Source organism: Siminovitchia acidinfaciens, assembly GCF_003605385.1.
Classification (GTDB): Bacteria; Bacillota; Bacilli; order Bacillales; family Bacillaceae_C; genus Siminovitchia; species Siminovitchia acidinfaciens.
The window spans coordinates 576,716-618,424 of record NZ_QYTV02000002.1 but is presented as its reverse complement, the minus strand read 5'-3'; the positions used below and the strand labels follow the sequence as shown (position 1 = coordinate 618,424).

The following is a 41,709-nucleotide window of genomic DNA, read 5'->3' as shown; positions in this document are numbered from 1 at the left end:
ATAGTCTGGTGGCGATAGCGAAGAGGTCACACCCGTTCCCATCCCGAACACGGAAGTTAAGCTCTTCAGCGCCGATGGTAGTGAGGGGCTTCCCCTTGTGAGAGCAGGACGTCGCCAGGCAGATTATCTTTAACAGATAGCAGATGAAAACACAACATCCTATATTATGGAGGATTAGCTCAGCTGGGAGAGCACCTGCCTTACAAGCAGGGGGTCGGCGGTTCGAACCCGTCATCCTCCACCATAAATGCCGGCCTAGCTCAATTGGTAGAGCAACTGACTTGTAATCAGTAGGTTGGGGGTTCAAGTCCTCTGGCCGGCACCATTCTAAATTGTTTCTGTCTGATTATGTCGAGTGACTGGAAACTTAATTTCGAAAAGAGCCATTAGCTCAGTTGGTAGAGCATCTGACTTTTAATCAGAGGGTCGCAGGTTCGAATCCTGCATGGCTCACCATTTTGCGGGTGTGGTGGAATTGGCAGACACGCTAGACTTAGGATCTAGTGCCGTAAGGCGTGGGGGTTCGACTCCCTTCACCCGCATATTAAGCGGAAGTAGTTCAGTGGTAGAACACCACCTTGCCAAGGTGGGGGTCGCGGGTTCGAACCCCGTCTTCCGCTCTTTACTTTGCCGGGGTGGCGGAACTGGCAGACGCACAGGACTTAAAATCCTGCGGTAGGTAACTACCGTACCGGTTCGATTCCGGTCCTCGGCATTTCAAAAATTTGCGCCCGTAGCTCAATTGGATAGAGCGTCTGACTACGGATCAGAAGGCTATGGGTTCGACTCCTGTCGGGCGCGTTACATAATATTAACGGGAAGTAGCTCAGCTTGGTAGAGCACTTGGTTTGGGACCAAGGGGCCGCAGGTTCAAATCCTGTCTTCCCGACCACTTTTTAACTAACAATGGGGCCTTAGCTCAGCTGGGAGAGCGCCTGCTTTGCACGCAGGAGGTCAGCGGTTCGATCCCGCTAGGCTCCACCAATTTAATATACTAAGTAATATGTGGGCGGCGTAGCTCAGCTGGCTAGAGCGTACGGTTCATACCCGTGAGGTCGTGGGTTCGATCCCCTCCGCCGCTACCATACCTTTTGTAGGACCTTTAGCTCAGTTGGTTAGAGCAGACGGCTCATAACCGTCCGGTCGTAGGTTCGAGTCCTACAAGGTCCACCATTTTACTTTCACTTTCACTTTCATTGGAGGAATACCCAAGTCTGGCTGAAGGGATCGGTCTTGAAAACCGACAGGCGGGTTAAACCGCGCGGGGGTTCGAATCCCTCTTCCTCCGCCATCTTAATTCTATCGTCGCGGGATGGAGCAGTTCGGTAGCTCGTCGGGCTCATAACCCGAAGGTCGCAGGTTCAAATCCTGCTCCCGCAATATAATATGGTCCCGTGGTGTAGCGGTTAACATGCCTGCCTGTCACGCAGGAGATCGCGGGTTCGATTCCCGTCGGGACCGCCATTTTTATTAACAAAGCAGCCGAACAATTATTCTGCTGAGACTGTTATAAAACTTCTCATAGCTTAACTATATAAGGCTCAGTAGCTCAGTCGGTAGAGCAAAGGACTGAAAATCCTTGTGTCGGCGGTTCGATTCCGTCCTGAGCCACCATTAAGGCGTTCAAACAACGGCACTGCATGGCGGCTATGGCGAAGTGGTTAACGCATCGGATTGTGGCTCCGACATCGTGGGTTCGATTCCCACTAGTCGCCCCATTAAATAACCATGCGGGTGTAGTTTAGTGGTAAAACTACAGCCTTCCAAGCTGTTGTCGTGGGTTCGATTCCCATCACCCGCTCCAAATATATTTTTCAATGGGCCTATAGCTCAGCTGGTTAGAGCGCACGCCTGATAAGCGTGAGGTCGGTGGTTCGAGTCCACTTAGGCCCACCATTCCGCAGTAGCTCAGTGGTAGAGCTATCGGCTGTTAACCGATCGGTCGTAGGTTCGAATCCTACCTGCGGAGTTTTAATCTCTATGCCTTAAAAGTTTTCACTCTATTGACCGTAAGCAGTATTATGAAAATTATAGTGGGGAAGTACTCAAGAGGCTGAAGAGGCGCCCCTGCTAAGGGCGTAGGTCGTGTAAGCGGCGCGAGGGTTCAAATCCCTCCTTCTCCGCCATATATTATGGCCCCTTGGTCAAGCGGTTAAGACACCGCCCTTTCACGGCGGTAACACGGGTTCGAATCCCGTAGGGGTCATCCTAATCAAAAATCCATTCCTAACGGAATGGATTTTTTGTGCTTTATTTAGGAAATGATAAGCTGGGTGTCAAAGCCGGTTCTTCGCATGCAGTGAAGAATAGGTTTCTCTTTTAATAGAAATCATTATTGCTCTTTTTTTCTGTCTACATATCCATCCGTATACTTATATGGGAGGTCGCCAAAAGTAGTGTCAGTACCCGCTTCATCCAGAAGATCCTCATATTCACGTTCTTTTTCAGTTTGAAGAACTTCACTTTCACTTGCGGTAATGTCATTGCCCGTAAACATTTCATATTCCTCTGTAAAGCCGTCCGATATTTCGTCATCGTAAAGGTCTCCATAGCTGTCATAGTCACCTTCAAAATCAGATGGTGTTTCTGAGGTCCCAAATTTCGCTACTTCCTGGAAACTGTCGTGATAATCCCGTATGCCTTCTTCTTTGTGGCGGCCGGCAAAAGAATTATCATAAGCAGGTTTTAAATAATCCTCCTCGTTAGGCCGATCATCAGGTATTGATTGCTCAAGAGTATGCTCCATACACGTGGTAGTATATGGAATAGCTTCTAGGCGATCGTAGGGGATATCCTTCCCACATACTTTGCATTGGCCGTAGGTTCCATTCTCCATTAAGGATAGTGCTGCCTCAACCTTTCCAAGTTGATCTTCTTCGTGAACCGACAGGGCCATATCTTTTTCCCTCTCATACAGCTCAGTCCCCAAGTCGGCAGGATGATTGTCATAAGAAGAGAGTTCCGTGCTCTCCTTTTCGGTCTCATGTTCCAAAATCCCGTCCTCTGCATCTATCGTGCCCTGCAAGTTATACTTTTCTTCGATAAGCATTTCCTTTAATTTATTTAATTGACGATCAGTCAGCATGATGTCAGTCACTCCCTTTACTGTTTAAGTTTAGTATGAGCTTTTTCAGAGTAAAAATGACGTAGTACTTATTTTCCTTTATTTCAGTTAAAGTAAACATGGGCGCGGGATATAAAAAAACACGCCCAGATTTTACTGGACGTGTACAGTTATTTTATGAGGTTACTGATCAGGAAGCTGATAGCCATCAAAAATCCAAAAATTGTATTCGTCTGGGCTGTAGCTTTCATTGCCGGCATCATTTGAATAGGTTCTGTCTTTCCGATAAAACCTTTTACTGCACTGAATGCCTTCGGTAAACTGGCGAAAGTAATAAGAAGCCAAGGAGATATGGATAAAAATAATATCAAGGCTAAAATTATCAAATATGAGACAATGAACATCGCTGCCAATAATTGTATTGCTTTTTTACGGCCTAGAAGGATTGCTACTGTTTTCCTTCCGTTTTTCTTGTCACCGTCCAAATCACGAATATTGTTGGCTAACATTATAGATCCAATCAAAATAGAAATCGGGATGGAAGCTAGTACACTAATTGTCTCTATTTTCCCTGCTTGGATAAAGTAGGCTATTTGGGTAATCACAAATCCCATGAAAAATCCGGAAGTGATTTCTCCAAATGGAGTGTATGCAATCGGAATGGGACCTCCAGTGTAAAAATAACCTGCAGCCATGCAGACAAGTCCGATGACAGCTAGCCACCAGCTGCTATTGGCAGAAATATAAATTCCAAGAAGCAGGGCAACTGCTAGAAAAGCAAACCCCAAGCCTAGGACAGTCCCTGGTTTGACCCCATCCCGAACAATAGCTCCTCCAATGCCAACTGAGTGCTTTGTATCGAGCCCCCTGGCGAAGTCATAGTATTCGTTGAACATATTTGTTGCTGCTTGGATCAGAAGGCTTGCAATCAGCATCGAAGCAAAAAGAAGCCAATGTAAAGGGTACTGCTTTGCAGCCAAGACTGTTCCGAGCAGTACTGGGACAAACGCAGCTGTCAATGTATGCGGGCGAGTCAAACGCCACCAAATCCGCCAGCCTTTTTCTGATGGGACGGCAGACTGAGCATGAAAATTCATAAAATTTCTCTCCCTTAACATATTCACCTAATAAAGTGTAGAGAATGAATGATAAAGTGTCAATCCTTTTCGAAGCAAACATGAAAGTTTCATGAACAAGAAGAGCTGTTTTACTACATTTAGTGCCTCCCTTCATATATAATAAGGTAAGAGATATCGAAAAAGCGCAAGCGCCTTGCTTAGCGTGGGCAAACAAGACAATTCCCAAGAAGGCAGTTCTTTAAGCTAGCAGCTTACTTGAAAGCATCTTGAAAAACGTCTTTGAAAATGCCCCATCCAGCTTTGCGACGAGCTGAACAACACTTTTTCAAATAAGCTATGGCGCAGGAGCACTCTTGTTTCGTTGTGTGACCTAGAGGGACTAGGCGCTGGGCCGCTCCAATCGCCACATCCTGTGGCTTCGGCAGGCTCAGGACGCGACATCCTGTCCGTCGGAGCTGGACAAAGAAAAGCTTCTTTTGAATAAAGCTTTTCTTTTAAGTTATACTTTCTTTACTTATAAGATAAGCCTATCGCTTTAGGAGAGATTTATATTGATTAATTCACCGTACCAAACAAAGCAGATAAATACCTTAAAGCATAAAGACGCCAAAACCAATAAAGTTTTGGTAAGTTTTACAAAAAAGGTGAAAAAGGTTGATCCTGTTGCCTTCTATCAAATAAATAAGCCTGCTTATGACGGAGAACGGTTTTTTTGGACAAGTCCCGATGATCATACGGCTATTGTCGGTGTGGGCCATCTCCATACGTTCTTTAATAGAAGAGCAGATGACCGTTTCAGCCAAATCGAAGCAGAGTGGAATGAATTGCTTGCTTCCGCAGTCATTAATAACCCCTTTCAAGCTCCGGGAACGGGACCGCTTTTGTTTGGCGGTTTTTCTTTTGACCCTTATAGCGTGAAAGAGGAAAAGTGGGGGCCATTTGGTGACGCTTTGTTTTATTTGCCTGAATATATGCTGACAATTACTGGGGAAGACTGTTATTTGACAGTAAACCTTTTTGAGAGTGAAGAAATGCTCCCCCACTCAAATCAGGTGAAAAAATCTTTTGATCTTTTAATTGACAATGTCAAGCGTTCCGAAATAACTTCACCGAACTTGGTGAACAAAGAAGAGCTTTCTGTTCCCGAGTGGCTTAAGTCAGTCTCAGAAGTGATAGACGAACTTAAGACTTCAGGTACTGTCGACAAGGTTGTTTTATCCAGGGAGTTAAAGTTAAGTTTCTCTGAGCCCTTGTTAACAGACTATGTTTTGGAGCAGCTTAATACCCAGCAGCAGGACAGCTTTATTTTTATGTTGGAAACTTCAGATGGGAGCTTTGCCGGGGCATCTCCTGAAAGGCTTGTAAAAAAGATGAATGATCAGGTTTTATCAACAAGCTTGGCAGGTTCAATCGGCAGGAGTGATAATCCTAAAAGAGATAAAGAACTGGGTAACATGCTGTTAAATGATGAAAAAAATCTATTTGAACATGCCTTGGTCGTTGAGATGATCAAGAAAGCATTAGAGCCGTATTGTGAGGAGCTGGACATTCCAAATGAGCCTGTGCTTTTGAAGACGCCATATATACAGCATTTATATACACCAGTATGTGGAGTGTCCAAGCCGGGCACGTCAATTTTCCATCTCGTTGGAGAGCTTCACCCGACACCGGCACTAGGCGGCGTACCAACAGACAGGGCAATGCAAATAATTAGAGATAAAGAAAAAATGGACAGAGGTTTTTATGCTTCACCTATCGGTTGGACTGATTTTCAAGGAAATGGAGAATTTATTGTTGCTATTCGTTCAGGCTTGCTCAAAGGTAAACAATCCTATTTATATGCCGGATGCGGGTTAGTTGCCGATTCAGATCCAAGTGATGAATTAAAAGAAACGAGTATCAAATTTCAACCGATGTTGCAGGCAATAGGAGGAAAGAGTGAATGAACTGGCAAGAAACATTGACGGAATATGCAGCCGGCTTCATTGAAGGGCTGGCCCGGGCCGGGGTAAAAGAAGTTGTTATAAGCCCCGGATCCAGGTCTACCCCGCTGGCCATGTTATTTGTTGAGCATAAAGACATCCAAGTATATATGAATATCGACGAACGTTCGGCCGCTTTTTTTGCACTGGGCCTGGCAAAAGCCTCAGGCAGACCGGTTGCCATTCTTTGCACATCAGGAACTGCTGCAGCCAATTATTTTCCTGCGGTCATTGAAGCCAGTCTTTCAAGGGTTCCGTTAATTATTCTAACTGCTGACCGTCCCCATGAGCTGAGGGATGTAGGCGCACCCCAAGCAATCGACCAGCTTCATTTATTTGGGAGATATGTAAGGTGGTTTGCAGACATGGCTTTGCCTGAATGTGGACAAGAAATGATAAAATATGCAAAGACTTCCGCGATACGTGCGGCATCCGTGTCCAATGGCCTTCTTCCGGGACCAGTACATGTCAACTTCCCGTTAAGGGAGCCGCTTGTACCAAGATTACAGCCAACGCCATTTGAATATGTTACGGATAATACCCTTCCCCTGGTGGCTGAAGGGCATTTGAACATTCCGGTTGAAATATACAAAGAGATTTCTACAAAGTGTTCGATGGCTAAAAGAGGGTTGATTGTTTGTGGAAATATAGATAAAAACGAATTTCCTGAAGCAGTGCTTTCTCTTGCAAAAAAACTGGGCTATCCGATCCTGGCTGATCCTCTTTCCCAGCTGAGAAGCGGTCTTTTTGAGAAAGATATGGTCATCGACTCCTACGATGCTATTCTTAAATCCAAGGAAGCCAAGGAGAAGCTCAAACCGGAGCTTGTCATTCAATTTGGCGGGCAGCCTGTATCCAAGCCGCTTTCATTGTTTTTGAAAGGCATTGAAGAGTCGGCTGAACATCTGATCATCGACGGTGGAGGCGGCTGGCGTGACCCTAACCGCATCAGCACACAAATGATTCACTGTGATGAGACTACTTTCTGCCGCGATCTGCAGACACTGGCGGAAGAAAAAAACGATGAAACATGGAAAAACTTATGGTTTGGCGCGAATCGACGGGCAAAAAATGTGATCAAATCTTACATCCAGACAATATCCGACATTGAAGAAGGAAAGGCCGTATCCATAATTTGTGAAACATTGCCCCCCGAAAGTACGGTTTTTATCGGGAATAGCATGCCAATAAGGGACATGGATACGTTTTTTCACACAAACGAAAATAATATTCGGCTGATGGCAAACCGCGGGGCAAACGGAATTGATGGTGTTGTTTCAAGTGCTCTCGGAGCCGCCGTACATCACCGGCCGCTCTTTCTTTTAATAGGAGACTTATCATTCTTTCACGACATGAATGGTCTTCTTGCTGCCAAGATGCACAAAATCAATATCAATATTATTTTATTGAACAATGATGGAGGGGGCATCTTCTCCCACTTGCCGCAAGCGGAAGAAGGGGAGACCTTCGAGTTGGTTTTCGGAACACCGACTGGCTTAAATTTTGAGCATGCTGCCATGTTATATAACGCTCAATATACGAAAGTCCTGGATTGGGAAGATTTGCAGGTTTCCATAAGGGAGGCCGCTTCCAACGAAGGTCTGAACATTATTGAGATCCCAACAGACCGGGCAAATAATTTACAGGTTCATCGTGAATTATGGGAACAGGTTTCCCGGGAAATAAACAATTATCTCCAAAGTGATGAACAATGCTGATAACTGTCGATGGTGTTTTACACAATGTGGAAATATATGGTAAAAGGAGCGCCCCATCGGTTATTCTTCTACACGGATTCACTGGGGACCACACCACTTGGAAAGGTTTGGGACAAACGTTAGAAGATTCGTTTCATGTGATAGCCATTGATTTGCTTGGTCATGGGAAAACGGTCACGCCGGAATTTCCTGAACGCTATGAGATGAAAAGGGCTGCAAAAGATATCATTCATATTATGGATCAACTTCAAATAAACAGTGCCCATCTTCTTGGCTATTCGATGGGTGGAAGGCTTGCTCTTGGTGTTGCAATGATATTTCCAGAGAGAATCAAAAGCCTGTTGCTTGAAAGTTCGTCCCCAGGTCTGAAGACGGAAAAGGAAAAAGAAGTAAGGATTAAAAGCGACGAGTCTCTTGCCGCTAAAATTTTAGACAAAGGCATTGAAAGATTTGTCAATTACTGGGGAAACATTCCTCTTTTTCAAACGCAGAAGAATCTTCCTGTGGATGTACAGAATCAAATACGGGCGCAGCGACTGAAAAATGATCCTATTGGGCTGGCAAACAGTTTAAAAGGCTTTGGAACGGGGAGGCAGCCTTCCTGGTGGCAAAGATTAAATGAACTTAAGCTGCCGGTTTTGCTGATCTGCGGAGAGTTGGATGAAAAGTTTTGTAAAATTGCTCAAGAAATGAATCAACTGCTCCCAGAATCCACATTGATGGAGATTAAAAAAGCAGGGCATGCGATACACGTGGAAGAACCGGAGATATTTGATACAATAGTGAAGGAGTTTCTGATGAAACAGGAACAATTATCTTGAAGGAGGTTCCTTTATGGCAATCAACTGGACGAAAGAAAGAGAATATGAAGATATTTTATATGAGACGTATAATGGAATTGCAAAAGTGACGATTAACAGGCCGGAGGTACATAATGCATTTCGACCTAAAACTGTCATGGAATTGATTGATGCTTTTGCCTACGCGCGAGATGATGAGAATGTTGGCGTCATCGTTCTTACAGGTGCTGGCGGCAGAGCATTCTGCTCAGGCGGAGACCAATCAGTCAGAGGGCACGGCGGTTATGTCGGAGAAGACAATATCCCTCGTTTAAACGTATTGGATTTGCAAAGATTGATCAGGGTCATTCCAAAACCAGTTGTGGCCATGGTAGCTGGCTATGCCATTGGGGGCGGACATGTTCTGCATGTTGTCTGTGACTTGACTATTGCAGCGGATAACGCAGTATTCGGTCAAACCGGACCAAAGGTCGGAAGCTTCGATGCTGGCTATGGTTCCGGATATTTAGCCCGTATCGTCGGACATAAGAAAGCAAAAGAAATTTGGTTCCTTTGCCGCCAGTACAATGCACAGGAAGCTCTAGATATGGGATTGGTCAATACAGTCGTACCGCTAGACCAGCTCGAGGAGGAAACAGTGAAATGGTGTGAGGAAATGCTTGAAAAAAGCCCAACAGCCCTTCGCTTCCTCAAAGCGGCATTCAATGCTGATACAGACGGTCTTGCCGGTATTCAGCAGATGGCTGGAGATGCAACATTGCTTTACTATACGACAGACGAAGCAAAAGAGGGACGGGACGCGTTTAAAGAGAAGCGCAAGCCTGATTTTGGACAGTTCCCTCGTTTCCCTTAAAAGAAGCGGAAGCGCCTGTTAAGTCCCGACAAGCACAAGACGATTCCCGAGGAGGCAGTTCTTAAGCCACCACAGGGAAGCTACTGACCTCAATCACATCATGTGATGCATCATCGAATATGCATCATGCAGCTTTGCGACGAGGTGAACAGTCACTTCCTCGAATATGCTTTGCCGCAGGAGCACATACTTCCATGAATAGTCTTCTTTGCAGGCTTGTGACCTCTAGGGGCTAGGCTAGGCGCTGAAGGCAGGCTCAGTCAGCGACGTCCTGTCGCTTCGCCTGCACTAGCACATCCTGTGCGTCGCTGGACAGAGAAAAGCGCAAGGTCCGTTGCATCGGGATGGCTTCTTGTTCGTCGAAGCAATACAGAGTATATATTTCCTCAAAAGACCTGGTGGTGATCCATCGGGTCTTTTTTAAGAATAAACAGCGAGGAGTCTTTCAGATGGAAACTACCACTCCAAATTGGCTGAAGAAAAGGGCCGATTTGTCACCGGAACGTACTGCTCTCGTTTTCAATAATGAATCTTGGACATTTAAAGAGATGTACATGATGGCAGAAAAGTCAGCAGGAAAAATTGCCGGACTTTTACAAAAGGAAAAGAAACGAGCAGCTATTCTACTGAAAAATAAGCCTGAGACAATTTGGTTTATCCATGGTCTTCAGTTGCTAGGAATCCAGACCGTATTTTTAAACAGCAGGCTGACTGCAGGTGAGTTATTGTTTCAAATCCAAGACAGTGAAGCGGACCTGCTGATTTATGATGAGGATTATTCCAAAACTGCAGATGACCTGAATAGATTATATGCTGAATTACAGATGATCTCTGTCAAAAAATTACTTGAAGGGCCTGTATCAGAACCTGAAATCCAAAAAGAATTCGCATTTAATGAGGTTTGTTCCATCATGTACACATCAGGAACAACCGGAAAGCCCAAAGGGGTCTTGCAAACATACGGAAATCATTGGTGGAGCGCTTCTGGATCGGTTTTGAATATTGGGCTGCAAGAGAATGATTCATGGCTTTGTACTGTACCAATTTTCCATATAAGCGGGTTTTCAATTTTGATGAGAAGTGTTATTTACGGGATACCTGTCATTTTAATGGAAAAATTTGATGAGAGCGCCGTAAACAGGCTATTAAAATCTGGAGAAGTCACAATCATGTCGGCAGTCAGTTCTATGTTAAGCAGAATGCTGGTGGAATTGGGCGAAGGAAATTATCACCCGCATTTTCGTTGTATGCTTGTTGGAGGCGGGCCTGTACCAAAGCCTCTCCTTGAATCATGCAAGGAGAGAGATATCCCGGTATTTCAAACCTACGGGATGACGGAAACCTCATCCCAGATTGTCACTTTGTCACCCGAGGATAGTTTACGGAAGCTTGGATCTGCTGGTAAGTCCTTGTTTCCTTCCCAAATAAAAATTATGAGGGAGCAAAAAGAAGCGGGGGCGAATGAAGAAGGAGAAATATTTGTAAAAGGGCCTAATGTTACGCTAGGTTATCTAAAAAGGGAAGAGGCAAACAGGGACTCATTCAAAGACGGCTGGTTTTCTACTGGGGATTTGGGATATAAGGATGAAGAAGGGTATGTGTTTATCCTTGACCGCCGTTCCGACTTGATTATTTCAGGTGGGGAAAACGTGTATCCTGCCGAAATAGAAGAGGTTCTTTTAAGTCATGAATCGGTGCTGGAAGCGGGTGTGACAGGAATTGCCAATCCGAAATGGGGCCAGGTTCCATACGGATTTATTGTGGCGGAAAAGCCTGTTACTGAAGAAGAAATAATTAGCTTCTGCAGGGAAAGGCTTGCAGCATTCAAGGTTCCCCAAAAAATCATTCAAATCGAACAAATGCCACGCAATGGTGCAGGCAAATTGATGCGCAGACATTTGACTTCATTGCTAACTTGATACTCAATCCATTCATAAATGAGCAAGCTGAATAATTTCAGTGGGGTACTAACTATCAAAGGCCGAGTGCATTTCTGCTACGGCTGACATTCATCCCACACTTCAAAGAGTGGACGGGGAATTTGAAAAAAATGAAAGCGAGGATCAGCCAACAGGCTTCCTCGCTTTTCTTGCGTGTATAGCGTATAAAATTCTACAAATGTGGATAATGTTTTCTTGTCTAGCTCCAGCGCCTATCGACTAGCAGACTTCGCGCCTCTAGTGCTCCTGCGCCATAGTTGATTCGAAGAAGCTTTGTTCAGCTCGTCGCAAAGCCCAGGATGTTTCTCGAAGAAGCAGCTTGCCTACGATAAGTCAACATCGGCTCCGACGGACAGGACGTCCTAGTGCCACCGAAGCCACAGGATGTGGCGGTCTGAGGCGGCCTTCGTCGCCGTGTTTCCTTTATCTCGTTGGAGGCACTCTTGTCTAGCTGCAACGCCTAGCCCCTCGAGGTCACAAGCCAATTCCCTGTGGTGGCTGAGGTACTGCCTCCTCGGGAATCGTCTTGTGCTTTTCGGGGCTGATCAAGGCGTTTCCGCATTTCGGCTCAGTCTGTACGTCGATGAACAGGCGCTTGCGCTTTTCTTGTTTATTTTTGTACAAAGGTTTGGCAATCAGTTTCCCGTTGAGTATCGGCTTCCTTCCCAGTATGGCTCACTATATAGATCTGGTCCGCTGCACACTGGTTGCCTTTTTGCCAAAAATGACAATTTTTCACTTCACAAAGTACGTCTTCAGCCATTCAGTATCACTCCTTGTAAGTTGATACATGAATAGTTTTAACGCTAAAGATGTTCATATGAGAGGAAAGAACCGTCAAATCTGGCTATTTTTTCTCTGGGACATGGTCAATTCCACCAGGGTGGAACGGATGACATTTAACGATCCGTTTAAGCGTCAGCCATCCTCCGCGAATGGCCCCGAACCTCCGAATGGCTTCAAGTCCATAACTCGAACAGGTTGGGTAAAATCTGCACGTTGGAGGCTTTAACGGAGATATGAACTTTTGATAAAAACGGATAAGTAAAATGAAAATTTGCTTCATTGATGGTCGCTTCTTTCCAAATTAGATCAAGGTGTCCGGTTTTCATTTATAGGATTATTTTTATCGTCATTTGGAATTGGATCGACTGAGTGTTTGACTGAATATGCTTTAGAAGTAACCAAAGCGGTCACGAGGACGACAACGATGCAAATAATGACGGATAGTATCATAACAAGTTTCATCAGTTATTTTCTCCCTTCTTGCTTGAGCCTATTGTAGCATAGTTTTCAATACAAAAGGGGAGCATATATATGTTTGTCTTGTTAAAAATAGGGTAAAGTAATTGGAGGAGGATTGATAAATATGCCAACGGAAAAAGAACAATTAATTGAGCTTGTAAATAAGCAGGTGGCAAACTGGACAGTACTTTTTACAAAGCTACATAATTTTCATTGGTATGTAAAAGGGCCAAACTTCTTTACGTTGCACGCAAAGTTTGAGGAACTTTACAACGAAGCAGCCCTGCATGTTGATGAACTGGCAGAAAGGCTTTTGGCATTGGGAGGAGAACCGGTTGCTACTCTAAGGGAGTCGCTTGAGCTTGCAAGCGTCAAGGAAGCAGAGGCTGAAAAATCAGCGGAGCAGATGGTTCAGGCTACGGTTAATGATTTTGAGACTCTGACGGCTGAGTTGAAGAAAGGAATCGAATTCGCCGATCAATCCGGAGATGAAACAACTGGGGATATGCTGTTATCTATCCATCAGAGTCTGGAAAAGCACATTTGGATGCTGAATGCCTTTTTGGGTGAGAAAGTTCAATAATGTAAAATGAATTTTGAAAGATTGCCACTTTTACGGGCAGATCGGACAGTCTTTCTATTCATGGCCACTGCCCAATTTCAGCCCGGTATTATATTCCGGTCAAGGGGTCGCATTAAACCGCCAAAAATGAAAGGCTGTCCAGAAAGTCTGCGAAAACGCCTTTTGGACAGCCTCATTAAATTTGATCAATTATGTAGCTTTTAGTGAAGATGTCTATAGAACGAAGCTCCGTCTTGCTTCCTGCCTTCAATTTGCGCAAATTTCCCTTTTAAAGTTTCCATCATGTAAAGTCTGATGAAGTATTGTAGTTCATATTCGTTCATGTCCTTTACAATTTCCAATAGGTCTTCATGATCGTAACCTTCAAGCACCGCAAAGGTGATCATATCTAAATCCTCTTCATCACCAGTAAGTTTATCGCGATACATTTCAAACAATTCATCGATGAGTTTCATTCGGTTAACTCCTTTTCACAAAATACGTTTTTCTTTAGCTTATTATATATATACCCGTAAATGGTATGAACAATCAAATATAAGTGACAATTATCTATTAAGAATAAAATAAGCTGCTCCAACTCAAAATATACATATAAATTCATTAAAGGAGCCACTTGCTTTGGAACAACAAAAGAAAACATATTATATCTCGGTCGGAGCTGGAGAAATCATGTCTACCCCTTCGGCATCCCCCTGGGAGTTTAAAATTGAAGCAAATGATGATGAAATCACCATACTGCGCGAAATATTCGATTCCAACCAAGACAATAGCATAGACGATTTTTTAAGGGCACATGTTCCTTTTGTAGAGTACTCTCATGATCCAACCAATGATCAGCATGATCAAAATCTAATAAGGACTTACAGTATGATTTACGAACTTGGTGATCAGGAAGCCCGGGAACATATAAAAAGCATGGGAATCCTTAACGATTTTAAAAGCGAATAAGCTGCATTATTTGAGTCGGCTGGCATCTATAGTATAGTAAAAACGTTGGATGGAGTTTCCAACGTTTTTCATTTTACTACATTTTATAAAAGGAAGACACGAAATGATGCTTAAATTTTTTGATGTGAATCAAAATGAAGTGCATTTGGCTTTTAAAAAGAATGCCTTTTCTATAATGCCTGGTCACGTGCTGGTCATTTGCAGATATAAAAACCAATGGCTGTTGACAAAACATGCTGAACGCGGCTTGGAATTTCCAGGAGGCAAGGTGGAAAAGGGGGAGTCTATGGAAGAAGCGGCAATAAGAGAGGTTCTAGAGGAAACAGGTGGAATCGCGGAGGTCAAGGATTATTTAGGAGAATATAAAGTTTTTGATCCGAAAAATCCTTTTGTCAAAGCAATCCTGTTTGCCGAAGTTATCCAATTGGAGAAAAAAGACACTTACTTTGAGACAAATGGTCCAGCGTTACTGGATGGAGACCTCATCTGCCGCCTTCACGATGATGATTTCAGTTTTATTATGAAAGATGAAGTGGTTGCGGCAGCATTGCATAAAGCGATGGAAATGAATCTTTATTAGGAAAGACGCGGTCGTAATTCACGTACCTTCCTCACTCGTAACGTTTGATAGACGCACAAAGCAGGTGGGACACCTTGTTTCCACCCGCTTCACCTTTACGGACCACTAGATAGCACTCCTCAAAGTTTATCTTTAATGATTTTCCTTTCAAGCCACTCGACAAGCTGATACATGATTGTCGCAAAGATGACAATCAGGAAAAGTGCCAGCATAACCAGGGTGAAATTAAATACCTGGAACCCATAGATAATCATATAGCCAAGTCCTTTAGCTGACACAAGAAATTCGCCGACGATGACACCGACCCATGATAAACCGACATTTACTTTTAAAGTGGAAATGATAGTCGGAAAGGAAGCCGGCAAAATGGCGTTCTGAAATGATTGCCGTTTTGTAGCACCGAATGTACGCAAAACCTTTACGTAATTTTCATCGACATCACGAAAAGCGGTATAGACGACAATCGTTGTGATGATGATGGAAATAATTGCTCCCATGGCAATGATCGATGTGAAACCCGGGCCAAGTCCAACGATTAAAATTGGTCCTAGCGCGACTTTCGGCATGGCGTTCAGGATAACAAGATATGGATCAAGTACTTTGGAAACAAATGGCGACCACCAAAGAATCGCTGCCAAAATCGTTCCGAGAAGCGTACCCAGAATAAACCCCATCACTGTTTCAAATACAGTGACACTTAGGTGTGCGAACAGAGATCCATCAGAGATCTTTTCGATGAGGAGGCCCCAAACCTTGGAAGGATAGCTAAAAATGAGAGGATCAATCCATTTGCCGCGGCTCGCCATCTCCCAAGAGCTGAAAAACAGAGTGACGATCAGCAGCTGGTAGAAAAGAATCCAGCGTTTTTCTCCGGCAAGCTTCTGTTTGTATTGCGAGTGAAGGAGATTTGGATCATTTGCTTTCTTCAAGTGTCTCCAGCTCCCTCCAGATGATGCTGAATAATTCAGAGTATGCATCTTTGCTGCGGACTTCGAAAGGCGTCTGTCTGCGTAATTCGTCAGGAACGGTAAACACTTTGTGGAGCCGGCCCGGGTTGGCGGCAAACAGCAGAATCCTGTCACTCATCGAAATTGCCTCACCAAGATCATGTGTGACGAGGACGGCGGTCTTTTTATATGCCTTTAATATTTCAAAAACAAGGTCTTCAAGATTTAATTTTGTTTGGTAGTCGAGAGCAGAAAAGGGTTCATCCAATAACAACAGCTTAGGGTTGACTGCCATCGTACGTGCCAAGGCTGCACGTTGGCGCATTCCCCCTGAAAGCTGGCGTGGAAATTGTTTTTCCACGCCTTTCAATCCGATTTTTTGAAGAAACTGCAAGGCGCTTTCTTTTGTATCATCATTAAGCTGCCGATTCAATTTCAGCCCAATCAGAACATTTTCCTCGATTGTCTTCCAAGGAAATAAATAATCCTGCTGAAGCATATAGCCAATCACATTATTTTGCAAATCAGGAGGCTGGCCGTCAATTTTAACTGTACCGTCACTTGGCGCCAGTAATCCCGACAAGATGGACAGCAAGGTTGTTTTGCCACAACCTGATGGACCGATGAGAGAAATGAATTCGCCTTCTTCAATGGAAAATGACACGTCTTTCAAAGCGGTTGTGACTGATGATAAAGAGAAATAATGGTGCCCGATATTTTCAGCTGTTAGAAAACTCATAATGTTTCCGGCCTCCTTTACTGTATTTCCAAGCCGCCTCTGGAATGAACTTACTTTTTCATCACCTTTTCTACAATTTCTGTATTTACAAGTTTGTTGTAATCCACTCTTTCAGGAAGCTCACCGGCTTCTTCCATGATGTTTTGAAGATTCTCCCAGCCGTCTTCCGTTAATGTCATTTTTTCTGCAAAAGAGCCTTGGTTCTTATATCGTTCTATAACAATGGCTAATGTTTCCAAATCAGAGTCTTCAAAGTACGGTTGAACGACTTCAGCAATCTCTTCTCCGCTGCTTTTTTCTACCCATTGCTGTGCTTTATAGAGGGCGCGGACAAACTTCTCAACTGTCTCACCATTTTTCTTTATATAGCTTTCTTTTGCCATGAACGTTGTATATGGAACATGGCCTGACTCTTCTCCAAATGAAGCGACAATGTGGCCTTTTCCTTCTTTTTCAAAGACAGAAGCTGTTGGCTCAAACAATTGAACATAGTCACCGGTGCCGGATGCGAAAGAATTGGCGATGTTTGCGAAGTCGATGTTCTGAATCAATTCGAGATCGTTCTGAGGGTCAATCCCATGTTTTTTCAGAACAAACTCGCCGACCATTTGCGGCATTCCGCCTTTCCGCTGTCCGAGGAATGTCGATCCTTTCAATTGATCCCAATCAAATTGATCATTTTTTTCACGGGATACGAGGAATGTTCCGTCAGTTTGCGTCAACTGGGCGAAATTGATGACCGGGTCGCTGGCCCCCTGAGCGTATACGTAAATGGACGTTTCCGAACCGACTAACGCAATATCGGCAGCGTCAGATAAAAGGGCTGTCATCGTTTTATCGCCGCCCCAGGTCGTTTTTAAGTCGACATCCAAACCTTCTTCTTTAAAGTATCCTTTGGCCAGGGCAACATATTGAGGAGTATAAAAAACAGAACGCGTTACTTCTGCCAGCTTCACTTTTTTCACTTCTTCCTTCTGTGAACAGGCAGTTGAAAAAATCAACAGGAAAGCAGCAGCCGCCAACAGAGCTATCTTAATCCAAGCTTTCATTCATGTACCTCCTGTCAAGTCTTGCAGGACTTTAGTAAATTGGGCTAACATATCGTATGTAGGGCCCAGAAATATGTGATTATTTTTGACAAGGGAGCAAAACACTTATGGAAAAACCACAAATCTTGGAGAAATTCCCGTTTCCATCACCAAATCCCAATGTAAATATGTACCTTATAACTTATTTATCCGCCGGCTTGAGAGTGAAAGGCCTTTTGGCTGAACCGGCTCATACAGGCATGTACGAAGGAATGCTTTATTTAAGGGGAGGAATTAAGAACGTCGGAATGGTTAGGGCGGCAAGAATCGGACAGTTCGCTTCCGAAGGATTTATCGTATTCGCTCCATATTATCGAGGGAATAGAGGCGGTGAAGGGAATGAAGACTTTGCAGGCGAGGATCGGAAGGATGCTTTTTCGGCATATGAATTGTTAAGAAGCCATCCCTCCGTCGTTAGCAGCCGCATTCATATATTCGGATTTTCACGAGGCGGTGTAATGGCACTTTTAACCGGCATTAAATACGGAGATGCAGCATCCGTTGTTGTGTGGGGAGGAGTATCCGATATGGCACTTACCTATGTGGAACGGAAGGATTTAAGAAGAATGATGAAGCGGGTGATCGGAGGGTCTCCGAAAACCGCTGTTGATGAATTCGAATACCGCACGCCTCTTTATCAGCTGGAGGATTTGAACCCACCTGTATTGATTATCCATGGTTTGCGTGACGAAAATGTTTCGGTAGAGCATGCTTACCGTCTTGAAAAAAGACTTACTGCACTTCGGAAGCCAGTGGAAACTTGGTATTTTGAACACGTCAATCACTATTTTCCGCCGAATCTTAACAGGCAGGTTGTTCATGATGTTTGCACATGGATGAAAAAAACGCAAAAATAAAACCTTCCTTCCATTGAATGGTTGGCATTCTCTGGAGGGAAGGTTTTTTAACATAAGGTTAATAGAAAAGACTAGGTACATCATAGAACTTAGCTCATTTTCTGTCAGCATCTCTTCAACAATGACGGGCCGTCAGCTGCTCATCTTCTATATAAAACGGCAGCGATAAATTACCAAATAGAATGGCTGATGTCACTGAGGTAGAGATCATTCCATAAACAGACATCACCAAATCTCTTTTTTAAAAAATATAAAGGCCCTATAAAATTCATTTCTATTAGGACTTCCAATACTTTAAGTTCAGCTGAATATTGACTGTATCTGCACAGGAAAATTAAAATGATTCCATTTATTTAGGTAACATTTAATTTTCTAAAAACAACTTGACAGTTGTAAATGAATTCTTTAACATTATAAGTGCAAGGGGGTCATCAAGATGAATGAAACCTCAACAGAGATAGAAATCAGAACTTTAAAAAGAGACATTGCCCAAGTGTACAATCGGGTCAATCAGGAATTTTATGCTACTGGGGTCCGGAGCCAAAGGGTAGATGTTCATGATGACAGGGTTATTATCTTTGCAAAACATAAGCGCGTTACGGCTTTTAAAGCTTTGAGCAAAAATTTTTGGGAGCTGACAACGTATGCCGATGCGGCATTGATTGTCGAGTTTAAGATTAAGCTCAAAAAGATAGTGGAAGACGTAACCGGCATGAAAGTCATATCTGTTTTGAAAGACTATGATCCGGATTCAGAAGATGCAGTTTGTGTCGTCATATTCGACGGGAAAATCATATAAGAGAAGCGATTTAGTAAATATCTAGAGCACTCTGGAATGAAAGCGCAAGTCCGTTTTTATTCAAGACTGTATTGAAACGGTTACATAAGTCTCTGTTGAACGGAGATTATTTGAACCGCAGATTCAGTATATTCCTAAGTTTTGAGGGAGTATTTTGAATCTGCGGTTTTTTATATAAAAAATTATTAAATTAATGATTTTCAGGACTACTATGACTGTCCAGCGTCCTAGCCCCTCGGGGTCACAAGCCAGCAAGGAAGAAGTGCTCCTGCGGCACGGCCTATTGAGAGAAGCCATGGAGCATCATAGCAAAGCTGCATGAGGCATATTCGATGATGATTCGCATGATGTAATTAAAGTCAGTAGCTTGGCTGAAGAACTGCTCCTCGGGAATCATCTTGTGCTTGTCGGGCTAATCAAGGCGCTTGCGCTTTTCTTTATAAGGAGGTGAACCGAGCACTCTCGTCTTAAACTGTCAATTCTATTAAGCTAGCATTTTGCATATGAATGATTTTGAAGGGAGAGAAAAAAATGGATTTAATTTTAAAAAATGCACTAATCCCGCAGGGAGATAGAAAGGTAAAAACAAACATACTCGTTGACGATGGAAAAATTGTCGGGTTCACTTCAGCATTAAACGGTTTATCCGCTGACAGGGTTATTGATATGAAAGAGAATTTAGTTGTTCCAGGGTGCATTGACCCGCATACCCACTTTATGGATCCAGGTTTCACACATCGTGAAACATTTACAACGGGCACAAGATCTGCTGCTGCTGGAGGAGTGACCACTCATATTGATATGCCATGCTGCAGTAAGCCCTCCGTACGCGATGCCGAAAGCTTCCATAAAAAACTTGCCCCGTTGAAAGATCAGGCCTACATAGACTTTGCTTTCTGGGGAGGAATGACAGGAGAAGATGTTAGGGAAGGGCTGCTTGACAATATCCAGCCGCAAATAGATGAAGGCGTTGTTGCTTTTAAAGTGTATATGACTCCGTCAGTACCTACATTCCCTAAGGTGTCAGACGCAGAGATGCTTGAGATTTTCAGTCATATCGCTCCAACAGGAATGCCGATTGGCGTCCATGCGGAAAATTATGATATATGTACTTTTTATTCCGAAAAGCTTAAAAAGGAAGGGCGTCTTGACGGTCCGGCATGGGCGGAAGCTAGAATGGCGCTTGCAGAAAAAGCTGCGATACAGCTCATTATCAGTTTTGCTGAGGCGACGGGTGCGCGAGTCCATGTTGTCCATATGAGTACAAAAGAAGGGGTTGAGCTTGTAAGAGCAGCCAAAAAGCGTGGGGTGAAAGTGACTGCGGAAACATGTCCGCATTACTTGATGCTTAACGCAGAAGATTCCATGTCTGAACGTGGCACATTTGCAAAGATAGCCCCTCCGCTCAGGGAAAAAGAGGACAATATCGTTCACTGGCAGGCATTGGCCGATGGCACAATCGACTTTGTCGGAACCGACCATGCCCCATATGAAATTCCGACAGAAAAGGATGCTCCTGATTCAACTATCTGGAACAGCTTCCCTGGTATTCCAGGAGTTGAAACAATGGTTCCGATTCTTGTCAGTGAAGGGTTGAATAAAGGGCGGCTGTCACTTTCCCGTTTCGTAGAAGTGACAAGCAGAAATGCAGCCATCCATTTCGGAATATATCCGAAAAAAGGCGCCATGGAGATTGGGAGTGATGCGGACTTCACAGTCATCGACTTGGAACGTGAATATACTATTGACGAGCAAAAGACGGAATCCATGGCAAAATATAACCCGCTTCACGGATTGAAGCTCAAAGGGAAGCCGATTCAGACAATAGTCCGCGGCAGGGTCGTCTACGATGAAGATAACGGAGGAATCATGGGCGAGGCCGGATATGGACAGTACGTGAAAAGACAGAGCATTCAAAGCCTGGAGCGCGTCATAAAATATGAAACATTCGAAGAAGGAGCCAAAGAGGCTGAAGCTAAGCCTCGTATGGAAAAAGCTTTAAAGAGAGACATGATTACAAACTAAGGGAGGAAGGTATATATGGCAAAGTTGAAAGGGGAAAAGCATGCGTTGGTCATCATTGACATGCTGAATGATTTTATTGGTGAAAAAGCCGTATTGCGGTGTGAGAACGGTGAAAAAATTGTTTCAAAAATTAGGGAAGCCATCGACTTTTGCCACGATAACGGTATTCAGGTCGTGCATGTCCAGGAAGCCCACCGTAAAAATGATGCGGATTTCAGGGTAAGACCAGTACATGCAATCAAGGGCACATGGGGATCGCAATTTATTGATGAACTGCAGCCTGAGGAGGACAAAGGCGACTATATCGTTCAAAAGCGGCGCCACAGCGCATTCAGCTATACTGACTTTGATCTGTTTTTAAGAGAAGAAAAAATTGATACGGTTGTCCTTACAGGCGTTTGGACGAATGTCTGTGTAAGAAGCACAGCATCGGATGCCTTATACCACGGATATAACGTCATTGCCCTGTCCGATGCAACAGCATCCCAGGATGAAGATATGCATCGCGGAGGACTTCGAGATATTGGAATTTTTGGTGAAGTGATGACTACGGATGAATATATGGATGCCGCTAAAGAAAAATTCTCCCAGGATGCGCAAACAGTCTAAATGAGAATTATCGTCGGCATAACGGGAGCGAGCGGATCATTGTATGGATATACATTGATCCGTGCGCTTCATCAATTGGGAATTGAAACCCACGTAGTTGCAACCGAAACGGGAGTAAAGGTTATGCAATTTGAATGCGGCGTAAAAGTGGAAGATTTAAAAGAGTATGCTGTAGTCCATCATAATCAAAATTTGTTTGCTTCGATTGCGAGCGGCTCTTTTAAGACTGATGGGATGGTCATAGTGCCTTGCTCAATGAACTCTTTAGGGGCAATCGCGAATGGAGTGGGGGATTCACTGTTAACCAGGGCGGCGAGCGTTGTCATGAAAGAAAGGCGAAATCTTGTAATCGTTCCGAGAGAAGCCCCTTTTCATGTGATTCATTTACGGAACATGACAACCTTGGCTGAAGCGGGGGTTTCAATTTTACCGGCGAGCCCGGGCTTTTATCACCATCCAACGGAAATTTGGGAGCTGGTGAATTTTATTGTAGCCCGTATATTGGATGAATTGGATATCGAACACGAATTGATGGAGAGATGGGGTGAAAAGAATGAATCCCCTTAATATGAGAGAGCTGCTTGCAGATTGGGACAAGCGTGGATTGATGTATCGGATAAGTAAAGAAGTTAGCCCCGAATACGAATTGGGAGCTGTTGTAAGAGCACTGAAAGGGGAGCAGCCTGTCCTGTTTGAAAATGTTCAGGGGTATACTGTTCCGATGGCTGCCGGTCTTGGTGGCAACCGTAAACTAATGGCTGACAGCATGGGACTCGATGAAAATGAATTGCTTCCAAAGATGGTCGATGCGATTATCAATCCGATTCCGACAAATATGGTGCCTACCGGCCCCGTCCATGAAAATGTCATCTTACCTCCATTTGATTTGGACGACTTTTTTCCAATACCTACCTTTCACACGGAAGACTGCGGAGCTTACTATGTATCCGGAGTACTTGTTGTCAAAGATCTGGAAGGGAAAAAAAGGTATACCTCTATTCGAAGAATGAAATTCATTGGGGGAAATAAAACGAATATTGTGATCACATCCCCTGAGCTGAATCGGCAATTTGCGTACTTCGAAGAAAGAGGGGAACCCATGGAAATTGCCGTCATGTTTGGAGTGGTTCCGGCAGTGGTGCTGGCATCACAGTTCAGCACCCATTTATTTCATGCGGATAAATTGGATGTATCCGGTGCACTTCTTGGTCAGCCGCTGGATGTCGTTCAATGCAAGACAGTGGATATTGAAGTGCTTGCGGAAGCCGAAATCGTTTTGGAAGGGAAAATACTTCCGCATGAACGGGATCAAGAAGGAGCTTTCGGAGAGCTCGGCGGCTATTATGGCGGAAATGAGCTTCAGCCTATTGTAGAAATGACGGCCATCACCTACCGCAACAATCCAATTTCCCAAACCATTTTCCCCTCAAGCTCTGAAGAAAGATTACCGATGTGTCTTGTCCGTGAAATGACGTTATTAAGCACAGTCAGACAAACGGTTGAAAATGTAAAAGCTGTCCATGTTCCAATGGCTGCCGCTGCACGACTTCATGCGGTCATTCAAATCGAGAAGAGGACGGAAGGCGATGCCAAACAGGCTGCCTTGGCTGCATTTGCCAGCGATAAAGATTTGAAGCATGTCGTCGTAGTGGATGACGATGTCGATATTTTTAACCCTGAGGATGTCGAGTGGGCGATTGCAACTCGCTGCCAGGCTGATAAGGATGTCTTTATTATCCCGGGCGCCAAGGGTTCTCCCTTGGAATCATCACATAACTTAAGAGGCATAACTGCGAAAATGGGGATAGATGCAACATACCCGCTCTCCGAAAAAGAGATGTTCAGAAGAACATCTGTCCCTATAGAGATTGATTTAAACGATTATATATAAGAGGAGCACTATAAGCTTTAAAGCGAAAGCGGGTGAGATTGGATGAGTGCAATAGGTTTAGTGGAAACAAGAGGTTTGACAGCAGCAATTGAGGCGCTTGATTCCATGGCAAAAGCTGCGAATATCTCATTGGTGGACATGAAAAGGGTCGGATCGGGCCTGGTGACAGTCATTGTTGAAGGAGATGTCGCGGACGTCAGTGCAGCCGTCGAAATTGGAAGGCTTGCCCCGGATATTGCCGGCGGCGAACTGATATCATCAAATGTCATTCCACGGCCGCATCCTGAGCTGAAAAAAATTCTTTAAAGGGAGGTGTAAAACTTGTCGGATGTGATGAAGCAGGTGGTGCAGGAAGTTCTCCAGGGAAATAAAACGATTATTTCAAGTAAGGTAGATCGCAGGGACAGGCCGTCTGGAAACGTAGCCCTCAATGATATTAAAAGGCCTAACTATCAGAAATTAAAGCAGGAACAAAGACTTTCGGGCCTGAAAAAGCCGGGAGCATCAATCGCAGGCCATAAGAAACCCAGAGGCCAAAGCCCCCTGAATACTTTGTCGGATAAACATTTTAATGAAGACTCCATATCGAGACTCAGATCGATATCACTTGCTCAGGGGAAAGTATCAAGAAAAAGCGGTGTACCCCGACAAGGTGACCAGAGGGAAAATAAATCCGCCAAAATTGTCGGACATACCCGAAACGGAGGCTGTGTCTGGTTTTTCCCGAATCTTCCACAGGAATTGATGGGAAGCTTCCACAGACCGTTAAACAGAGCAGCGGTAGGAGCAGTGAGAATGCCGGAATGCCTGCCCAGTTACCTTTTTCTGGTCAATGAAATTATTCGTGATAATCAGGACATCAAATTTTACATATCATGGGAAAGAGATGGGGATGGACCTTTCATTGCTGAATTTTATGATGACGATGTTGACAGGCTTGAAAGGGTCATGAATGAAATCTATCAAAAGCTTAACAGGCGTTCCTTAAAGCATTTTGAAACATTTACAGCCATTTCCCCAAGTCCATGGCTGACGAAACAACTCAATATCAGCCTATCAGTTGATGCTATCGCCATTCTGGAAGGAGTTCCATATTACACAAGCATCGTGTTGATGGATTCCCTCCTGAAAAACTTTGAAAATACTGGTCTCGATTATGAGATTGCGGAAAAGTATTTGCTTTTGAAAGGAAATTATCATGTCATTTCCGAGCTTGTCACCGAGCTGAAGAAAGAGGCGGGCCGGCTGACAAGCGCAGACAAGATGACGATATAGCCCCGAAAGGAGGATGACTTGATTGTTTGCACTCGGACTTATTGAGACAGTTGGTTTTACTACAGCAGTTTCGGCAGCGGACGCTGCAGTAAAAGCGGCCGATGTGGAAATCATCGGAATGGAAAAGGTAATCGGAGTAGGCGGATATGTCGGAGTAACCATACATCTTTCCGGGGATGTGGCAGCTGTCTCGTCGGCTGTGGAAGCAGGGAGAAAGCAGGGGGAGCTGATTGGAAAAATCATTTCGACGGATGTCATCCCAAGGGCGCACTCTGAGGTAAGTAAGAAGCTTTTGAGCAAATTTCTCATAAAGAATACTGCGGAGCAGGAGCCTCCAAATGTCCCTCAGCCGGTACCAGAAAATATGAAGCCTGAAAAGAAGCCAGGTAAATCTTCCGGGGTTTCAAAAACGAGCAAGGGGCGTTCAAAAGCCAAAGACAAAGTTGTGGATGACATCGAGACAAAGAATATCGCCGGTAACGAGGACGAAGAAAAGAATTAACAAATATAACATTTTGAGGAGGGTTTTAATATGGGAGGAGAAGCTTTAGGATTGGTCGAAACAAAAGGACTAGTAGGTGCGGTTGAAGCAGCAGATGCGATGGTAAAGGCTGCAAACGTGGAAATTTGCGGTTATGAAAAAGTAGGTTTCGGTCTTGTAACAGTCATGGTGCGCGGAGATGTCGGTGCGGTAAAAGCTGCAACTGATGCAGGTGCCGATGCAGCGAGCCGTGTAGGAGAACTGATCAGCGTCCATGTCATTCCTAGACCACACAGTGAAGTTGAGCGTGCAATTTTATCCAAAGGTGAATAAGGGTGCATCTGAACCGGCAAAGTGCTCTCGCAGAGTCAACTTTGCAGGAGCTGTTTTACAAAAACATGAGCAGTCCAGAAAATGCACGCCCAAAAATTGTGCTTGCTCTCCTTTTCTATCATATGAATGGGTTGGACGAAGGTTTAAAGGGATTAAGAGAGTTACAAGAGCGGTTAGGAAGGCATATTAGAATCCGGATATGCCCCGATCAGTTGATTCTTGAACATTTTAACGTGACAGAACTTGCCTGTAAGGCCGGCATTGATGATTGGATCTCATTAGAGAATGCGGAGAAGCTAAAAGAGAAAATGGACTATTTTTATATTCCGGTATTGCCATTCTCGACAGTCTCGGATTTATTGAGCTTCAACGACAGACAAAGGCCTATCAGACTTCTGTTATGGGCACTGATGAGCGGGAAAAGAGTATGTGCCTACACTGCAGGAGCAGATCCTTTCCATTTAATATGGAAAGAAGCTGGATTGGACAATGGCACCCCTTTTTTAAAACATGAAATGAAAAAGCAGCTTGAGCGATTGAGGGGAATTGGAATCCAATTGTTCAAGAACAATGCACAGCTTCAGACATATTTCAAGCCGGCTGCCTTGCGGAAAGAAAAGGAGATAATAACAGCCGAGACGATTAAAAAGCATGGCGAAGCGGGGAACCGATTGATAGAAGTTGGACAGGGTGCAATCATAACACCGCTGGCACGGGACGTTGCAAAGGAGCGTCAAATCGAAATCTATAGGAAAAGCGCGAGGCGCGCAGTCTTAGGCGACGAGCACAAAGCGAATTTTGATGAGGGAGTTCCTCAGCCACCACTGCAAAGCAGCCGGTTTCAGTCACATCGTGAGAATCATCCCTGAATATGCTGCTTGCAACTTGAAACTTGAGCCGATGGTGCCTGGCAGGCTCAGGGCGCGACATCCTGTCGCTTCGCTTGCACTAGCGCGTCCTGCGCGTCGCCGCCTCAGAACGCCACATCCTCGAAAAAGCTAACGCTTTTTCTTCGTTGCGATGTAAGGCTGCCGCAGCTTTCCTAGTCCTTTTGCTTTGCTTGCACTAGCACTTCCTGTGCGTCGGTGGTACGAGGGCTTTCTGTTCGTGGAAGCTAGACATAGCGCATATTATTTAAATAGAAAACTTAGTGTAATTTTATATTTTTTCTTATCAACGAGAAAAGGGCGGGAGAGATCTATGGAAATGGGAATCGTAGTTGGAAGAGTGACAGCAACGAGAAAAGATGAAAGATTAGTAGGCACGAAGCTGCTTGTTACGCAGCCAATCGGTCTGGACGGCGCTCCCCTGGATTCTCAGCCCGTTATTACAGTTGATACGGTTGGCGCAGGAATCGGCGAAAAGGTCATCTTTGTCAAGGGAAGCATGGCTTCTAGAGCTATGCAAAACAAGGATGCACCTGTAGATGCAGCTATTGTAGGAATTATAGACAGTCTGGAGTGAGAGAGGAGAAAGGGTGGAGAGTGAAATATGAAGGCTGAGAATATAAAGAAGGCCGTTCAGTACCGAAAGTTGATCGACGTTCTCCTGGATTCCAATCAGTATGCGGATATTGTACTGAAGGACGGCTATGTCATCAATACGGTTACAAGGGAGATTTATGAAGCGGACGTAGCGATAAAAGGCGAATACATACTCATGGTGGGAGACGCAAGCGCCTTGATCGGCAGCAGGACAAAAGTAGAAAACGTCAGGGGAAAGTTTGTTTCACCTGGATTCATCGATTCACATATGCACTTTGAGAGCGCGATGTTAACTTGTACGGAGTTCTCCCGATTATCAATACCTACCGGCACCACCACAATCGTTGCCGATCCGCATGAAATTGGAAACGTATTGGGAGTTCATGGAATGCAGGAAATGATCAAGGAAGCCAAGACTTTGCCGAACCAGATATTTTTTACAGTGCCTTGTGCAGTCCCGGATGCTCCAGGGCTTGAAACTGCAGGCTTTGATGTGAACTCCTCTCATATGGAAGAGCTTCTGAACGATCCTTACGTACAAGGAATCGGTGAAATCCAAAGCTTCAGTAATATTGGGCCAGTCTATGAAAATGCACCTGAGCTGATTGATGACCTTGTTGCGGCAGTCTCCTATGCGGAAAGCATCGGCAAGACTGTCGAAGGAAATGCTCCGGCTTTATTTGGAAAAGAGCTTGCAGCTCATATCATCAGCGGTGGCGGCCATGTATCTTGCCACGAAACAACGACAAAAGAAGAAATGATGGAAAAACTTCGCTATGGCGTCAGTGTATTTATGCGGGAAGGATCCTCTCAACGAAATATGGCTGAATGTATCCGTGCCATTACTGAAGAAGGGATGGATTCGAGACGTGCAATTCTAGTTTCAGATGATATGGTTCCGGAAGATCTTCTGAAGGACGGACATATGAACGATATTATCAGGCGCACTATCGCACAGGGTGTGGACCCGGTTGAAGCAATCCAAATGGGAACCATCAATCCGGCAACCCATTTCGGTTTCAAGGATGTCGGAATTCTTGCGCCGGGTAAGCGTGCGAACATTGCAGTCATCAGCAATTTGAATGAAATGACCATCGACCAGGTTTATCTCAATGGAAGTCTTGCAGCAGAAAGCGGGAAATTGACAATTGATCTTGGCTCATATACTTATCCGGAAAGTGTTAAGAAATCGGTTAAAAGAGGACCAGTCAAGGTGGAAGATCTTCATATCACAGCAAACGGAAGCCGTGCACGTGTCCGCTCTATCGTAGCCATCCCGTTTCAAAACCTGACGGGTGCACAGGAATTTAATTTGAATGTTTCCGGCGGTGTCGTCCAGCCATGTCTTCAGCAGGATGTGCTCCCACTCATTGTGGTCGAACGACATGGCAGAACCGGAAATATAGGAAAAGCATTCTTGAACGGCTTCAAGATGCAAAGCGGAGCAATCGCAGAGAGTGTGGCCCACGACACGCATAATATTATTGTTACGGGTACCAACTATGAAGATATGGTAACAGCCGTTAACCGGGTCATTTCAATGGATGGCGGAATCGCTATGATCAAAGACGGCAAGGTAGTCGGGGATCTTCCTTTAAGAGTCGGCGGCCTGATTACGGATGAAATGAGCGGGCAGGAAGTAAGTGAAAAAATTGCTGAACTCACACAGCTGGCTGAATCCGAGCTTGGCTGCGGCATTCCAGTACCATTCATGCACTTGTCATTCTGGTCGCTTGTTACAAGTCCTGAATGGAAGATTACGGATATGGGATTAATTGATGTAGATAAATTTGAAGTACTTTCCCCAGTTGTGGAATAGGAGGGAGGCAACTTAAATGGGTATTAGACTGGTTGATCTTTCACAGGAAATTTATCAAGGCATGCCGGTATTTCCATTGCATCAACCGACACACATATGGCAGAACATTTCCCATGAAGAAAGCTTGAAGAAGATCGGCTTCGAATTTGCCACCAACAATATCCTGATTAACGAACATGGAGGAACACATACGGACGCCACTTACGAATTTGATCCTAATGGCAAATACATTAATGATATGCCGCTTGAATACTACTACGGCCCAGCCGTCTGTCTGGATGTGTCACACGTATCTCCGGATGGATATATCACACCAAGGGACTTGGAGATGGCTTTGAAAAAATCGCAGCAGGTACTGGAAAAAGGGGACATAGTTCTTTTATATACGGGCCACTATAACCGGAAATTCGGAACGGACGAATGGCTGACACGATACACTGGCCTTAATTACGAGGGGGCCAAGTGGCTTGCTGAAAGAGGTGTCGTCAACATCGGCATTGACTCACCGTCCATTGACAATCCAAAAGATGAGCGCTATTCAGGCCATTTGATATGCCGGGAGTATGGGATATCAAATACGGAAAATCTGATCAATTTGGATCAGGTTGCCGGAATGCGTTTCCTCTATTTCGGCTTGCCTTTAAAGATTAGGGAAGGGACAGGTTCCCCTATAAGAGCTGTCGCTTTATTTATCGACTAAACGAGCGGAAGAAGAGGTGTTTTATAATGGTGAATTCAGCAAGGGAACGAATCAGGGATGAGATAATCATACCGCCATATGAGGGCCGAAGTGTTCTGCTGAAGCCAGGCGAAGAACTGATCATCATTGATATGGATGGCAAACAGGTCGGCGATTTTGTCTGTTTCAATAAAAATGATCCAAAGGAGTTCGTTTCTCCTGTTCATATGAGGGCGTCGCTGAGCAGTATCCGGTTAAAGCCAGGGGATGCTCTTTACAGTAACAGGCGCCGTCCATTGATGACATTTATTGAAGATACTGTCGGAAAACATGATTTCTTTTTCCCTGCATGTGACTACTATCGTTATAAAATTGACTTTGGTATGGAAGACCATCCCAATTGCCATGATAATCTGAATAAAGCCTTGGCTGTGTTCGGTTTAGGCAACGTGCCCGTTCCGGATCCCATTAATTTTTTTATGAATAATGTGTTGGATGACCAGGGCGACTATGAGATTCATGAACCCCTATCCAAACCAGGTGATTACGTCCGGCTGAAAGCTTTGGAAGAAGTTGTTATCGCCTGTTCAACCTGCTCGCAGGACATGGCTCCGGTGAACGGTTATAAAGTGACTTCTTTAAAAATGCAGATTGTGGAGGCGAGATAAATGGATGCTGTCCGCTTTTTGCAGAAACTGATCCAAATTGACAGCTCCAACCCTCCTGGGAATGAAGATAAAGTCTCCAAAATGCTGGCTGATAGATGCGAGTCAGCCGGCATCCCCTATCAAATTACCGAAGTTGAACCAGGCCGGAGCAATTTTGAGATTAGGTTGGAGGGCAAAGGCTCTGGGAAGCTAGTTTTCTGTGGACATATGGACACGGTCTTGCCAGGGGAGCAGCCGTGGACGTATTCCCCTTTTTCCGGCGAAATAGTGGGCGATAAACTGTACGGACGCGGGGCGTCCGATATGAAAAGCGGCCTTGCCGCGATGTATCTTTCGGTGGAATCCTTGTTTATGGAGGGTAAAAAACTTCCTAAGGAAATCGTTTTTCTCGCAACCGCAGGTGAGGAAGTGGACAGTTGCGGTGCAAGAAAGTACTTGGAAGAACAGTCAATGGAAAATGTTGAAGCCCTAGTAATTGGCGAACCGACTAATGAGAAGGTCGTCGTTGGACATAAGGGAGCCTTATGGATAGAAATTGTCACACTTGGAAAGACGGCACATGGTTCCATGCCCGATATGGGCATCAATGCTATCGAATGGATGAACAAGGTAATTGAAAGGCTGGATTTTTTAAAGAAAAAATGGAGAATATCCGTTGAACCGCTGGGCGAAAGCAGTTTGGCTGTTACAAAAATAAATGGGGGAGTCCAAACGAATGTCATTCCTGATCGCTGCAGTATGTCGTTGGACATCAGAACCGTCCCTCCTCAATCCCACGAACAATTAATCACTGAAATTAAAAGCAATTTAAATGAACTATTTTCAACAGAAGGTTCCCCAGACTTTTCTGTCAACATGCAATTGGACCGTCCGGCGATATTAACCGATAAATCGAATAAACTGATCAGTTTGGCATTAGACTTGAGAAAGCAGGATTCATTGTTCGGAGTCTCTTATTATACGGATGCTGCCGTATTAAATCCGGACAGTAAGGTTCCGACGCTGATTTATGGACCAGGCGATGAGAGTCTCGCCCATCAACCCAATGAATTTGTCAATATTCAAGCTTATCTCAGATCCATTGAATTTTATAAAGAATTGGCTGTGACTTATTCAATTGAGCAAAGTAAGGCTTCATATAATTTGTAAAGAAAGAGAGGGAAAAATGGAATGCCCAGCATACTGATAAAAAATGCGCAAATCATCACGATGAATGCCCAGGAGGAAATTGTCCAAGGTGATTTGCTAATCGTGGATGATAAAATCAAAAGTATAGGCAAAGATCTGGGGAATAAGGCTGATCGAGTCATCGATGCCACAAATAAGACGGTTATTCCAGGATTTATCCAAACGCATATTCATCTTTGCCAAACATTGTTCCGTGGCCAAGCAGATGATTTGGAGCTAATGGACTGGCTTCAAAAGAGAATTTGGCCCTTGGAAGCATCTCATGATGAAGAATCAAGCTATTATTCAGCTATGCTGGGTTTGGGGGAATTGATCCAAAGCGGGACAACCACCATTGTGGATATGGAGACCGTCAACCATACAGAGTCTGCCTTCCAGGCGATGGCCGAGAGCGGGATACGCTGCCTGGCCGGAAAAGTGATGATGGATATGGGAGATGATGTTCCTGACCTTTTGAGGGAGGATACAGCCAAGTCTATCCAACAAAGCGTTGACCTGCTGGAAAAATGGAACGGATATGACAATGACCGGATTCAATACGCTTTTTGCCCTAGATTCGTTGTCTCTTGTACGGAAGAACTTTTGGTACAGGTCCGGGATCTGTCCAACCACTATAAGGTGAAAGTCCATACACATGCTTCCGAAAACAGAAAAGAAATCGAAATTGTAGAACAGCAGAGAGGAATGAGAAACATCGTTTACCTGGATCATATCGGCCTGGCAAACGAAAACCTGATATTGGCACACTGCGTCTGGCTGGATGATGAGGAAAAGCGAATCATCAAAGAGCGGGGCATCAAAATGAGTCATTGTCCAAGCTCCAACATGAAGCTCGCCTCGGGAATCGCCGATGTACCAGACATGCTTGATTTGCAGGCACACGTCAGCCTGGGGGCAGATGGTGCACCATGCAATAATAATCTAGATATGTTCAATGAAATGAGAATGGCATCGCTCATTCAAAAGCCAATTCACGGACCAACAATCATGGACTCCAAAACCATATTCCGAATGGCTACCATTGGAGGGGCAAGAGCTGTCGGCTTGGAAAATCAAATCGGCAGCATTGAAGTCGGAAAGAAGGCGGACATCGCTATTCTTGACCTGTACAAATTCCATACATTCCCTTCTGCCGAGGTCGATCCAATTTCAAGGATCGTCTACTCCGCAACAAGAGCCGATGTAGAATCAACGATCATTAACGGAAAGATTGTCATGGAGAACGGGACAGTCAAAACCGTTGATAAGGATCTCGTACTTCATGAATCCAACAAGTCGATCAAGCGGCTGTTGAAGAGGGTTCCTTCGATTATGAAGGTTACGGGATGATTAATGTTCCTGCTATTTAGAGAAATCATAAAAAGATCCTGTATAATAAAGCAGGATCTTCTTTGTTTATCACTTTTTAATTACTTAAAAATATAGTACTTCCCACAACATTTCCGGTAATTTGTTTACTTGGTCAAGGAAAGGGAGTTCTGATATTTAGAAAAGATTTCATACAGTTTGTTCTGTACGTTTATTCCCATCTCTTTTTCTATATAATGGACCATTTTGTCGGCAACATCATTCGCTTGAGAAATAAGATTCTGCCTTAATAATAGTTCGATGTAATCGAAATAAATATTCTCTTGAAATGGATCTTTGTATAAAATTTTATCAAAGTAATCAAAGCTTGTTGAATATGATTTTTCATTATAGTAATGGTTTGCTAATATTTTTAATAGTCTAATGTACAGAGATTGTAGCTGCATACGATCCATATCTAAAAAAGCTTCATATGGATAGGCCTGAAAAAAATCTCCTTTATAGCATTTCTCAGCCTCAAGGAGTGATTTAAGCCGACTTGGCGAGTGATTATTATCTAAACTTGCTGTTAAAATCATATACTTATCTACATCCAAATCTATGCAGTTTGAGTTGAAAATAAAATGATTTTCGGAACGGACTATATATTTTGACTGGTTTCCAGACTTTAAGTCCGGTTCTAAAGCTTTGCGTAAAATGGACAGAGATACATACAACTGATTATTAATCGACTCTGCATTTCCTTCAGGAAAGACTTCTTCGAGTAAAACCTCTTTATTTATTTGTTTATTGCGCTTAGTTATTAAATACTGCAGCAAACGGATACTTGAATTTCTTTTAATTGTAACCGGTTGATTATTATTAACAATTCGAAAGTCTCCCAATGTTTGAATGGATAATGTTTTCTTCGCTTTTTCTCTTACAACTGTTTGTACTCTCATTTTTACCCCTGGTTTTTCCTCAATACTGTCCTTATGTTGGTTTAGTACCCAATGGAAATTGTTGAAAGTACAGAATTCGAGTAACTCTTTCTTCTTCTTTTCTAGTTGTTCCATATCTTCCTGCGATTCGTAAAGTTTTATTTGTGCGAGAAGCACCATATGGCGGTAATATGAGAATAATGAAAATGAAGTAAATGCTTTTGATAGATGCCTTTCTGCTAACTCTAACCTGCCTTGTTCAATATAACTCTCTCCCAAATGTAAGTGCGACCAGCCAATATCAAAATCAGTTTTATACTTCTCAGCGAACTTTACTGCTTTTTCTCCCCACTCTATTGCTTCCTTTAAATTTCCTTTTTTCCGAGATAATTTTCCTAAGTTAGTATAAACAAAGACCAAAGAGGAATGATCGTAGGTGGATGAAATTTCCAATGCCTGTTGAATGCATATTGAGGCTCTATCTAATTTGTCTACATTTATATAAATAGTAGAAAGTGTGTCTAGGGCTTGAAGTTGTGTATGCTTTAATCCGTATTTCTCTGAAATAAATAATGCCTGACGAACATTTTGCAGAGCTTCTTCCTGGTTTCCAAGGTAGCCCTCAAGTTCAGCTATTAATATCAAGCTTAATGCAGTCATTGGATAATCATGAAAGAGCCTTGACCCTTTTAGGGATTCGGTAAAGAGGTTTTTAGACTTGAAAATTTCTCCGCGCATGAAATAAATATAGGCAAGCCTATGTTGAAGGTAACTAAGCCACAATTGATTATTTTTTTCCTTTAAGACCTTAATATTTTGTTCGAAATGAGTTACTAGCTCATTTAACGTTGACAGAGGTATACAGCGGATTAAAAACAAAGTATTGTTCGCAAGAGATTGTCCTGGTGAAATCTCTTCCAGCCAGCCATCTAAAAAAAACATGGTCTCGATTGGATTATAACGATCTCGGATGTAGACCATTAACTTGGCAGCCCTTGGATAATCTTTTCCTATAGTTGTGTGTGCAAATGCATGGACGAATTGATATAGATCTTCATAAATAGATGCTATTTTAAGGTGCTCTTTTGTTATGGCAGCTGCACCTACCTCTTCTTCGTATTTCTGATATAGGAATTGACGAAAGAGCCGGTTATAGCGAAAGATGCCCTGCTCGTCTTGAAATATAAACAAATGATTCTTCAAGAGATTCTTCAAAAGTGAGTCGGCATTATCCATGTTTAAATATCTTTCTATCACGGCAGGGTCAAGTTCAGCTAGCAAGCTTGTTTTATATAAAAATTCTTTTGTTTTTTCATCTTGCAATTCAAGTATTTCTGTTGAAAGAATATCAAAAATATCGGAGACATTCGGAAACTTTGACCAAAAAAGCGAGCGCTCTTGCCTGTTCATTTTATTAATAATTCCATAGATCAATTGATAACTTGTCACCCAACCTTCGGTAATTCTGAATATTAGATCGAGTTCCTGGGTCTCAAGGTTTAATTGATAGAGGGTATTAAAAAACAACTCTGTTTCGTTTCGGGTAAACGCCAATTTAGCCGAAGTTATTTCCTTATATGTTCTGCGTATCCTTAAAGTCGTTGCTAAAGCTGGTTTAACCCGGCTTAAAATAATAAATGTAACGAGCGGAGAAGAGTGAGTAAACAATTTTTCTATAATATTTTTTAAGTCAGGGCTCCCATCGATACAGTGGTAATCATCCAAAACGATGAATAGCGGCTCAGTTCTGCTGGACAAGCGCAAAATGATATCTTCAAGAGCCTTCTCTACATCATTCGGTTTTATAGTGAGATTAGCGGAACTCGCCAAATCTGACTGCTGCATGAGGCCAAATCTTAAATATGAAAGAAAAATATGGGCATAACTATCACTTTTTTCCAAGTGGTACCAAACCACAGGTATGTCATATTCACGAATGTAGTCAGCAACTAAAGCGGTTTTTCCGTAACCGCTTTCACCGGTCACCGCAATTATGGTGGAATTGTCCTGTTGCTCAAAATAAGAATATAAGCGGTCTCTTTTCAAGCAAGGTGAAAAATTCGGAATCCTTAATTTCGACTGGATTATTGCCACCTATGTCACACCTCCAGTTTTTTGATAAAAAATTGAGATGAAAGGGAACCTTTCTCACTTTGTAAGAATGTTGTAAGAATTTTGTAAGGTACCTAATTTACTATTCAACTTACAACATCCTAGTAAAATTTGCAACACGACAATTTCATAATGAAAGGGGTTACAGCAGCATGGAAAAGGAATATAAATTATTTATTGGGGGGAAATGGGTAGACTCTGTGTCTGGACAAACGTTTCAATCTTTTAATCCAGCAACAGGCGAACTTAATGCAACGGTTGCCGAAGCAGGAGAAGAGGATGTCGACCTGGCTGTTCATTCTGCTCGAAAAGCCTTTGAATCTGGAGAATGGGCAAAAATGTCCCCAACTGACCGCGGCAAATTATTATATAAAGCGGCACAAAAAATAAATGATAAGCTTGAATTTCTTGCAGAAATTGAATCTAAAGATAATGGGTTGCCGATTAATGAAACGAAACTGGTTGCTTTGCCTGCATCCATTAATGTTTTGGAGTTTTATGCAGGACTTGCAAATAAAGTACAGGGAGCAACTCTAGCCTCCCCAAATAATCGCTTCAACTTTACGCTAAAGGAGCCGATCGGGGTAGTAGGAGCGATTATTCCTTGGAATTATCCAATCATGATCACTATGTGGAAGCTTGCCCCGGCGCTGGCAGCAGGAAATACAATTGTCATAAAACCCGCAGAATTGACACCTATCAGCACTTTGGAATTGATCAAAGTCTTCCAGGAGGTTGGAATTCCGGACGGTGTCATAAATGTAGTACCCGGTCATGGAAGTACAGCCGGGAATGCACTGAGCAACCACCCGGGCGTTGACAAAGTTGCCTTTACAGGCTCAACTGTTACAGGACAGCTTGTCATGCAGTCTGCCAGTAAGAACCTAAAACCTGTTTCACTTGAACTTGGCGGTAAGTCACCCAACATTATTTTCGAAGATGCAAATATAGAAGCAGCGGTAAACGGTGCCCTATCAGGTATTTATATGGGACAAGGACAAGTTTGTGCGGCTGGCTCAAGGTTATTTGTCCAAGAATCAGCTTATGATAAATTCATGGACTTATTTTTAAGGAAAAGTGAGTCGATTCGCGTAGGGAACCCGCTTGATTCGTCTACACAAATGGGTCCTCAAGTTTCAGAAGAGCAATTAAAGCGGGTGGAACATTATGTTGCTGTAGGCCTTGATGAAGGAGCAAGTATTTTAACAGGTGGAAAACGCCACGAGGATGCCGGAAGCGGATTTTTCTATACGCCAACCATCTTTGAGAATGTGACCAATGAAATGACAATCGCAAGGGAAGAAATATTTGGGCCTGTCGCTTCGGTAATTCGTTTTAAAGACGAGGAAGATGTGTTGGAGAAAGCAAATAATTCTATTTACGGGTTATCTTCAGGTGTCTGGACAAGTGACATAAAACGCGCGCTCCGAATGGTGCGAGGCTTGCAGGCCGGGACCGTTCATGTAAACTCGTATGGCGGGTTAGATAGTAACACTCCATTTGGCGGCGTAAAACAAAGTGGATTTGGCCGCGACTTGGGGATTGAAGCGTTAGATATGTATACTGTAACAAAAAATGTATGGGTAGATCTTAGTGAAGAGGGTGCTAACTGGTTTGGTTTATAAGCTAGTCTGCTAGTTTTATATTAATTAATAATTTTCAACGGAGGGATTGTAATGATAAACAATACAGTTTTGGAAAGTGTAGATATTGAAAGATTAAAGGAAATTGACAGGAAACACTTTTTTCACCCCACATCTCTTGTCAAACAGCATAAAGAAGGACCATCAATGATCTTTACTGAAGGAAATGGCATTTATGTTAAAGATGCTTATGGCAAGGAATATATCGATGGCGTTTCAACACTTTGGAATGTGAATGTCGGTTATGGAAGGGAAGAGTTAGCAGAGGCAGCAAAACAGCAGATGACAAAGCTAGCATATGGTTCATCTTTTTATAACTTTTCACATGAACCTGTTATTCATTTGTCCGAGAAGCTTGCCTCACTTACCCCAGGAGACTTGAATGTGTTTTTCTATACTTCTGGGGGATCCGAAGCAAATGATTCAGCTATTAAGCTTGCCCGCCACTATTATAAGTTAAAAGGAAAACCGGAAAAGACAAAGGTGATTAGCTTCCAAGGAGGATACCACGGCATTACAATTGGAACGACTGGGGCCACAGGCATTCAAGAGTACAAAGATATGACAACATCAAATCCGCCTAACTTCTTCCATGCAAAGCCGCATTTGTTGAATTGTGAAAAAGGAGATAAAACAGACCCTGACTACAGCGAGAGCATTCGAGGGATTATTGAAAGAGAAGGCGCAGATACGGTTGCAGCTGTTATTCTTGAGACGGTCGTAGGTGTCGGCGGGGTGCTTGTTCCGCCAGAAGGTTACTTGAAAGCGGTCCGAGAGCTTTGTGACAAGCATGACATATTAATGATCACAGACGAAGTGATTTGTGGATTTGGGCGGACTGGAACAATGTTTGGTGTCGAAAATTGGGACGTTGTACCAGACATGATGTCCCTTGCCAAAGGGATTACGAGCGGATATATCCAACTTGGGGCGGTTGCGTTTAAGGAAAGTATTCGTGATGAAATCATTGATTTGTCCGGAGATAACTTCTTTTTCCATGGATTTACCTACAGCGGACATCCAACTGCTTGTGCGGTTGCATTAAAAAATATTGAAATCATTGAAAATGAAGAGCTTGTTGGCAATACAAAGCGTTTAGAAAGTGTAATGATGAAGGGGCTTAAATATCTGGAAGAGAACCATAAAGTTACTGCTAGATCCAGAGGAATCGGTTTAATGGGCGGAATCGAATTATTGGCGGATCGTGATTTAGGGAAAGAATTTGATTCGTCTGCAAACGCAGCGGTAACTGTTGTCGATGAATGTATAAAACGCAATGTCATTTTGAGAGCCCTTACTTTTGGAGGAAAAAACATTGTTCCGCTTGCACCGCCGTTAATCATTAACGAGCAGCAGCTCGAAACTATCTTTGAGGTTCTTTCAGAATCCATTACAGCTTTCGAGAAAACTCTTTAATTGTGTAAAGAAGCAGGTATTTCTGAACTTGGAATACCTGCTGAATAATAATTTCAATCAGTTAAAAAAGCCCTACTCTGGTTGGTTGAAGCTGCTCAGCCTAAAGACCTTATTAATAACCAAAAAGGACTTACTGGTTATTATACTCTAGAAAGAGTCTACCGAAAACCATAAGGTGAACGAGATAAGGTAGATAAATCAAATTGGATTTAATTGAAAATTCAATATGCTAGTAATTAAAAATTTAATAGGTACTCAATGAACGAATACCTTTAAAGGAGATGGTGAAAATGCAACAAGCCCATACTTTTAATCGGACGCTGGGTGTATTTACGGTTACATTATTTGGATTGGCGTATATGTCTCCGATGGCTGTTTTTACCACTTACGGTGTAGCAACAGATGCTTCAAAAGGAATGCTTCCTGCAGCATATGTTTTAGCCTTGGCAGCCATGCTGTTTACCGCATTTAGTTATGGGCGTATGGTAAAGGCATATCCTATCTCGGGATCCGCGTATACATATACACAAAAAACAATAAGCCCACATGCCGGCTTACTCGTTGGATGGGCCATTCTAATGGATTATCTCTTTTTGCCGCTGCTGTGCAACCTGATTTTTGTCATTTATATCTCTGCTATCATTCCCAGTGTTCCAAAGTGGGTCTGGATTGTAGGTTTCGTAGCTGTCATGACTCTTATTAACTACTTGGGAATCAAAGTGGCGGCAAGAATCAATACCTTAATGATTGCATTTCAGGTGTTGGCAATTGTCTTATTTTTTATCTTTGCGGTAAAAGGTGTAATAAGTGGGATGGGAGAAGGAACATTATTCTCTACACTGCCGTTTAATAGTCCAGGGGGGTCGATTGACACCGCTATAGCAGGTGCTGCAATCTTGGCGTTATCATTTCTGGGTTTTGATGCTGTAACGACGTTTACTGAAGAAGCGGTTAACCCTACAAAAACAATACCAAAAGCAATCCTTCTTGTTGCGTTCATCGGCGGTGGAACATTTATCATTATCTCATATGTCGGACATTTGGTTTTTCCGGACTATACCAAATTCACCGATCTTGATTCAGCTGCTTTGGATATTGCCAAGTTTATCGGAGGTACTTTTCTCAGTTCCATGATTGCGGCAGGTATGATTGTAACGGGAATAGCGGCGGGAATAGCATCACATGCCAGCGTTGCACGCCTGTTGTATGCAATGGGGCGTGATTCAGTTCTCCCAAAAAAAGTATTCGGCTATATTCATCCGAAATATAATACACCTTCAAATAATGTCATAATCGTTGGTTTTTTATCACTTGCCTCGTTGTTTGTTGGCTTGACGTTAATAGCGTCATTTATTAATTTCGGAGCTTTGATAGCGTTTACATTTGTTAACATTTCAGTCATCACTCATTATTATGTAAAAAATAAACACCGATCTTTTAAAGATACAATTGTGTACCTGATCATGCCGCTTATCGGTGCAGGCTTTACTGTTTGGCTTTGGATTAACTTAGATAGGCATTCTATGATGCTCGGTGGCATTTGGATGGCTGCCGGTTTTATCTATCTTGTGTATGTCACGAAAATGTTTACTAAGAGGCCGCCTGAAATGAGGGTGGGTGATTTTGAGAAAATAAATGAAGAGCCTGAAGAAACGAAGATGAGTTCTTAGGGACGATAAGAAGGGAGAACCTGTACTGAGAAGACGTTTGTTAGCTTGCTCGATCTCTGGACAGGTTCTTTCCAAGCTGAAAAACGATTCAGCGTTTCACTCACATTTTCTTAATTATCAATTGAATTGAAAATAATTAAAAAACTATCTTGACAAAAGAAAATAAAGGATATAACATACATTTAAGGAAATATTCCCAAATGATTCTCTTTATAGTTTAATATTTTAATATTGGAGGGTTTAATTATGACAGAAGAACAGTTTTGGACAGAATTTAATGGGATTAAACAGGAATTGATGGACAAGGCGGAAGAAAACGCAAAAACATTTTGGACGAGAGAAGATCTGACTCATGAAGAAGTATTCAATTCGATTATTCCAAGGGACTGGCATGAAATCGCTTACGTTTCCTTTATCGGTACATTGCTTCAGAAATACTGGAGAGAGTACGACCGCAACCTTGTAACGGCTCTGTGCAAACACCTTTGGGATGAAGCGAACCATTACGAAATCATCAGCCGCGTACTGGAAAATCACGGATACGAGCCGCCAACCGATGTGCCGGAACCTTCTCAAGCATGGGAAGACCTGCATTGGGAAGCGTTGGAAAAAGACAGCACATGTGCTATTGCTGTTTGGAACGTTTCCGAAACATCCACGACCCCACAGATGGATATCGTGATTGAAAACTGCCGCCGAATCGGCTTGGATGATCTAGCACGAGTTTATGAAAAAATCAAAAAGGATGAAGACTTCCACTGTAAATTGGGTGTCAATCTGCTCGAGCGCCATATGAAAACGGAAGAACAGCGCAAGAATGCCATTTGGGGTGCTAGAAAACTTCGTGATCATATGTTTAAGCTGTATGACAGCATTTATGCGATAGAAACGGTACAAAGCTAAGTTACACATTCAATACCTTTAATAAATGAAACTTCTATTATATCTGAGCAAATGAGGCAGTGA

39 protein-coding genes, 21 tRNA genes and 1 rRNA gene are annotated in these 41,709 nt (G+C 43.3%); 51 read left to right on the top strand and 10 right to left on the bottom strand.

What is annotated here, in order from left to right; translation table 11 throughout:
* Positions 1-4 precede the first annotated feature (4 nt).
* From rrf to D4T97_RS07175, 22 genes are all read left to right on the top strand, one after another.
* A 5S ribosomal RNA gene (rrf, locus tag D4T97_RS07280) occupies positions 5-120 on the top strand.
* 48 nt (positions 121-168) lie between these two features.
* Positions 169-244, top strand: a tRNA-Val gene (locus tag D4T97_RS07275).
* 5 nt (positions 245-249) lie between these two features.
* Positions 250-325, top strand: a tRNA-Thr gene (locus D4T97_RS07270).
* A 55-nt stretch (positions 326-380) separates the two neighbouring features.
* A tRNA-Lys gene (locus tag D4T97_RS07265) sits at positions 381-456 on the top strand.
* 4 nt (positions 457-460) lie between these two features.
* Positions 461-542, top strand: a tRNA-Leu gene (locus tag D4T97_RS07260).
* A gap of 6 nt (positions 543-548) precedes the next feature.
* A tRNA-Gly gene (locus D4T97_RS07255) sits at positions 549-620 on the top strand.
* 9 nt (positions 621-629) lie between these two features.
* Positions 630-715: transfer RNA gene (locus D4T97_RS07250), tRNA-Leu, on the top strand.
* Positions 716-727: 12 nt separating this feature from the next.
* A tRNA-Arg gene (locus tag D4T97_RS07245) sits at positions 728-801 on the top strand.
* A 14-nt stretch (positions 802-815) separates the two neighbouring features.
* Positions 816-892, top strand: a tRNA-Pro gene (locus tag D4T97_RS07240).
* Positions 893-908: 16 nt separating this feature from the next.
* Positions 909-984, top strand: a tRNA-Ala gene (locus tag D4T97_RS07235).
* Positions 985-1,008: 24 nt separating this feature from the next.
* Positions 1,009-1,085, top strand: a tRNA-Met gene (locus tag D4T97_RS07230).
* Positions 1,086-1,096: 11 nt separating this feature from the next.
* Positions 1,097-1,173: transfer RNA gene (locus tag D4T97_RS07225), tRNA-Ile, on the top strand.
* Between the two features lie 25 nt (positions 1,174-1,198).
* Positions 1,199-1,291: transfer RNA gene (locus D4T97_RS07220), tRNA-Ser, on the top strand.
* A 15-nt stretch (positions 1,292-1,306) separates the two neighbouring features.
* Positions 1,307-1,380: transfer RNA gene (locus tag D4T97_RS07215), tRNA-Met, on the top strand.
* An 8-nt stretch (positions 1,381-1,388) separates the two neighbouring features.
* A tRNA-Asp gene (locus D4T97_RS07210) sits at positions 1,389-1,464 on the top strand.
* A gap of 74 nt (positions 1,465-1,538) precedes the next feature.
* Positions 1,539-1,614 (top strand) — tRNA-Phe (locus D4T97_RS07205).
* A 29-nt stretch (positions 1,615-1,643) separates the two neighbouring features.
* Positions 1,644-1,718: transfer RNA gene (locus tag D4T97_RS07200), tRNA-His, on the top strand.
* 12 nt (positions 1,719-1,730) lie between these two features.
* Positions 1,731-1,804, top strand: a tRNA-Gly gene (locus D4T97_RS07195).
* Between the two features lie 15 nt (positions 1,805-1,819).
* Positions 1,820-1,896: transfer RNA gene (locus D4T97_RS07190), tRNA-Ile, on the top strand.
* A 1-nt stretch (position 1,897) separates the two neighbouring features.
* Positions 1,898-1,969: transfer RNA gene (locus D4T97_RS07185), tRNA-Asn, on the top strand.
* Positions 1,970-2,035: 66 nt separating this feature from the next.
* Positions 2,036-2,126, top strand: a tRNA-Ser gene (locus tag D4T97_RS07180).
* Between the two features lie 8 nt (positions 2,127-2,134).
* Positions 2,135-2,206: transfer RNA gene (locus tag D4T97_RS07175), tRNA-Glu, on the top strand.
* Between the two features lie 126 nt (positions 2,207-2,332).
* Here D4T97_RS07175 and D4T97_RS07170 read toward each other — a convergent pair.
* Together D4T97_RS07170 and D4T97_RS07165 are read right to left on the bottom strand one after the other, a co-directional pair.
* Complete coding sequence (locus D4T97_RS07170; RefSeq protein ID WP_126049127.1) at positions 2,333-3,085, bottom strand: TraR/DksA C4-type zinc finger protein; 753 nt, start codon at positions 3,083-3,085, stop codon at positions 2,333-2,335.
* 149 nt (positions 3,086-3,234) lie between these two features.
* Positions 3,235-4,161 (bottom strand): 1,4-dihydroxy-2-naphthoate polyprenyltransferase, encoded by a 927-nt coding sequence (locus tag D4T97_RS07165; RefSeq protein ID WP_126049125.1) that lies wholly within the window; start codon positions 4,159-4,161, stop codon positions 3,235-3,237.
* 533 nt (positions 4,162-4,694) lie between these two features.
* On the opposite strand from D4T97_RS07165, the gene D4T97_RS07160 reads away from it, so the two are divergent.
* The 5 genes from D4T97_RS07160 (at position 4,695) to D4T97_RS07140 (ending at position 11,415) form a co-directional block, all read left to right on the top strand.
* Positions 4,695-6,089: an isochorismate synthase gene (locus D4T97_RS07160; protein ID WP_164525499.1), complete on the top strand. Its 1,395-nt coding sequence runs from the start codon at positions 4,695-4,697 to the stop codon at positions 6,087-6,089.
* Positions 6,086-7,843, top strand: coding sequence for a 2-succinyl-5-enolpyruvyl-6-hydroxy-3-cyclohexene-1-carboxylic-acid synthase (gene menD / locus D4T97_RS07155; protein WP_126049121.1), 1,758 nt, complete (start codon positions 6,086-6,088; stop codon positions 7,841-7,843). Before D4T97_RS07160 ends, menD begins: the two co-directional genes overlap by 4 nt.
* A complete protein-coding gene (gene menH / locus D4T97_RS07150) occupies positions 7,837-8,664 on the top strand; it encodes a 2-succinyl-6-hydroxy-2,4-cyclohexadiene-1-carboxylate synthase (protein WP_126049119.1) in 828 nt (275 codons plus the stop codon). Before menD ends, menH begins: the two co-directional genes overlap by 7 nt.
* Before the next feature lie 13 nt (positions 8,665-8,677).
* Positions 8,678-9,496, top strand: coding sequence for a 1,4-dihydroxy-2-naphthoyl-CoA synthase (gene menB / locus D4T97_RS07145; protein WP_126049117.1), 819 nt, complete (start codon positions 8,678-8,680; stop codon positions 9,494-9,496).
* A gap of 449 nt (positions 9,497-9,945) precedes the next feature.
* Positions 9,946-11,415: an o-succinylbenzoate--CoA ligase gene (locus D4T97_RS07140; protein ID WP_126049115.1), complete on the top strand. Its 1,470-nt coding sequence runs from the start codon at positions 9,946-9,948 to the stop codon at positions 11,413-11,415.
* A 631-nt stretch (positions 11,416-12,046) separates the two neighbouring features.
* Here the strand turns inward: D4T97_RS07140 and D4T97_RS07135 are convergent.
* From D4T97_RS07135 to ytzI, 3 genes are all read right to left on the bottom strand, one after another.
* Positions 12,047-12,199, bottom strand: coding sequence for a DUF1540 domain-containing protein (locus D4T97_RS07135; RefSeq protein ID WP_126049113.1), 153 nt, complete (start codon positions 12,197-12,199; stop codon positions 12,047-12,049).
* 84 nt (positions 12,200-12,283) lie between these two features.
* Positions 12,284-12,502, bottom strand: a complete 219-nt coding sequence (yidD, locus tag D4T97_RS07130; protein WP_126049111.1) for a membrane protein insertion efficiency factor YidD — start codon at positions 12,500-12,502, stop codon at positions 12,284-12,286.
* 26 nt (positions 12,503-12,528) lie between these two features.
* On the bottom strand, positions 12,529-12,684 hold the full coding sequence (ytzI, locus tag D4T97_RS07125; protein ID WP_126049109.1) for a YtzI protein: 156 nt from the start codon (positions 12,682-12,684) through the stop codon (positions 12,529-12,531).
* 121 nt (positions 12,685-12,805) lie between these two features.
* Between ytzI and D4T97_RS07120 the strand changes: the two genes are divergently transcribed.
* Positions 12,806-13,264, top strand: coding sequence for a Dps family protein (locus tag D4T97_RS07120; RefSeq protein ID WP_126049107.1), 459 nt, complete (start codon positions 12,806-12,808; stop codon positions 13,262-13,264).
* 200 nt (positions 13,265-13,464) lie between these two features.
* On the opposite strand, the gene D4T97_RS07115 is transcribed toward D4T97_RS07120, so the two are convergent.
* Positions 13,465-13,719, bottom strand: coding sequence for a DUF6154 family protein (locus tag D4T97_RS07115; protein ID WP_126049105.1), 255 nt, complete (start codon positions 13,717-13,719; stop codon positions 13,465-13,467).
* 163 nt (positions 13,720-13,882) lie between these two features.
* Here D4T97_RS07115 and D4T97_RS07110 point away from each other — a divergent pair, with 163 nt between their 5' ends.
* Positions 13,883-14,212: a hydrolase gene (locus D4T97_RS07110; protein WP_126049103.1), complete on the top strand. Its 330-nt coding sequence runs from the start codon at positions 13,883-13,885 to the stop codon at positions 14,210-14,212.
* Positions 14,213-14,318: 106 nt separating this feature from the next.
* Complete coding sequence (ytkD, locus tag D4T97_RS07105; RefSeq protein ID WP_126049217.1) at positions 14,319-14,792, top strand: RNA deprotection pyrophosphohydrolase; 474 nt, start codon at positions 14,319-14,321, stop codon at positions 14,790-14,792.
* 119 nt (positions 14,793-14,911) lie between these two features.
* Here ytkD and D4T97_RS07100 read toward each other — a convergent pair whose 3' ends face one another.
* Genes D4T97_RS07100 through D4T97_RS07090 form a run of 3 tightly spaced genes read right to left on the bottom strand, consistent with a single transcriptional unit; the run spans position 14,912 to position 17,527 of the window.
* Entirely contained in the window at positions 14,912-15,721 is an 810-nt protein-coding gene (locus D4T97_RS07100; RefSeq protein WP_126049101.1) for an ABC transporter permease, read from the bottom strand.
* Positions 15,705-16,478: an ABC transporter ATP-binding protein gene (locus D4T97_RS07095; protein ID WP_126049099.1), complete on the bottom strand. Its 774-nt coding sequence runs from the start codon at positions 16,476-16,478 to the stop codon at positions 15,705-15,707. The genes D4T97_RS07100 and D4T97_RS07095 overlap by 17 nt, the downstream gene beginning before the upstream one ends.
* 50 nt (positions 16,479-16,528) lie before the next feature.
* Complete coding sequence (locus tag D4T97_RS07090; protein WP_126049097.1) at positions 16,529-17,527, bottom strand: ABC transporter substrate-binding protein; 999 nt, start codon at positions 17,525-17,527, stop codon at positions 16,529-16,531.
* 107 nt (positions 17,528-17,634) lie between these two features.
* On the opposite strand from D4T97_RS07090, the gene D4T97_RS07085 reads away from it, so the two are divergent.
* The 17 genes from D4T97_RS07085 (at position 17,635) to D4T97_RS07005 (ending at position 33,003) form a co-directional block, all read left to right on the top strand.
* Complete coding sequence (locus tag D4T97_RS07085) at positions 17,635-18,423, top strand: alpha/beta hydrolase family protein (RefSeq protein WP_126049095.1); 789 nt, start codon at positions 17,635-17,637, stop codon at positions 18,421-18,423.
* A gap of 436 nt (positions 18,424-18,859) precedes the next feature.
* Positions 18,860-19,222 (top strand): Na-translocating system protein MpsC family protein, encoded by a 363-nt coding sequence (locus D4T97_RS07080; RefSeq protein WP_126049093.1) that lies wholly within the window; start codon positions 18,860-18,862, stop codon positions 19,220-19,222.
* Positions 19,223-19,753: 531 nt separating this feature from the next.
* The gene (gene allB, locus D4T97_RS07075; RefSeq protein ID WP_126049091.1) at positions 19,754-21,247 is read left to right on the top strand and encodes an allantoinase AllB; all 1,494 of its coding nucleotides are present in this window, start codon (positions 19,754-19,756) and stop codon (positions 21,245-21,247) included.
* Between the two features lie 15 nt (positions 21,248-21,262).
* The gene (locus D4T97_RS07070) at positions 21,263-21,856 is read left to right on the top strand and encodes a cysteine hydrolase family protein (RefSeq protein ID WP_126049089.1); all 594 of its coding nucleotides are present in this window, start codon (positions 21,263-21,265) and stop codon (positions 21,854-21,856) included.
* A complete protein-coding gene (locus D4T97_RS07065) occupies positions 21,857-22,423 on the top strand; it encodes a UbiX family flavin prenyltransferase (protein WP_126049087.1) in 567 nt (188 codons plus the stop codon). It abuts the gene before it with no gap.
* Entirely contained in the window at positions 22,410-23,747 is a 1,338-nt protein-coding gene (locus D4T97_RS07060; protein ID WP_126049085.1) for a UbiD family decarboxylase, read from the top strand. The genes D4T97_RS07065 and D4T97_RS07060 overlap by 14 nt, the downstream gene beginning before the upstream one ends.
* Before the next feature lie 42 nt (positions 23,748-23,789).
* Positions 23,790-24,053 carry a BMC domain-containing protein gene (locus D4T97_RS07055; RefSeq protein ID WP_126049083.1) on the top strand — a complete coding sequence of 88 codons (264 nt, stop codon included), beginning with the start codon at positions 23,790-23,792 and terminating at the stop codon, positions 24,051-24,053.
* 15 nt (positions 24,054-24,068) lie between these two features.
* Positions 24,069-25,022, top strand: a complete 954-nt coding sequence (locus tag D4T97_RS07050) for a hypothetical protein (RefSeq protein ID WP_126049081.1) — start codon at positions 24,069-24,071, stop codon at positions 25,020-25,022.
* Positions 25,023-25,044: 22 nt separating this feature from the next.
* Positions 25,045-25,524, top strand: coding sequence for a BMC domain-containing protein (locus D4T97_RS07045; RefSeq protein ID WP_126049079.1), 480 nt, complete (start codon positions 25,045-25,047; stop codon positions 25,522-25,524).
* Positions 25,525-25,554: 30 nt separating this feature from the next.
* Positions 25,555-25,836: a BMC domain-containing protein gene (locus D4T97_RS07040; RefSeq protein ID WP_120075113.1), complete on the top strand. Its 282-nt coding sequence runs from the start codon at positions 25,555-25,557 to the stop codon at positions 25,834-25,836.
* 2 nt (positions 25,837-25,838) lie between these two features.
* Positions 25,839-26,705, top strand: coding sequence for a hypothetical protein (locus D4T97_RS07035; RefSeq protein ID WP_126049077.1), 867 nt, complete (start codon positions 25,839-25,841; stop codon positions 26,703-26,705).
* Positions 26,706-27,036: 331 nt separating this feature from the next.
* Positions 27,037-27,300 carry a EutN/CcmL family microcompartment protein gene (locus D4T97_RS07030; RefSeq protein ID WP_126049075.1) on the top strand — a complete coding sequence of 88 codons (264 nt, stop codon included), beginning with the start codon at positions 27,037-27,039 and terminating at the stop codon, positions 27,298-27,300.
* 27 nt (positions 27,301-27,327) lie between these two features.
* Complete coding sequence (locus tag D4T97_RS07025) at positions 27,328-29,139, top strand: adenine deaminase (protein WP_126049073.1); 1,812 nt, start codon at positions 27,328-27,330, stop codon at positions 29,137-29,139.
* Positions 29,140-29,155: 16 nt separating this feature from the next.
* Positions 29,156-29,839, top strand: a complete 684-nt coding sequence (locus D4T97_RS07020) for a cyclase family protein (RefSeq protein WP_126049071.1) — start codon at positions 29,156-29,158, stop codon at positions 29,837-29,839.
* A 26-nt stretch (positions 29,840-29,865) separates the two neighbouring features.
* Positions 29,866-30,486 (top strand): DUF1989 domain-containing protein, encoded by a 621-nt coding sequence (locus tag D4T97_RS07015; RefSeq protein ID WP_126049069.1) that lies wholly within the window; start codon positions 29,866-29,868, stop codon positions 30,484-30,486.
* A complete protein-coding gene (locus D4T97_RS07010; protein ID WP_126049067.1) occupies positions 30,487-31,635 on the top strand; it encodes a M20 family metallopeptidase in 1,149 nt (382 codons plus the stop codon).
* Between the two features lie 21 nt (positions 31,636-31,656).
* Positions 31,657-33,003 carry a 5'-deoxyadenosine deaminase gene (locus tag D4T97_RS07005; RefSeq protein WP_126049065.1) on the top strand — a complete coding sequence of 449 codons (1,347 nt, stop codon included), beginning with the start codon at positions 31,657-31,659 and terminating at the stop codon, positions 33,001-33,003.
* A gap of 125 nt (positions 33,004-33,128) precedes the next feature.
* On the opposite strand, the gene D4T97_RS07000 is transcribed toward D4T97_RS07005, so the two are convergent.
* Complete coding sequence (locus D4T97_RS07000) at positions 33,129-35,996, bottom strand: tetratricopeptide repeat protein (protein ID WP_126049063.1); 2,868 nt, start codon at positions 35,994-35,996, stop codon at positions 33,129-33,131.
* Positions 35,997-36,166: 170 nt separating this feature from the next.
* Between D4T97_RS07000 and D4T97_RS06995 the strand changes: the two genes are divergently transcribed.
* The 4 genes from D4T97_RS06995 (at position 36,167) to D4T97_RS06980 (ending at position 41,646) form a co-directional block, all read left to right on the top strand.
* Complete coding sequence (locus tag D4T97_RS06995) at positions 36,167-37,639, top strand: aldehyde dehydrogenase family protein (protein WP_126049060.1); 1,473 nt, start codon at positions 36,167-36,169, stop codon at positions 37,637-37,639.
* Positions 37,640-37,690: 51 nt separating this feature from the next.
* Positions 37,691-39,073 (top strand): aminotransferase family protein, encoded by a 1,383-nt coding sequence (locus D4T97_RS06990; protein WP_126049058.1) that lies wholly within the window; start codon positions 37,691-37,693, stop codon positions 39,071-39,073.
* A gap of 290 nt (positions 39,074-39,363) precedes the next feature.
* Positions 39,364-40,743 (top strand): APC family permease, encoded by a 1,380-nt coding sequence (locus D4T97_RS06985; protein WP_126049056.1) that lies wholly within the window; start codon positions 39,364-39,366, stop codon positions 40,741-40,743.
* A gap of 246 nt (positions 40,744-40,989) precedes the next feature.
* Positions 40,990-41,646: a hypothetical protein gene (locus tag D4T97_RS06980; RefSeq protein WP_126049054.1), complete on the top strand. Its 657-nt coding sequence runs from the start codon at positions 40,990-40,992 to the stop codon at positions 41,644-41,646.
* Positions 41,647-41,709 lie beyond the last annotated feature (63 nt).

What these genes read in the sequence shown, in the direction of transcription:
- D4T97_RS07170 (WP_126049127.1), bottom strand. Translation starts at nt 3,085, where the DNA reads ATGCTGACTGATCGTCAATTAAATAAATTAAAGGAAATGCTTATCGAA.
- D4T97_RS07165 (WP_126049125.1), bottom strand. Translation starts at nt 4,161, where the DNA reads ATGAATTTTCATGCTCAGTCTGCCGTCCCATCAGAAAAAGGCTGGCGG.
- menD (WP_126049121.1), top strand. Translation starts at nt 6,086, where the DNA reads ATGAACTGGCAAGAAACATTGACGGAATATGCAGCCGGCTTCATTGAA.
- menH (WP_126049119.1), top strand. Translation starts at nt 7,837, where the DNA reads ATGCTGATAACTGTCGATGGTGTTTTACACAATGTGGAAATATATGGT.
- menB (WP_126049117.1), top strand. Translation starts at nt 8,678, where the DNA reads ATGGCAATCAACTGGACGAAAGAAAGAGAATATGAAGATATTTTATAT.
- D4T97_RS07140 (WP_126049115.1), top strand. Translation starts at nt 9,946, where the DNA reads ATGGAAACTACCACTCCAAATTGGCTGAAGAAAAGGGCCGATTTGTCA.
- D4T97_RS07135 (WP_126049113.1), bottom strand. Translation starts at nt 12,199, where the DNA reads ATGGCTGAAGACGTACTTTGTGAAGTGAAAAATTGTCATTTTTGGCAA.
- yidD (WP_126049111.1), bottom strand. Translation starts at nt 12,502, where the DNA reads ATGAAGCAAATTTTCATTTTACTTATCCGTTTTTATCAAAAGTTCATA.
- ytzI (WP_126049109.1), bottom strand. Translation starts at nt 12,684, where the DNA reads ATGAAACTTGTTATGATACTATCCGTCATTATTTGCATCGTTGTCGTC.
- D4T97_RS07120 (WP_126049107.1), top strand. Translation starts at nt 12,806, where the DNA reads ATGCCAACGGAAAAAGAACAATTAATTGAGCTTGTAAATAAGCAGGTG.
- D4T97_RS07115 (WP_126049105.1), bottom strand. Translation starts at nt 13,719, where the DNA reads ATGAAACTCATCGATGAATTGTTTGAAATGTATCGCGATAAACTTACT.
- ytkD (WP_126049217.1), top strand. Translation starts at nt 14,319, where the DNA reads ATGCTTAAATTTTTTGATGTGAATCAAAATGAAGTGCATTTGGCTTTT.
- D4T97_RS07095 (WP_126049099.1), bottom strand. Translation starts at nt 16,478, where the DNA reads ATGAGTTTTCTAACAGCTGAAAATATCGGGCACCATTATTTCTCTTTA.
- D4T97_RS07090 (WP_126049097.1), bottom strand. Translation starts at nt 17,527, where the DNA reads ATGAAAGCTTGGATTAAGATAGCTCTGTTGGCGGCTGCTGCTTTCCTG.
- D4T97_RS07085 (WP_126049095.1), top strand. Translation starts at nt 17,635, where the DNA reads ATGGAAAAACCACAAATCTTGGAGAAATTCCCGTTTCCATCACCAAAT.
- D4T97_RS07080 (WP_126049093.1), top strand. Translation starts at nt 18,860, where the DNA reads ATGAATGAAACCTCAACAGAGATAGAAATCAGAACTTTAAAAAGAGAC.
- allB (WP_126049091.1), top strand. Translation starts at nt 19,754, where the DNA reads ATGGATTTAATTTTAAAAAATGCACTAATCCCGCAGGGAGATAGAAAG.
- D4T97_RS07070 (WP_126049089.1), top strand. Translation starts at nt 21,263, where the DNA reads ATGGCAAAGTTGAAAGGGGAAAAGCATGCGTTGGTCATCATTGACATG.
- D4T97_RS07065 (WP_126049087.1), top strand. Translation starts at nt 21,857, where the DNA reads ATGAGAATTATCGTCGGCATAACGGGAGCGAGCGGATCATTGTATGGA.
- D4T97_RS07060 (WP_126049085.1), top strand. Translation starts at nt 22,410, where the DNA reads ATGAATCCCCTTAATATGAGAGAGCTGCTTGCAGATTGGGACAAGCGT.
- D4T97_RS07055 (WP_126049083.1), top strand. Translation starts at nt 23,790, where the DNA reads ATGAGTGCAATAGGTTTAGTGGAAACAAGAGGTTTGACAGCAGCAATT.
- D4T97_RS07040 (WP_120075113.1), top strand. Translation starts at nt 25,555, where the DNA reads ATGGGAGGAGAAGCTTTAGGATTGGTCGAAACAAAAGGACTAGTAGGT.
- D4T97_RS07030 (WP_126049075.1), top strand. Translation starts at nt 27,037, where the DNA reads ATGGAAATGGGAATCGTAGTTGGAAGAGTGACAGCAACGAGAAAAGAT.
- D4T97_RS07025 (WP_126049073.1), top strand. Translation starts at nt 27,328, where the DNA reads ATGAAGGCTGAGAATATAAAGAAGGCCGTTCAGTACCGAAAGTTGATC.
- D4T97_RS07020 (WP_126049071.1), top strand. Translation starts at nt 29,156, where the DNA reads ATGGGTATTAGACTGGTTGATCTTTCACAGGAAATTTATCAAGGCATG.
- D4T97_RS07015 (WP_126049069.1), top strand. Translation starts at nt 29,866, where the DNA reads ATGGTGAATTCAGCAAGGGAACGAATCAGGGATGAGATAATCATACCG.
- D4T97_RS07010 (WP_126049067.1), top strand. Translation starts at nt 30,487, where the DNA reads ATGGATGCTGTCCGCTTTTTGCAGAAACTGATCCAAATTGACAGCTCC.
- D4T97_RS07005 (WP_126049065.1), top strand. Translation starts at nt 31,657, where the DNA reads ATGCCCAGCATACTGATAAAAAATGCGCAAATCATCACGATGAATGCC.
- D4T97_RS06995 (WP_126049060.1), top strand. Translation starts at nt 36,167, where the DNA reads ATGGAAAAGGAATATAAATTATTTATTGGGGGGAAATGGGTAGACTCT.
- D4T97_RS06990 (WP_126049058.1), top strand. Translation starts at nt 37,691, where the DNA reads ATGATAAACAATACAGTTTTGGAAAGTGTAGATATTGAAAGATTAAAG.
- D4T97_RS06985 (WP_126049056.1), top strand. Translation starts at nt 39,364, where the DNA reads ATGCAACAAGCCCATACTTTTAATCGGACGCTGGGTGTATTTACGGTT.
- D4T97_RS06980 (WP_126049054.1), top strand. Translation starts at nt 40,990, where the DNA reads ATGACAGAAGAACAGTTTTGGACAGAATTTAATGGGATTAAACAGGAA.